Below are 54,970 nucleotides of genomic sequence, written 5' to 3'. Positions count from 1 at the left end.
GGCGCAGTCGGTGAGTTTGGCCAGTTCTCCGATCTTCATGACGGCAATCTCCAAATGGGTGCTTGACCCTATAGTGGCTACAGGGTCTTTACTTGGCAACAGGCACCTTCATGGACGCGACCCAATGAGCGATTCCCTTCACACCCACAAACCCGAGACTGATCACGATCACGATCACGATCACGATCACGATCACGATCACAGCCACAAGCTGCAGCCTGTGCAGAAGCATGAGCATGGCGGTCATGGCGATTCCTGCTGTTCGGCCAAAGTGACGGCACCGTCGCTGGTCAAGTTGAGCGAAACGCCGACGGCTGGCGCGCGGCTGAGCAGTTTCCGCATTGAAGCGATGGACTGCCCGACCGAGCAAACACTGATCCAGAACAAACTCGGCAAGCTGGCGGGTGTGCAGCAGCTGGAATTCAACCTGATCAACCGGGTGTTGGGCGTGACCCACGACCTGCCGAACACCGCACCGATCATCGATGCCATCAAGTCCCTCGGCATGCAGGCCGAGCCGCTGGAGCAGGGCGTTGAAGCGCCAGCCCCGGCCGTCGAGAAAAAGCCCTGGTGGCCCTTGGCGCTGTCCGGCGTGGGCGCATTGCTGGCCGAAGTCATTCATTTCACCGGTGCCGCGCCGAACTGGGTGGTAGCGATCATTGCGCTGGTGTCGATCCTCAGCGGCGGGCTGGGTACTTATAAAAAGGGCTGGATCGCCCTGAAGAACCTCAACCTGAACATCAACGCGTTGATGAGTATCGCAGTGACCGGCGCGATCCTCATCGGGCAGTGGCCGGAAGCGGCCATGGTGATGTTCCTGTTCACCGTGGCCGAGTTGATCGAAGCCAAATCCCTCGACCGCGCGCGCAATGCCATCGGCGGCTTGATGCAGATGACTCCCGAGCGGGCCACGGTGCAGCAGGCCGACGGCACCTGGGTCGAACAGGACGTCAAAACCATCGAGCTCGGTGCACGGGTGCGCGTACGCCCCGGTGAGCGCATCGGCCTGGACGGCGAGGTGCTGTCCGGCACGTCGACCATCGATCAGGCGCCGATCACCGGCGAAAGTCTGCCGGTGGAGAAAACCGTCGGCGACAAAGTGTTCGCCGGCACCATCAACCAGGCCGGCTCCCTGGAGTACGCCGTGACGGCCGCCGCGAACAATTCGACCCTGGCACGGATCATCCACGCCGTCGAGCAGGCCCAGGGCGCGCGGGCGCCGACCCAACGATTCGTTGATCAGTTCTCGAAGATCTACACCCCGGCCGTGTTCATCCTGGCCCTGGCGGTGGCGGTCATCCCGCCGTTGTTCATGGGCGCGCTATGGTTCGACTGGATCTACCGCGCACTGGTGTTGCTGGTGGTGGCCTGCCCGTGCGCCCTGGTGATCTCAACCCCGGTGACCATCGTCAGCGGCCTCGCGGCGGCGGCGCGCAAAGGCATTCTGGTGAAGGGTGGCGTTTATCTGGAGGGTGGTCACAAGCTCGACTACCTGGCCCTCGACAAGACCGGCACCATCACCCATGGCAAACCGGTACAGACCGATTACCTGTCACTCGATCCCGTTGCCGCAACGTTGGCCCCGGCCCTTGCGGCGGCGCTGGCCGGTCGCTCGGATCACCCGGTGTCTCTGGCCATCGCCAACGCGGCTGTGGATAAACAGCTCGCGCCGCTGACTGTGGATAACTTCGAGGCCCTGGCCGGTCGTGGGGTGCGCGGCGAGGTGGGGGGGCAGGTCTATCACTTGGGTAACCACCGCCTGGTGGAAGAGCTGAATCTCTGCTCGCCTGAACTGGAAGAGAAACTCTTCGCGCTGGAAAAACAGGGCAAATCCGTGGTGCTGTTACTCGACCAGTCCGGCCCCCTGGCCCTGTTCGCCGTGGCCGACACAGTGAAAGACTCCAGCCGTGAAGCGATCCAGCAACTGCATGAGCTGGGCATCAAAACCCTGATGCTCACGGGCGACAACGTGCACACCGCCCAGGCCATTGGGGCTCAAGTCGGTATCGACGAGGCCAAAGGCGACCTGTTGCCGACCGACAAACTGCAAGCCATCGAAGCCCTTTATGCACAGGGCCATCGCGTCGCAATGGTCGGCGACGGGATCAACGATGCGCCGGCACTGGCCAGGGCGGAAATCGGTTTCGCCATGGCCGCCGCTGGTACCGATACTGCCATCGAAACCGCTGATGTCGCCCTGATGGACGACGATCTGCGCAAAATTCCGGCGTTCATTCGCCTGTCACGGCAAACCTCGAGCATCCTCAAACAGAACATCGCGTTGGCATTGGTCATCAAAGCGGTCTTTCTTGGGGTAACCTTCGCCGGACTCGCGACCATGTGGATGGCGGTGTTCGCCGACATGGGCGTGAGCCTGTTGGTGGTGTTCAACGGTTTGCGCCTGTTGCGCAAGTAGAAGGAGAGGGACGGGTGTGCTGAGTGCCGAGCTGAAGGCTTTTTACATGGTGGCGCGCCTGGGCAGCATTACCCTGGCGGCAAAAAAGCTCGGCCTGAGCCAACCGACGGTGACGACGCAGATTCGCAACCTCGAGAGTCAGTACTCGGTAGAACTGTTCTACCGTGGCGGCCGCCGCCTCAGCGTCAGCGACGAGGGCGCGCGGCTGTTGCCGATGGTCAAGGCGCTGATGCAGCAGGAAGCCGAGATCGAGTTTTTCCTGCGCAACAGCGGCCAGGTTCAAGGCACGCTGCGCATCGCGGCCACGGCGCCTTACTACATCCTCGATCTGGTGAAGACCTTTCGTGAGCGTTTGCCCCAGGTCGAAGTGTCGGTGGAAATCGGCAACTCGCAACAAGTGCTTGAAGCGCTAGAGGAGTATCGGGTCGATGTCGCGGCATCCTCGCAGTTGCTGGAGGATGCGCGGTTGATTCGCCGGGTGCTTGGCAGCGATCCGCTGGTGCTGGCAGTGCATCGCAATCATCCGCTGGCGGTGCACGATCATGTGCCGCTCAGGGCACTGGCGGGGCATACCCTGCTGATGCGTGAGCCGGGCTCGACCACCCGTCGCCTGACCGAAGAGCTGTTGGCTGGTGCAGGCGTGTGTTTTGGGCCTTTGTTGGAGATTGGCAGTCGCGAGTCGATCCGTGAGGCGGTGCTGCGCAACATCGGCATCAGCATCATTGCCCGCCAGGAAGTCCCACATGATCCGCAATTGCGGGTGCTGACCATCGAGAACGCACCGCAGATCCCCGAGTATTTGTACTGCCTCAAGGAGCGGAAAAACGCGCGGTTGCCGGCGGCGTTTCTGGGGTTGGCGCAGGAAATGGCTCCCGCCTGAGAGTTGTGTTGCCTGTGCTGGCCTCTTCGCTGGCAAGCCAGCTCCCACAGGTGTCGTTGGTGTTCATAAGATCTGTGTTCACTGGAGAACCCTGTGGGAGCGGGCTTGCCCGCGAAGGCGTCAGTCCAGACACCACCTGCCTTGAAGGCCCAACCCAAATCCCTGAATACCATTATCAGCCGTTTTGGCCTCACTGCCACATGACGGACGCATTACATCCCTAGGATGAGCTTCATCTGCTTGATGAGGCCTGTCCATGAACCACTCGATCGCAACTGCCCTGACCAACCCGGGCGCGCCCATGAAAGTGCGTGGCGTGCAGAAACGCTTTGGCGCTTTCAGTGCGCTGGATAACGTTTCCCTCGACGTGGCGGCCGGTGAGCTGGTGTGCCTGCTCGGCCCGTCGGGCTGTGGCAAAACCACCTTGCTGCGTTGCATCGCCGGTCTGGAAAAGCAGGACAGCGGCGAGTTGTACCTGGGTGATCGCGACGTTTCCCACCTGGCGCCCCAAGCCCGGGACTACGGCATTCTGTTTCAGTCCTACGCGTTGTTTCCCAATCTTACCGTCGAAGCGAATATTGCCTACGGCCTCGCCGGCAGCGGTCGCGATGAAGTACGCCGCCGCGTCGGTCAGATGCTGGAACTGGTCGGCCTGAGCGGCAGTGAGAAAAAGTACCCCGGCCAGTTGTCCGGTGGTCAGCAGCAACGCGTTGCCCTGGCGCGCGCCCTGGCACCGGCACCTTCGCTGTTGCTGCTGGATGAGCCGATGTCGGCCCTCGACGCTCGAGTCCGCGAGCATCTGTGCACGGAGCTGCGCCAGCTGCAACGCAACCTCGGCATCACCACCCTGATGGTCACCCACAATCAGGACGAGGCCATGCTGATGGCCGACCGCATCGCGGTGATGAACAACGGCAAGGTCGAGCAATACGCCACCCCACAGGAAATCTACAACCGCCCGGCCACGCCATTCGTGGCGGAGTTTGTCGGCCAGGGTAACTGGCTGCCCTTCCATCGCAGCAGTGACAGTCACGCCCGGGTCGGCGGCATGAACATGCGCCTGGCCGACGGTAGCGCCAAAAGCGCCTCGGGCCGTTTGTTCTGTCGCCCTGAAGCGATCAACGTCAACCCGCCGGTGCACGAAGAAAACCTGTTCCCGGCCAAAGTTCGCGAAATCACCTTCCTCGGTAATCGCTGCCGCATGAGCTTTGAACTCGATCAGTTGCCGGGGCACGCGCTGCTGGCCGAACTGGCGCCGGAAGCCATGCCGCGTCTGGGCTCGCAACAGATCATGGTCGCCTTGCCGCCGCGCAGCCTGCAGGTGTTTGCCTGATGAGCGCAAACATCGCGCTGCCGCTACCGCACAAACAAGTGCGGCAGACTTCCCGTGCCGAGATCGGCGATCGGTTGTTCGTGGTCGGTGGCAAAGTGATCTTGTTGGTGTTGCTGGGCGTTGCGGTGTTGATGCCGTTGCTGGCGATTTTCTGGCGCGGGTTCAGTGCTGAAGCCGGGCAGGGCGGTGGTTGGGTCGCCGCCAGGGAGTTGGTGACCAGCGACAATTTCCACTGGTTGTTGGGCAATAGCCTGAAAGTTTCCCTCAGCGTCGCGGCCATTGTCGTACCGCTGGCCTACCTGTTTGCCTACGCCCTGCAACGCACCTTGATCCCGGCCAAAGGCATCTGGCGCGGCATTTCCCTGCTGCCGTTGATGGCGCCATCGATGCTGCCGGGGATCGCGCTGGTTTACCTGTTCGGTAACCAGGGCCTGTTGCGTGGTCTGCTCTCGGACAACATCTATGGTTTCTGGGGAATTGTGCTCGGTGAGGTCATCTACACCTTCCCCCATGCGCTGATGATTCTGCTGTCGGCCTTGTCCCTGGCGGATGCGCGGCTGTTCGATGCCGCCTCCAGCATGGGCGCCAGTCCGGTGAAAGCCTTCCGCAGCATCACATGGCCGGCGACACGTCAGGCCGTGTTCGCCGCGTTCTGCCTGGTATTCACCCTGACCATCACCGACTTCGGCGTGCCCGTGGTGGTCGGTGGCGACTATCAAGTGCTGGCGCTGGAAGCCTACAAGGCCGTAGTCGGCCAGCAACAGTTTGGTCGCGGTGCGCTGATCGGCATGGTGTTGCTGCTGCCGGCGCTGTTCAGTTTCGGTGTCGATGCCTGGTTGCGCCGTCGTCATGGCGACGCCATGAGCGGGCGGGCCCAGGTGTTCAAACCGGCGCCATCGAAGCGGCGCGACGGTTGCTACCTGGCCATCGTCCTGCTGATCAGTGCGGCGCTGTTGCTGGTGTTCGGCATGGCGGTGTTCTCTTCGCTGGTGAAGTTCTGGCCGTACAACCTGTCGCTGTCGCTCAATCATTACCAGTTCAACGAAACCGCCGGCGGTGGCTGGCTGGCCTATGGCAACAGCCTGAAGATGGCCCTGGGCACAGCGTCGATCGGCAGCCTGCTGATCTTCACCGGCGCGTACCTGATGGAAAAAACCAAGGGCCAGCGCGGCTTGAACCTGACCCTGCGAATGCTCAGTTTCGTGCCGATGGCGGTGCCGGGCCTGGTGCTGGGGTTGGGGTACGTCTTCTTCTTCAACCTCACCGGCAACCCGCTGCATGTGCTCTACGGAACCATGACGCTGCTGATCGTGTGCACCATTGCTCACTATTTGACCACCGCGCAAATGACCGCCACCACCGCGTTGCGCCAACTCGATGCCGAGTTCGAAGCTGCCGCGCTGTCGCTCAAGGCGCCGCTGTACCGGCACTACTTGCGCGTCACCGTGCCGATCTGCCTGCCGGCGCTGCTGGACATCGTGCGCTACCTGTTCGTCTCGGCCATGACCACCGTCTCGGCGGCGATCTTCCTCTACAGCCCCGACACCATCCTCGCGGCGGTGGCGGTGCTGAATATGGACGACGCGGGCAACGTCGGCGGCGCGGCGGCGATGTCGACCCTGATTCTGTTCACTTCGGCGGGCGTGTCCCTGCTCCTGGCCTGGGTTTCGCGCGGCTTGCTGCGCCGTTCCCAGGCCTGGCGGCAGACCGCGCCCGGTCACTGATTGCGTACAACCCCCTCAACTCAAAAACAGGAAAAGATCATGTTCAAGCCTATGGCCCTGGCCGCTGCTGTCCTCACCGCTTTCAGCCTGAACGCCTTCGCGGCGAAAACCGAGTTGACGGTGTACACCGCCCTCGAAGCCGAACAGTTGACCGCTTACAAGGCCGCTTTCGAAAAGGCCAACCCGGACGTCGAAATCAAGTGGGTGCGTGACTCCACCGGGATCATCACCGCCAAACTGCTCGCCGAGAAAGCCCGGCCACAGGCCGATGCCGTGTGGGGTCTGGCCGCTTCGAGCCTGGCAATCCTCGACCAGCAAGGCATGCTGCAAAGCTACGCGCCAAAGGACCTGGGCAAGATCGGCGGCAACTACCGCGACGCCGCCAATCCACCAGCCTGGGTCGGGATGGACGTCTGGGCCGCGACCATTTGCTTCAACACCGTCGAAGCCGAGAAGCAGGGCCTGAGCAAGCCAGTGAGCTGGCAGGACCTGACCAAGCCTGAGTACAAAGGCAAGATCGTCATGCCGAACCCGGCGTCGTCCGGCACCGGTTTCCTCGACGTCAGCGCCTGGCTGCAAACCTTCGGCGAGAAGCAGGGCTGGGCCTACATGGACGGCTTGCACCAGAACATCGGCCAGTACGTTCACTCCGGCTCCAAGCCTTGCAAACTCGCAGCCGCTGGCGAATTCCCGATCGGTATTTCCTTTGAATACCCGGCCGTACAGCTCAAGCGCCAAGGCGCACCGCTGGACATCATCCTGCCGAAAGAAGGCCTGGGCTGGGAAATTGAAGCCACCGCTGTGATCAAAGGCACGTCACACGAAGACGCGGCGAAGAAACTCGCGGACTTCTCGGCCAGCCCGGAGGCCATGGAACTCTACAAAGAGAACTTCGCCGTCCTCGCACAACCGGGCATCGCCAAGCCGCAGACCGAACTGCCGGCCGATTATGAGCAGCGCCTGATCAAGAACGACTTCGCCTGGGCCTCGAAAAACCGCGACGAGATCCTGACCGAATGGCGCAAGCGCTATGACGGCAAGTCCGAGAAAGTCGTGGCCAAGTAGTTCCTCATAGTCTGACAGGGCCTCATCGCTAGCAGGCTAGCTCCCACATTGGATCTTCAGTGGACACAAACTTTGTGAACACCCCCGATTTCCTGTGGGAGCTAGCCTGCTAGCGATAGCGGTCTCCCATTCAGGGAAAATCTACATGACACAACACAACGACATGCTGATCGTCGGCGCTGGCATCCTGGGTTTGTCCCACGCCTATGCCGCCGCCAAACGCGGTCTGAAGGTCACGGTTTTTGAGCGCAGCGAAACGCCGGTCGGTGCTTCGGTGCGTAACTTCGGCCAGGCACTGGTCACCGGCCAACCGCCGGGGCCGATGCTGGAGCTGGCTCGCGCCAGTCGCGGCATCTGGGGCGACTGGGCGCAACTCGCCGGCCTGCAACTCAAGCGCAATGGCTCGTACCTGTTCGCCCGCACCGAGGCAGAAGAGCAATTGCTGGAAGCTTTCTGCGCCGGTCGCGCCGTGGAGCACGGTTACCACGTCGAACTGTTGCGCGGTGCCGCCCTGCGCGATTTGTATGGCGGTCAATTCAGTCATCATCGCGCCGCGTTGCACGGCATGGATGATCAACAGTTGTATTCCCGCGAAGCGATTCCGGCGCTGATCGATTTCCTGCGCCGCGACCTGGGCGTCGAGTTCCACTTCTCCACGCTGGTGCGCGATATCGAGCCGGGGCGCTTGTACAGCACCGCCGGCAGCTTCAGTGCCGAGCAGATCATTGTCTGTTCCGGCCACGATTATCAGACCTTGCTGGCCGAGCAGATCGCCGAACTCGATCCGCAAATCTGCCGCCTGCAAATGCTCCGCGCCCGACCGCAAATCAAGCTGAACCTGCAACACGCCTTGCTCACCGGTTTGAGTGGCGTGCATTACGGCGCCTTCTCCGACCTGCCGGAAGCCGCGGCGGTGCAGGCGGAGATCCTGCGTGACGCACCGCATCTGCACGAAAACGGCATTCACCTGCTGATCAGCCCGACGCCTTATGGCGAGCTGATCATCGGCGATTCCCATCATTACGGCCGCGATCCCTCGCCCTTCAATGCCGAGCAGGTCGACGACTGGATGATCGGGCTGGCCGAGCAGACGCTGGGCTGCAAGGTGCAAGTGGTTGAGCGCTGGCAGGGTGTCTATGGTTCACGGGGGCCGGGGCCGTTTTCGTTCCTGCGCCCGGCTGATGGTCTGAGTGTGGCGTTGATGCACACCGGCGTCGGCATGAGCGTCGGGCCGGCGATGGCCGAGCTCAACGTGGCCACTGTTCTGGGAGAAATCTGATGGTGCGTCATGAGCAAGTCATCGCCGAAGTGTTCGGGTTGTACGAGCGCTTTGGCGACAGCGATTACATCGGCGAGCCGGTGTCGCAGATCGAGCACATGTCCCAGGCCGCGCAGTGTGCGCTGGCCGAAGGCTTCGATGATGAAGTGGTGCTGGCGGCGTTCTTTCACGATATCGGGCATATCTGCAGCGAAGACGCGGAGAACATGGGCGGCTTCGGCGTGGTCAGCCATGAACGGTTGGGCGCCGATTACTTGCGCAGTGCTGGCTTCAGCGAACGCATGGCGCGTCTGGTGGAGTATCACGTTCAGGCCAAGCGTTATCTGACGCTCAAGGAGCCGGGGTACTACGAGCGCTTGAGCGAAGCCAGTCGCCGGACGCTGGAGTATCAGGGCGGGGTGATGACCGAGGCGCAGGCCGAGGCGTTTGAACGGGATCCTTTGTGCAAAATCAGCCTGCGCATGCGGCACTGGGATGAACAGGCCAAAGAGAGGCATGTGCCGCTCATTGATCTGGCGGTATTGAAGGACAAGGCATCGCGGTTGTTGGCGGCGTAAACCGTTGGCACCGAGTCGCGGCCATCGCGAGCAGGCTCGCCCCACATTGGATCTGTGACCGGCACCAATCCCCTGTGGGAGCGAGCCTGCTCGCGATGGCGTCAGACCAGACGCTATAAATCTTTTGCCAAGACTTCGATCTGCTCCTGCCGCTCCGCCTGATTCAACTTCCCATGGGGATTGAGCGACGACCACTGCGGATACGCCCGGGCCTTGTTCAAGGCTTCTGGCAATTTGCCTTCTCGCCAGGTCTTGTCCTGGGGCGTGGCCACTTGAATGCTGTCCATCGCCGCGTGCCCTCGTGCGTCCAGCGCTTGCAGCAGCTGCCGTTGGCGTAGCGCCAATAATCGCAGCACGCTGTCATCGACAGTCAGTTCGCGCTGGCCTTTGATCTTGCCCAGCAACCGGCTGCCATAACTGCGCGCGGTTTGCAGGGCGCCACCCGCGATGGCCCCGGCCAGTGCCGCTGCGCCAAGGGTCAGGCCGCCGACCAGCAAATCGACCCCGGCTCCGGCAGCCGCACCGGCGGCGATGCCACCACCGACCCGCACGCCCAGTTGCTTGAGGGTCTCGGGGTTGAACAAGTCATCGCCCCAGCGACCATCGAGCAGCGGCAGATCACTGGCCGCCGCATCCTGCGGGCGGAAAGCGTAGAGCTTGAGCAAGGCTTCGACGCAGCGCTGTTCCCGTTGACGCACGGCTTTGCGCAATTCGCCGATGGCTTGTTGTTCCTGTTCGGCGTCACTGGCCACGCTGCGTCGGCACGCAGCGCAGTCGATCAACAACTCGGCGATCAAGCGCACCGCACTCTGCTGGCGTGCCCGGCGTTGAGCCTGTTGATCGGCAATCAAGCGCTCCAGCTGAGGGCGGGCATGTTCGAGCAGTAGCGCGAGGCTTTCATAGAGTCGGCGTTCGCCATCCTCGGGCGGTGCGACGCTGTCGAAACGCACCAGCGCATGCAGGCCGAGGCGCGCCAGGGCTTCGCGCCAGGCCGGTTCGCGGTGGTTGGCGCTGCTGACAAAATTCAGCACCGGCAGCAGCGGTTTGCCACAACCGGCCAGCACTTCCAGTTCATCGCGGTACTTGGCCAGCACTGGCTCGCGGGCATCGATCACATAGAGGCCGGCGTCGCAGGCCAGCAATTGCCGCAGCACCTTGGCTTCCTGTTCGAAACGCTGTCGTGCTTCGCTGCCCTCGAGGAAGCGTGCCAGCCGGGCCGGGCCGTCGAGGCGTTCGCCGGGGCGCTCCAGGCGTTCGAGGTAATCGAGCAGGGCGATGGCGTCTTCCAGGCCGGGGGTGTCGTAGAGGTCGAGCAAGGGCTCGCCGTCGACCGACAAGCGCGCGCCTTCGACGTGTCGCGTGGTGCTGGGGCGGTGGGACACTTCACCAAAGCCGACGTCACGGGTCAGGGTGCGCAGCAATGAGGTCTTGCCGACATTGGTGTGGCCGACGACGGCGAGCTTCAGCGGTTTAGTCATGACCCGTCTCCAGCCAATTGAGCGGTGCGCAATCGGCAAATGGCAGCTCCAACTGTTGCAACGCGACGTGCCAGTCGCCAAGGCGCTCGGCGTCCAGCGCCTCACCGGGCGGTGCTTGCAGCAACCAGACGCGGGTGGCGCTGGCGCTGCGGGCCAGTTCGGCGATCAGCGCAAGACTGCCGCGATCCGGCGAACGCCGTGGATCGCAAGCGATGGCCAGACGCGCAGGCGGGAAGCGGCTGAGTTGTTCGAGGAGTTTGTGCCGCGATTCGCGACTGTCGAGGATGCCGGCATTACTCACATTCTTCGGCAGTGGCGGCGGCCACGGACGCTGGTCGTCCAGTTCGATGGCCACCAACAGCGCGCCATCGCTTTGCTGGTCGCTGACACCGCTTTCGACCCGATGAAGTTGCTCGGGCGCGGCATCGCTGATGCCCAGGCGTTCGCTGGTTGGCATCAAGCGTTCGCGCAATTGCGCATAGCCGGGCAGGTTCAAATCCAGGTGCAAGGACGCCTGGCCGGATTTCCAGCGCCACAGACAAAACCCGGCGAGCAGCAGGCGCGGCACAACGCCGTAGACCAGCAGCACGCCCACCAGCCAGGCGGCCCAGGCCTGGCGGGCGCTTTCGATGTTCAATGCGGCATCGCCACTGGCGCGGATCATTTCCACGGTCGGCACGCTGAACCCGAGCAAGGACGGCAGCGCACCGAGCGCCTGGGTCACGCTGATGAAGGTATCGGCGCCGAGAATGGTGGTTTCCCAGACAAAGCCATAGCGCCGGGTCGCCAACAGCGTCAGCAGAATCACCAGCGCGCTGAGCATCGCCAGCAACCACAAGCTGTTGACCAGGACGCCGATGGCCCAGCGATTGAGTTTGTGTCGTTGCAACATCAGGATCAGGGCCGGGGCCAGTTGCGCGGCTTTGGCGTCGCGGGCGAGCTTTTCGCTGAGCCACAGCCACAAGCGCCCGAGGCTGGCGCCATGTTCGCCGGCAAACACCAGGCCCAACGCCCAGCTCAGCAACAGGATCAGGTTCAGTCCGAGCAAACTGCCCAAGGCCCAGAACACATTGACCGGCATCTGGCCGTCTCCCAGGGCGGCAAACGCCAGACCGGCGCCACTGACCACGGCCAGCACGGCCAATACCAGCAGCGCCAGCCGTGCACCTTGCAGCCAGTGTTTGAGCGCGTCGCTCAGGCCATCGCGCTCGGCCAGCCACAGGGCGCGGCGTTGAATGCGTGTCGGCAAGTCACCGCCGGCGCTGCGGGCGAGGCGATTGGCTTCCTGATCTTCCAGTGGGCCGGCGTGCGCTTCGCGCAGGCGGATGGTTTCTGTCAGCCAGAGGGTATTCAGTTCAGTCACGCGGCATCCCGTCGCTTAGATTGAGTCGTGAGCATAACCGCTGTGGCGCTTGTCGGGGGGCTGCGTTGCGAGAAGCTGAGCCTCTGGTATCCTCGCCGGCATGACTAAATCACTCCCCCTCAGCCTGATCGCAGCCCTCGGTGAAAACCGTGTGATCGGCGTCGACAACAGCATGCCCTGGCACTTGCCGGGGGACTTCAAATACTTCAAGGCCACCACCCTGGGCAAGCCGATCATCATGGGTCGCAAGACCTGGGATTCCCTCGGTCGTCCGCTGCCGGGCCGCTTGAACATCGTGGTCAGCCGTCAGGTCGATCTGGTACTGGAAGGCGCGGAAGTCTATCCGTCGCTGGAGGCCGCTGTGGTTCGCGCCGAGGAATGGGCGAAGGCACAAGGCGTCGATGAGCTGATGCTGATTGGCGGCGCACAGTTGTATGCGCAAGGGCTGGCGCAGGCCGATCGCCTGTACCTGACGCGTGTGGCGTTGAGCCCGGAGGGAGACGCGTGGTTTCCGGAGTTTGATTTGGGCCAGTGGAAGCTGGTGTCTAATGTGCCGAACCCGGCCGAAGGCGACAAACCGGCGTACAGCTTCGAAGTCTGGGAAAAAGCCTAAAAGCATTGCCAGCAGGCTGGCTCCCACAGTGGGTTTGAGGTGAAACACAGAATGTGTGAACACCCAAAATCCCTGTGGGAGCCAGCCTGCTGGCAATGAGGCCAAATCAGACGCTAAAGCATTTAAGCGTGCGCCAACGCCGAATGCTCATCGGCATCCAGCAACGCTTTATCCGTCTGTTGCATCACCTGACTGGTAATCGCCCCGGCCGTGATCGAACCGCTCACGTTCAACGCCGTGCGCCCCATATCAATCAGCGGCTCGACCGAAATCAGCAACGCCACCAGTGACACCGGCAACCCCATTGCCGGCAACACGATCAGCGCGGCGAAGGTCGCGCCACCGCCCACCCCGGCCACCCCGGCCGAACTCAGCGTCACAATCGCCACCAGCGTCGCGATCCACAACGGGTCCAACGGGTTGATGCCCACGGTTGGCGCGACCATCACTGCCAACATCGCCGGGTACAGACCGGCACAGCCGTTCTGGCCAATGGTCGCACCGAACGAGGCGGCGAAACTGGCGACGGACTGTGGAATGCCCAGGCGGCTGGTCTGCGCTTCGATGCTCAGCGGGATCGTCGCCGCACTCGAGCGGCTGGTGAAAGCGAACGTCAGCACCGGCCAGATTTTGCGGAAAAAGCGCAGCGGATTGATCCCGGCCGCCGACACCAGCACGCCGTGGACCACAAACATCAGGCCCAGGCCAATGTAGGACACCACCACGAAACTGCCGAGCTTGATGATGTCCTGCAGGTTGGAGCCGGCGACCACTTTGGTCATCAGCGCCAACACGCCGTACGGGGTCAACTTCATGACCAGGCGTACCAGGCGCGTCACCCAGGCTTGCAGGGTGTCGATGGCATTGATCACTTTCTGACCTTTTTCCACGTCATCCTTCAACAGTTGCAGCGCCGCGACACCCAGGAAAGCGGCGAAGATCACCACGCTGATAATCGACGTCGGCTTGGCCCGCGCCAGATCGGCGAACGGGTTTTGCGGGATGAACGACAGCAACAGCTGCGGCACATTCAGGTCGGCGACCTTGCCGGCGTAGTCGGTCTGGATGGTTTGCAGGCGGGCCAACTCCTGGGTGCCGGCGACCAGGCCTTCGGCGGTGAGGCCGAACAGGTTGGTCAGGCCAATGCCGATCAGCGCCGCGATGGCGGTGGTAAACAGCAGCGTGCCGATGGTCAGGACGCTGATTTTTCCCAGCGACGAAGCATTGTGCAGACGGGCCACGGCGCTGAGGATCGAGGCGAACACCAGTGGGATCACGATCATTTGCAGCAATTGCACATAGCCGTTGCCCACCAGATCGAACCAGCCAATCGAGGCTTTAAGCACCGGGTTACCGGCACCGTAGACAGCGTGCAGGGCCACGCCGAATGCCACGCCCAGCCCCAGTGCGAGCAGGACTTTTTTCGCCAGGCTCCAGTTGGAGCGGCGGGTTTGTGCCAGGCCCAGGAGCAGGGCGAGGAACACCAGCAGATTCAGAATCAGTGGCAGATTCATTGGAACTCCCATTAGACATGTGCCAACTGCCTTGCGGGGCAGCTGCGAACCGGCAAGCCTAACAGCTTGATATCTAATGAATTAATATCAAAAACATCTCGTAACTGTCGTTTTTGGAATAAGCGTGTGTCGCTCTCGGAGATGCAACTGGCGCGATAGGTACGTTGGCGGTCGCTGACAGACGAGGACTGTCACACTTATTTGTTAGCGTCGATGTCTTTCTATCAGGGAGAAATGCCGATGAAGTTCGCACCGAAATTTCTGGCAGCAGCACTTTGCCTGGGTCTCGCGGGCCAAGTGTTTGCAACGGATCTTAAACACTGGCCTGCCGATCAGGCCAAGGCACTGGACGCAATGATCGCGGCCAACGCCAACAAGGGTAACTACGCGGTGTTCGACATGGACAACACCAGTTACCGCTACGACCTCGAAGAGTCGTTGCTGCCGTTCATGGAAAACAAGGGCCTGATCACTCGCGAAACCCTTGATCCCTCCCTGAAACTGATGCCGTTCAAGGACACCGCCGACCACAAGGAAAGCCTGTTCAGCTACTACTATCGCCTCTGCGAAGTCGACGACATGGTTTGCTACCCATGGGTTGCCCAGGTGTTCTCGGGCTTCACGCTGCAAGAACTCAAGGGCTATGTCGACGAGATGATGGCCTCCGGCAAACCGGTGCCGACCACGTATTACGATGGCGACGTGGTCAAGAACCTCGACGTCAACCCGCCGAAAATCTTCACCGGCCAGAAAGAGCTCTACAACAAGTTGATGGAGAACGGCATCGAGGTCTACGTGATGACCGCCGCCTCCGAAGAACTGGTGCGCATGGTCGCGGCCGACCCGAAGTACGGCTACAACGTCAAGCCGCAGAACGTGATCGGCGTGACCACGCTGCTCAAGGACCGCAAGACCGGCGAACTGACCACCGCGCGCAAGCAGATCACCGCTGGCAAGTATGACGAGAAAGCCAACCTCGGCCTCGAATTGACCCCGTACCTGTGGACGCCTGCGACCTGGATGGCCGGCAAGCACGCGGCGATCCTGACCTACATCGACGAGTGGAAAAAACCGGTGCTGGTCGGCGGTGACACCCCGACAAGTGATGGCTACATGCTGTTCCACGGGGTCGACGTGGCCAAGGGCGGTATTCACTTGTGGGTCAACCGCAAGGATAAGTACATGACCCAGATCCAGGGCATGATGGCCAAAAACGCTGCGGCCCAGGCCAAGGAAGGGCTGGCGGTAACGGCGGACAAGAACTGGGTAATCGTCAAGCCGGAAGAAATCCAGTAAGGATTTGCTTCACTGTAGGAGCGAGCCTGCTCGCGATGGTCGTCAACGATAACGCTGGAAGCCTGATACCCCGCGGTGCTCTCAGGTTTTTCGCGAGCAGGCTCGCTCCTACAGTAGGTCCCATAGGTTGATCGCCAACGTTCGGGGATTTTCAGCCAGACAAAAAATACCCCGCACTTGGCGGGGTATTTTTTTGTTCGACGGTTAAGCCTTACAGCCCGTCGAGCATTGCCTTGTTACGTACTGCACCCTTGTCGGCGCTGGTCGCCAGCAGGGCATAGGCCTTCAGGGCGGTGGTCACTTTACGTGGACGCACTTCCACCGGCTTCCAGCCTTTCTTGTCCTGCTCGACCCGGCGCGCGGCCAGTTCTTCGTCGCTGACCAACAGGTTGATCGAGCGGTTCGGAATGTCGATCAGCACTTTGTCGCCGTCCTGCACCAGGCCGATGGCGCCACCGGCAGCCGCTTCAGGCGAAGCGTGACCGATGGACAGGCCCGAGGTGCCGCCGGAGAAACGGCCGTCGGTGAGCAGGGCGCAGGCTTTGCCCAGGCCTTTGGATTTCAGGTAGGACGTCGGGTACAGCATTTCCTGCATGCCCGGGCCGCCTTTCGGGCCTTCGTAGCGAATGATGACGATGTCGCCTTCCTTCACTTCGTCGGCGAGGATGCCGCGTACGGCGCTGTCCTGGCTTTCGAAGATCTTCGCATTGCCTTCGAAGACGTGGATCGACTCGTCGACGCCCGCGGTTTTCACCACGCAGCCATCAAGCGCGATGTTGCCGTACAGCACGGCCAGGCCGCCCTCTTTCGAGTAGGCGTGCTCGACACTGCGGATGCAGCCGTTTTCACGGTCGTCGTCCAGGGTTTCCCAACGGGTCGACTGGCTGAACGCGGTCTGGGTCGGGATGCCTGCCGGGCCGGCCTTGAAGAAGTGGTGCACGGCTTCGTCGGTGGTCTGGGTGATGTCCCACTTGGCGATGGCTTCTTCCATGCTGCGGCTGTGCACGGTCGGCAGGTCGGTGTGCAGCAGGCCGCCACGAGCCAGCGAGCCGAGGATGCTGAAGATCCCGCCGGCACGGTGCACGTCTTCCATGTGGTACTTCTGGATGTTCGGTGCGACCTTGCACAGTTGCGGCACGTGACGGGACAGACGGTCGATGTCGCGCAGGTCGAAATCGATCTCGGCTTCCTGGGCCGCGGCCAGCAAGTGCAGGATGGTGTTGGTGGAACCGCCCATGGCGATGTCCAGGGTCATGGCGTTTTCGAACGCCTTGAAGTTGGCGATGTTGCGCGGCAATACCGACTCGTCGTTCTCGCCGTAGTAACGCTTGCACAGCTCGACGATGGTGCGGCCGGCCTGCAGGAACAATTGCTCGCGGTCACTGTGGGTGGCCAGGGTCGAACCGTTGCCCGGCAGTGCCAGGCCCAGTGCTTCGACCAGGCAGTTCATCGAGTTGGCGGTGAACATGCCGGAGCACGAACCGCAGGTCGGGCAGGCGCTGCGCTCGTACTCGGCGACTTTCTCGTCAGAAGCGCTGGAGTCGGCGGCGATCACCATGGCGTCGACCAGGTCGAGGCCGTGGGAGGCGAGTTTGGTCTTGCCGGCTTCCATCGGGCCGCCGGAAACGAAGATCACCGGGATGTTCAGGCGCAAGGACGCCATCAGCATGCCAGGGGTGATCTTGTCGCAGTTGGAGATGCAGACGATTGCGTCGGCGCAGTGGGCGTTGACCATGTACTCGACGGAGTCGGCGATGATCTCGCGGCTCGGCAGCGAATACAGCATGCCGTCGTGGCCCATGGCGATACCGTCATCGACGGCGATGGTGTTGAATTCTTTCGCCACACCGCCAGCGCGTTCGATTTCGCGGGCGACCAGTTGGCCCAGGTCCTTGAGGTGCACGTGGCCCGGTACGAACTGGGTGAAGGAGTTGGCGATGGCGATGATCGGCTTTTTGAAGTCGTCATCTTTCATCCCTGTTGCGCGCCACAGTGCGCGGGCGCCGGCCATGTTGCGGCCGTGGGTGGATGTTTTCGAGCGATAATCAGGCATGAAGCACTCCGGGCGGCTAAATCAGGTATCAAAAGGGAAGTGAGCTTCTATTGACGTCTGGAACACTCAGAAATGGCCGTGTGTCCGGAAGTTGCCGAAAACTTTGCGGGATCGCCGCGCGCTTCAGCTTGAGCTCATAAACCCGCCGGGGGATGACTGGCGATGAATGTCGCGATTCTACACGGCTGGCGTCAGGAGGGAATGCCGTGAAGCGTTGATCCGGCATATACGGAGCGTGCGGGATGACGACCGGCAGGTGTCATACACCGTCCAGCGCCCTTTGATTCTCGTGGTCGATCAACGCATTCAGACCCAGACCTGCAAGACTCAATGTCAGAAAACCAATGGCCAGTGTCGTGGTCAGGTCCCCGGACACGAGATTGATCACCACGCTGGTGACGCCGCCGCCCATGAAGATCAGCACGGCACCGACCGAAGTCGAGGTTCCGGCGTATTGCGGGTGGATACTCATCGCCTTGTTATTGACGACTGGCCTGGTGATGGTGGTCCCGATCGTGCAGATCAGCATGGATACCAGCACGGCAGCGGCAGACAGGCCGAAGTGGCGAATCAGCCACAGCATCAGCACACCCGAAACCGCGATCAGCCCCAGGCCAACAACGATCTGCGTATGCCCTCGCAGGCGTTCTTGCAAGGCGTTGGCGACTGCGCCGCCGCTCGCGTACGCAACGCCGTACAGCATTAGCGTCCAGGCGTATTCATAGGGTGAGAGGGCCAGGTGTTCCATGAAAATAATGGGTGACGTCACGATGAACGAAAAATGGCAGGCGAAGGCCAGGGCCGAAATCAGCCAGTAAGCCATGAAGCGTGCATTCGAACAGACATGCCAATAGGCACTGAAAAATCCGCCGTGCGAAGCGGTGCGGATACCCGAGGACTCCTTGAGCAGCCAGCAGGTACTCGACCAGACTGAAACAGCCAGTGCGATAAACACATAAAAGCTGCCTTGCCAGCCAAACCGCAATTGCAGCCAGGTGCCGAGCAGAGGCGAAATCGAAATGAATACGCCACTGGCGGTCACCATCCAGATCCTCAGTCGCTGCCTTTCTTGGCCTTCGAACAAATCCTGCACCAGCGCCTGTGACAGCGAGAAGGCCCCGCAGCCGATTGCCTGGACCACACGAAAACCCAGGAACCAACGGTATTCGCTGGAAACTGCGCATCCCACCGCGCCAATGGCCGCGATGGCGATACCGCCCAGCAACAGCTTCTTGCGGCCCCACATGTCGGACAGGGGACCAACCAGCATTACGGAGAACGCCAGGCTGACGGCGAACAGGCTGACAGACAGCGCCGCCTCGGAAGGCGAAATCCGGAAGCAGGCCGACAGGTCTGGAAAGGAGGGGAGCACCACGTCCAGTGGGAACACGCCCAGCAGGGTCATGCTCATCAGCAGCAGGACGATTAACGGCTTTTCCTTGGCGTCATTGGCGTGCGGCATACATCAACGCGCTCGTTCCGTGAGGGGTGGACGAGAATTGATTTGATGAAGACGCAAGTCAATGCGGAAGGGCGTAGGCCCTTTCTGAATCTGCTGTAGGAGCGAGCCTGCTCGCGATGAACGTCAACGATAACGCGGTGTGTCTGGTTGTCCGCGGTGTCTTTGCGTTTTTCGCGAGCAGGCTCGCTCCTACAGGGGGGTGTATTAGAGCCAGATGGCGTCCCAGAGTGGATAGTTACCGACATGGTCGACGAGCCCTGCACGAAGCGGGTTGGCGATGATGTATCGAGCCATGGCTTTCAGATCTTCCTCTCGACGCAGGGCTCGGTCGAAGTAGCCCTTTTGCCATACAGGAGCATATAGATCTCGTTTCTGATTGATGAGGCGTGTGCAGCGAGATTTGGTGGCCTGCACCAGTTTCGGCAAGTCACCGTTGTGCAATTCAATCAACCAGTGGAAGTGATCAGGCATGACTACCCAGGCTATAGATGTGGCATGGCCGGCTTCCTGAGCCCTTCTGAACTCGTGCACCAACAATCGGCCCGTGCGCCAATCCTGGAAGAAAGGTTGTCGTTCATGGGTGACAGCGGTCAGTTGATAGAGGCGACCGGATTGCGAGTGTCGACCTGTGCGTAATCGATGGGCTTTTGGCGTGTTGGACATTCCGTTGTCCTCTTCAATGGTGGGAAGAGAAAACGGTAGGCGTGGGGCGGGTGGTTGTCGTATCGACAGTGGATCAGGATATGTCCTGCACCTGTAGGAGCGAGCCTGCTCGCGATGAACGTCAACGATAACGCGGTGTGTCTGGTTGTCCGCGGTATCTTTGCGTTTTTCGCGAGCAGGCTCGCTCCTACAGGGGTGTGTTAGCTGTTTGGCAGCAGGCGGCAGGTGATGCTCTTGATGTAGCGGGTTTCGGCAATGGCCGGGTGTACCGGGTGATCCGGACCCTGGCCGCCGCGCTCGAGCATCTGGATGTTGCGATCCAGGTGACGGGCGCTGGTCAGCAGAATGTTCTGCAGGTCATCTTCAGGCAAGTGCATCGAGCACGATGCGCTGACCAGGATGCCGTCCTTGCTGAGCAGGCGCATGGCTTGCTCGTTCAGGCGACGGTAGGCGCCTTCGCCGTTCTTCATGTCCTTCTTGCGTTTGATGAACGCCGGCGGGTCGGCCACGATCACGTCGAAACGCTCTTCGCTGGCTTTCAGCTCTTTCAGGGCTTCGAAGACGTCGCCTTCGATACAGGTCATTTTGTCGGCGAAACCGTTCAGCGCGGCGTTGCGCTCGACGCCGTCGAGGGCGAAGGCCGATGCATCGACGCAGAACACTTCACTGGCGCCGAAGGCTGCAGCCTGCACGCCCCAGCCGCCGATGTAGCTGTAGAGGTCCAGCACGCGTTTGCCCTTGGCGTACGGCGCCAGGCGTGCGCGGTTCATGCGGTGGTCGTAGAACCAGCCGGTTTTCTGGCCCTGGATGACCGGCGCTTCGAATTTCACGCCGTTCTCTTCCAGTGCAACCCACTCCGGCACCAGGCCGAAGACGGTTTCTACATAGCGATTGAGGCCTTCGGCATCACGGGCAGCGGAGTCGTTCTTGAACAGAATGCCGCTTGGCTTGAGCACTTGGGTCAGCGCTGCGATCACGTCATCTTTATGGGCTTCCATGGTCGCCGAGGCGATCTGCACGACCAGGATGTCGCCGAAACGATCGACCACCAGACCTGGCAGCAGGTCGGAGTCGCCGTAGACCAGGCGATAGAAAGGTTTGTCGAACAGGCGATCACGCAGCGACAGGGCGACGTTCAGGCGATGCACCAGCAGCGACTTGTCCAGCGGCAGCTTGATGTCGCGCGACAGCAGGCGGGCGCAGATCAGGTTGTTCGGGCTCATGGCCACGATACCCAGGGGCTTGCCACCTGCGGCTTCGAGGATCGCCTGGTCGCCGGCCTTGAAACCGTGCAAAGGGGTCGCCGCTACATCGATTTCGTTGCTATAGACCCACAAATGACCGTTGCGCAGACGACGGTCGGCGTTGGCTTTGAGGCGCAGGCTAGGCAGGGACATGACGTCGCTCCAGAAAAAAGAGCGGGAGTATAGCGTGTTGAGACGTATGCAGGGTCAGCGGTAGACATGCGGTGAGGGGACTGTCCGCTCGCGATAAAGCCCTGTCTCTCGATTTGTCATGTCGAATCCCGCTTTTAGACGCTAGAATCTGCGCCTGACCCAGAGTGTGTACTTATGTCCCAAGAGCTGACTCCCGAACAAATCCAGCAATCCCTGCAAGGCATCAGTGTGCCGGCCCAACCGCAGATCATGGTGGATTTGCAGATGGAGCAGTACATGCCGGACCCGGATCTGGAGGTGATCGCGAAGCTGATTTCCCAGGATCCAGGTCTCTCGGGCTCCCTGTTGAAGATCGTCAACTCACCTTATTACGGCCTGACGAACAAGATCGCCTCGATCCAGCGCGCGGTGAATCTGCTGGGCAGTCGTTCGATCATCAACCTGATCAACGCCCAGTCGATCAAGGGTGAGATGAACGATGAAACCATCGTCACCCTGAACCGTTTCTGGGATACGGCCCAGGACGTGGCGATGACTTGCCTGACCCTGGCCAAGCGCACCGGCACCCAGGCTGGCGATGAAGCTTATGCCCTGGGCTTGTTCCACGACTGTGGCGTACCGCTGATGCTCCAGCGCTTCCCTGACTACATGGGCGTTCTGGAACAGGCCTATGCCAATGCCGGCCCCGAGTGCCGGGTGGTGGATACCGAGAACAAAGCGTTCAACACCAACCACGCGGTGGTCGGTTACTACACGGCCAAGTCCTGGCGCCTGCCGGAACACGTGACGGCCGCGATTGCCAACCATCACAATGCCCTGGCGATCTTCAGCGATGAATCGTCGCGCAACAGCACGTTGAAAAACCTGCTGGCGATCCTGAAGATGGCCGAGCACATTTGTGCGTCCTACCGCGTGCTGGGCAATCAGACCGAAGACCACGAATGGAACAGCATCGGGCATCTGGTGCTCGATTACGTCGGTTTGTCGGACTACGACTTCGAAACCCTCAAGCAGACCATTCGCGATCTCGGCACTCACCGCTGAGTGTCGGACCTTCTTCTTTTTCGAGCGCCCGATTCGAGAGCACCATGCCTGAACTGCCAGAAGTCGAAACCACCCGTCGAGGCATTGCACCGCACCTGGAAGGCCAGCGTGTCAGTCGGGTAATCGTGCGCGATCGTCGGCTGCGCTGGCCTATTCCCGAAGACCTCGATGTGCGGTTGTCCGGGCAGCGTATCGTGCTGGTCGAGCGGCGCGCCAAGTACCTGCTGATCAATGCCGAGGTCGGTACGTTGATCAGTCATCTGGGCATGTCGGGCAATCTGCGGCTGGTGGAGGTCGGCACGCCGGCGGCCAAGCATGAGCACGTGGATATCGAGCTCGAATCGGGCCTGGCCCTGCGCTACACCGACCCGCGACGGTTTGGTGCGATGTTGTGGAGCCTCGACCCGCTCAACCACGAATTGTTGATTCGCCTCGGGCCAGAGCCACTGACCGACCTGTTCGATGGCGAGCGGTTGTTCCAGCAGTCCCGCGGGCGTTCGATGGCGGTCAAGCCGTTCATCATGGACAACGCGGTGGTGGTGGGCGTCGGCAACATCTACGCGACCGAAGCGCTGTTCGCCGCCGGGATCGACCCGCGTCGCGAGGCCAAGAGCATTTCCCGGGCGCGCTATTTGAAGCTGGCGATCGAAATCAAACGCATCCTGGCCGCCGCCATCGAGCGCGGAGGTACCACGTTGCGGGACTTTATCGGTGGTGATGGTCAGCCGGGCTACTTCCAGCAGGAACTGTTCGTGTACGGCCGTGGCGCTGAACCGTGCAAAGTCTGTGGGACAGAGCTGCGGGAAGTGAAGCTCGGGCAGCGCGCCAGCGTCTTTTGCCCACGCTGTCAGCGCTGAAACGCCTGCGGTCTCCCACAGGGTTTAAGCGATCCTTGTGGGAGCGGGCTTGCCCGCGATGGCGTTCGAACAGATATCGAAAGACTCAAGCCTTGCCGGTAATTTTCCGGTACTTCTCCATCAACTGCTCTTGCGTTTCCGGGTGGGCTTCGTCCAGGGGAATGCAATCGACCGGGCAGACCTGTTGGCACTGAGGTTCGTCGTAGTGGCCGACGCACTGGGTGCACAGGTTCGGGTCGATCACGTAGATCTCTTCGCCTTGGGAAATGGCGGCGTTCGGGCACTCGGGTTCGCAGACGTCGCAGTTGATGCAATCGTCGGTGATGATCAGGGACATGCTAACTCCAGCCAGGGCGACAGGCCCGGGCGCAATAAATCAATGCGCGTAATTGTGCCGCATTGGCGCCTGCGTTGCACGCAGGTGCGACGTACTGCAGGCGCCAGCCTGCTGGCGATGAACCCGAGAACGCCGCGGGGTGTCGTTTTCCCGCCCAGCAGGTTCGCTCCTGCGGTTTGCGGGGGCTATTTCTTGAAGCGCTCGGTCAGGGCATCCGCCACCGCAGGGTGGACGAACTTGGTGATATCGCCGCCCAGGGCTGCGATTTCGCGGACCAGCGTCGAGGAAATGAACGAATAACGTTCGGATGGGGTGAGGAACAGGCTCTCCACATCCGGAGCCAACTGACGGTTCATGTTGGCCAGCTGAAATTCGTACTCGAAATCCGACACCGCGCGCAGACCACGCAGGAACACATTGGCATTCTGCTCTTTGGCAAAGTGCGCCAGCAGCGTCGAGAAGCCGACGACTTCAACGTTCGGCAGATGTTTGGTGACCTCGCGTGCCAGCTCCACGCGCTGTTCCAGAGGAAACAACGGGTTTTTCTTCGGGCTGGCGGCGACGGCAATGATCACGTGATCGAACAGGCGCGAGGCGCGTTCGACCAGATCGCCATGGCCCTTGGTAATAGGGTCGAAGGTACCTGGGTACAACACTCGGTTCATCGCGTCGTCCTGGCGGGAGTGCGTTGGGGAGTCGGATGGTATCGCAGCCTAACCGGTCGGCCAAGTCGCCTGTTGGGTAAGGACGCACTATAGACGATGGGAATATTCGTCGTTTTCATGAGTTTTTCAAACGTTCGGCCAGGGAAGTCGCCAGTTGCGCGGTCAGCCCGTAGACCGACAACTGCGGATTTGCGCCAATGCTGGTGGGGAACAGCGAGCCGTCGTGTATCGACAGATTGGCCAGCTGATGATGTCGACCGAGGCTGTCGGTCACGGCGGTTTTCGGGTCTTCGCCCATGGCACAGCCGCCCATTACATGGGCGCTGCCCAGCCGGGTGCGGTACAGCTCCAGGCTCAAGCCATCGATCAGCGTGCGCGCTTCGCCCAGGGTTTTCACATAACGGGCATCGGCGTGCATTGGCATCACCGCCTTGGCGCCACCGGCGAACTGAATCTCGGCCATGCTGTGGAACGCACGGCGCAAGCCTTCCCATACATAAGGCGTCATCGGGTAATCGAGCACCGGCGTGCCATCACCGCGCAACTCGACGGCGCCGCCGGTGCTGTCCGGGTGAAAACCGTCCCGCAGCAACGCGAGCATGGCGTGAGTATGGGGAAGGTTGGCCATGTGCTGTGCGTTTTCCTGGCCAAAACCGCCGAGCAGCGTGCTTGCCAATGCGGGGTGCAGTGGCGGGACTTCCAGTTTGTAGGCCATTCTGCCCGTGGTGCCGTCCAGCCATTGGAAATGGTCTGAATAAATCGACTGGGGTGCCCCGTAAAACGGATTGATCACTTCATCAAACAGCCCGGCGGACATGTTCACCACATGCAGGAAAGTCCGTTTGCCCAGCCGTTTGTGCGGATCAGGCGCGTCGGAACGCAGCAACAGCGCCGGGCTGTTGATTCCGCCGCCCGCCAGTACGTAATGCCGCGCCTTGACCGTGATGCGGCGCCCTGTGGGTTCGACGCAGCGCTCGTCCATCGCCACGCATTGCAGGCCCGTGACCTTGTCGCCCGCCAGAATGAGCTTTTCAGCGCGGGCCAGGAACAGCAATTCGCCACCCTTTTCCAGCGTGGCGGGAATGGTCGTGACCATCATCGATTGCTTGGCGTTGGTCGGGCAGCCCATGCCGCAGTAGCCGAGGTTCCAGCAGCCGCGCACGTTGCGCGGGATCACGTGCCAGCTGTATCCGAGCTTTTCGCAGCCTTTGCGGATCACGTCGTTGTTGGCGTTGGGCGGAACCCTCCACGGGGCGACCCCCAGACGCTGTTCCATTTTCTCGAACCACGGCGCCATTTCAGCCGGCGAGTGGCCCTTGACGTTGTGCTCCCTGGCCCAGTGTTCCAGGGTCGGTTCCGGGGTGCGGAAGCTGGAGGTCCAATTGATTAGCGTGGTCCCGCCCACCGCGCGGCCCTGGAGGATGGTGATCGCACCGTCCTTGCTCATGCGGCCGATGCCTTCCTGATAAAGGCTGGCGTAGGCCTGGTCTTCAAGCAGCTTGAAGTCGCTGCTGGTCTTGAGCGGACCCTCCTCGATCAGCAGTACTTTGTAACCGGCTGCGCTGAGGATTTCGGCCGTGGTTCCACCTCCGGCGCCACTGCCAATGATCGCCACATCCGCTTCGAGGGTCAGGTCCTGGGTCAGTTGTGAGCCGTTGTAGGTTTTCCAGCCACGGGCCATGCCTTCGCGGAACGGATCGGGTACGGGCATCTTCGGGTTCTCTTGTTGTTATGGTTTGGACCAGTGGTGTTCATGAGGCCGTCTTCGCGAGCAGGCTCGCTCCCACAAGGGGGACGCGATCCTCTGCGGGAACGTGGCTTGCCCGCGATAGGGCCGACTCGATTTCAAACCGTTGGCGGCCCTGGATACCCGCAATGAGCCCACGATTCCTTGCGGCCGTACCAGGCCATCATCACCAGTTGCAGTAACGAGTTGTGACCCATGCGCAACAGGCCCAAGGCGCTGTTCTCCCAACGTTCGAGGAAATGACGGATCTCAGCGCCGCTGGCGTTCTCCCAACTGCCCCAGATGCCGGCCAGTGGCCCACGGGTCACGGCCATGCCCAGCACGTCGAACAGTTGCCGGGTCAGCTTGAGCATTTCCGGCGACAGGTGATCAAGGTTGTAATCCAGGCTTTTCAGGGTGCCTTCGACGGCGTCGGACATTCCTTCGACGGCCACGGCGCCATCGAGCATGACCGGCACCAGTGCCCGCAGAAACAGCAGGTCGCCACTGCGCAAAGACGAAAATCCGCTGGCCGGGATGCTCGACGAGCACCCGCTCAGGCTGGCTCCCAGCCCGGCCGTGGCAAGAAAGGCGCTGGCGCCGAGGCTGAACTTGAGCAGGCCGCGCCGTGACAGCGCGGGTGTATCGGACAGGCTTGGGCTCATTGTTGTTATTACCCGACGGTGACGATCGTTAGCGGATGAACAGCTTCTGGATCAGTTTCTGAATGGATTTTCCGTACGGCGGGTAGATCAGTTTCGCCGCGTTGAATCGCTGTTTGATCAGCACGCCCTTGGCCTTGCTGAAGGTCAGGAAACCTTCGTGTCCGTGGTAATGACCCATGCCCGAAGCGCCAATGCCGCCGAAGGGCATGTCGTCCTGGGCAACGTGCAGCAGGGTGTCGTTCAGGCACACGCCGCCGGAATGGGTTTCATGAAGAACGCGGTTTTGCTCGCGTTTGTCGTAGCCGAAGTAGTACAGCGCCAGTGGGCGAGGGCGCTGGTTGATGTAGGCAAACGCCTGATCCAGATCCTTGTACGGCACGATCGGCAGCAGTGGACCAAAGATTTCGTCCTGCATCACCGTCATGTCGTCGCTGACGTTGAGCAGCAAACTGTGGCCCATACGGCGTCCCTGGCCCTGTTCGAACAGCGGTATCAGCAGCGCGCCTTTGCTGGTGGCATCGCTGATATAGCCATTGAGTCGCGCCAGTTGGCGATCATTGATGATCGCGGTGTAGTCCGGGTTGTTGGCCAGGGTCGGAAAAAACCCGCGAACCGCCTGGCGATAGGCTTCGACGAAAGAGCCAACGCGGTCTTCGGGCACCAGCACGTAGTCCGGCGCCACGCAGGTTTGTCCGGCGTTGAGGGTCTTGCCGAAAGCGATGCGTTCGGCGGCGTCCTTGAGGGGCACGTCGTGGGACACGATGGCTGGGGATTTGCCGCCCAATTCGAGGGTAACGGGCGTCAGGTTCTCCGCAGCGGCCCGCATCACGTGTTTGCCGATGCTGGTGGCGCCGGTGAACAACAAATGATCGAAACGCAGTCGTGAAAACGCGACCCCGATATCGGCCTCGCCCAGTACCACGCAGACCAGGTCTTCGGGAAAGATTCGTCCCAGCAGGTCCTTGAGCAGCAAACCGGTAGCAGGCGTGGACTCGCTGAGCTTGAGCATCACCCGATTACCCGCCGCCAACGCGCCGACCAGAGGCCCGATGGCCAGGTACAACGGGTAGTTCCACGGCACGATCACCCCGACCACGCCCAGCGGCTGGTACACCACTTTGGCCGAGGCAGGCTGGAAGGCCACGCCGACCTTGCGGCGCGACGCTCGCATCCAGCCTTTGAGGTGGCGGCTGGCGTAATGAATGCCATGCAGGCTGGGCATCAATTCGGCGAGCAAGGTTTCGTCGGCGCTGCGGTGGCTGAAGTCCTGGCTGATGGCATCAATCAGGGGTTCGCGTTCAGCGCTCAACAGGTCGCGCAATGCCTTGAGCCATTGCTGGCGCTGGGCCGCGGGTGGCATCGGGTTGGCGGCGTAGGCGGCGCGCTGCGCGTTGAAGAGGTTGTGGAGTTCTTCCAGAGGCTGCTGCAGGTCTTGCAGGTAGGAAATTCCAGCGGTCATGGTCGGCTCCGGATTTATTGTAATGAGGCTCGTTTTAGAGTCTATGCTCTATAAAGTCAAATGACATCCTGCCGCAGCTTTGTTTTATCCCTGTCCGGTTAGGTCGTAAGATGCTCATCAACGCACTCTGAATTAAAGCTCAAGCCATGGCCCCAAGGATCAAAACCAGCGAGCGCATCGTGCAGAACAGCCTCGAGCTGTTCAATCAGCAGGGCGAGCGCAGCATCAGCACCAATCACATCGCTGCTCACATGGAGATTTCTCCGGGCAACCTGTACTACCACTTCCCCAACAAGCAGGCGATCATCGCTGTGCTGTTCAGTGAGTACGAAAGCCTGGTGGACAGTTTCCTGCGCCCGCCCCAGGGCCGCGCCGCCACGGTGGAAGACAAGCGCTTCTACCTCAAGGAGCTGCTGTCGGCGATGTGGCGCTACCGGTTTTTGCATCGCGACCTCGAGCACTTGCTCGACAGCGATGCAGACCTGGCCGGACGCTATCGGCGCTTTTCCCAGCGTTGCCTGATCCAGGGCACGCACATCTACGAGGGCTTCGTCGAGGCGGGCATCCTGAAAATGGATCGGGTGCAGATCGAATCCCTGACCCTCAACGCCTGGATCATCCTCACGTCCTGGGTGCGCTTTCTGTGCACCACGCGGGAAAACTCCAGCCACCTCAGCGAGCAAGCGATCAAGCGCGGGGTCTATCAAGTGCTGGTGCTGGAGGCCGGTTTTGTCACGGATCAGGCGCGCGATGCGGTCAACGCCTTGTTCGAGGAGTTTTATGTGCCGTTGGCCCAGGCGCTGGAAGAGCTGTGAAGCGCAAAGTGCAGTAGGATCGTCATTCGACAACCTCACAGGAGCCCGTTATGCCCATTGCGCAACTGATCAGCCCGCAAGCGCTGGACCTGAAGAAGGACCAGCCGGGGTTGGTGATTCTGGATTGTCGTTTTGCCCTCGAAGACCCGGATTACGGTCAGCGTAGCTATGCCGAAGGGCACATTGCCGGGTCGAGCTTCGCCGATCTCGAGCGCGATCTCAGCGGCAAAGTGGTCAAGGGTGTGACCGGGCGTCATCCATTGCCTGAGCCGGCCGCCTTGATCGAGCGTCTGCAAGCCTGGGGCATCAATGCCGACAGCGAAGTGGTTTTGTATGACGACGGTCCGGGTGCCTATGCGGCGCGGGCCTGGTGGCTGCTGGCATGGTTGGGCAAGCGTGAGGGTGTGTTCATCCTCGATGGTGGGCTCAAAGCCTGGCACGGCGCAGGGTTGCCGTTGAGTCTGGATGCGCCGTCCATCTCGCGCGGCACCTTTAGCGGGAGCCCTGACGGTTCGCTGTTGCTCAGCGCAGAACAGCTGCAAAAACGCCTCGGCCAACCCGCGCTGACGTTGCTCGATGCCCGCGCCTTGCCGCGCTTCAAGGGCGAAGTGGAACCGATCGATCCGATTGCCGGGCACATCCCCGGCGCTCAGTGTGCGGCGTTCACCGATAATCTGGGCAGCGACGGGCGTTTCCTGCCGGCCGATCAGCTCAAGCAGCGTTTTGCGGCGAAGCTGCAAGGCCGTTCGCCGACCGAGCTGGTGGCGTATTGCGGGTCCGGTGTGACGGCTTGCCATAACCTGTTCGCGTTGTGCCTGGCGGGCTATCCATTGGGCTCGTTGTATGCCGGGTCGTGGAGCGAATGGATCAACGAGCCTGCTCGCGGCGTCGCCAAAGGCGAATAGTCACCGCAATCCTTGTGGGAGCGAGCTTGCTCCCACAGGGGGAGGTGGATTTCAGATATCAAGACAGGCGCGCACTGCGATACGCCCCTGGCCCCACCCCATACACCTGCTTGAATTGCCGACTCAGATGACTCTGGTCGGCAAACCCCAATTGCGTCGCGACTTCCAGTGGCAAACAACCGTCCTGCAAGAGTGCCCGTGCCCGAGCGATGCGTTGTTGCATCAGCCAGGTGTGCGGCGGCATGCCGGTGGCGCGGCGGAACACCCGGGCAAAGTGAAAGGGCGACAGGTTCACCGCCGCTGCCAGTTCTTCCAGCGAGGGCGGTGCCGCCAGTTGCGTTTGCAACAAGTCCTTGGCCAATGTCACCGCCCGGTGTTCCTTGCCCGGTTTTCCGGCATCCGGAACCGCTGCGTGACGCTGCAGCAATGAAAGCATCAGTTCACGCCAGGCGGTCTGTTGTTGCAGTGCGGTGGATGGGCTTTCCAGCAAACGGTGCAATTGGCAGAAACCATTCACCAGATCCGGATCACGGTACAGCGTGGCGCCGAACGCCGGCAGGTGACGGGTGGGCAATTCGAGTTCGGCCAGCAGCGACAGGATCTGCCCGCTATCGGGATAAAACGCCCGGTACAGCCAGCCATCCTCCGTACCCTTGTGGCCGGTGTGCAGTTCGTCCGGGTTGATCAATACCAGCGTGCCGCTGCCTGCCAGATGCTCGGCGCCGCGATACCGGTAGCGCTGGGCGCCCGCCATGATCATGCCGATCACGTAACCGTCGTGCACATGAGGGGCGAAACGGTGTTCGATGTAGCGCGCAGACAACAACTCGACCCCGGCCAGTGGCGCGGTCTGCCAGAAGAGGATGGATTCGCCCTGATGGTTATTCACGGTCTACTTGCGAGCCAAGGTGGCCAGCCATTGTGGGATACGCCGTTCCAGGTAGTACCCCGGTTGCCGGAACGAACCGTCGACAAATCCAACGTGCCCACCCTTGGCCTGCAACTCGAATTGCGTGCAGGCCGATAACTCTTGTGCCTGGGGCAGGCTGTGGGAAAACACGAAGGGGTCATCGGCTGCCTGAATGAGCAAGGTTGGCGTGCGGATTTCGCCCAGGAAGTAGCGGCTCGATGCACGGCGATAGTAGTCCTCGGCATCGGTGAAGCCATTGAGCGGTGCGGTGACCCGGCCATCGAAATCCCAGAACGTGCGCATGTTTTCCAGCGAGCCCAGCGCGGCGAGCGCTGCCAGGCCATCTTCGCGCCCGTCGTGCTGGAACTGCCGCTGCTTGTTCTTGATGTAGGCCAGCATCTCGCGCATGAAGTGCGCCTGATAAACCTTGGAAAAACCCTGGCCGATGCGGTCGGCGCACTGGTCCAGGCGAAACGGCACCGACACCGCCACCGCGCCGAGCAGGCCGCTGGCGCTGCCGGTTTCGCCCAGATGCTTGAGCAACACATTGCCGCCCAGGGAATAACCGACGGCATACAGCGGAGCGAGAGGACGTTTGGCCCGCAGGTGCCTGATGGTTTCGGCGAGGTCTTCACTGGCGCCGGAATGGTAGCTGCGCGGCAGCAGGTTGGGTTCGCCAGAGCAGCCGCGCCAGTTCAGTGCGACGCTGGCCCAGCCCCGGTCGCCCAGCGCTTTTTGAATCCCGGCCACGTAAGGCGAATTCGACGAACCGGTCAGTCCGTGCAACACCAGGACCAGGGGCGCGTCGACGCTGTGCGGGCCGTGCCAGTCGAGGTCGAGGAAGTCGCCATCCTCGAGCCACAGGCGTTCACGCTCGCGCTCAAGGTGTGTGGTTTTGCGCCACAGCGGTCCCCACAAGGTCTGCAAGTGCGGGTTGCCAAGGCCGAAGGCGGGGGTGAAGGTTTCCATGGGGAATTGGGGGCAACTTGTAGTGAGACATTCTGTTCAATTGCAGACCGCTGCTTGTGAAATGCAGAGGAATTCATGGGGCGTGTCTTGCTCGCCGCAAGTTGCTAACTTGCCATAAACAACAAGGGTTCGCGACCGGCAAGAGAAGCCCCTGTGCATGGTCACACAGGGGCCGGTTTTCAGGGGTTGATGGTTACACTGGGCTTTCGTTAAGCCGAGGTCTTTTTCTCGATGGGAAACACATGTGCCACGGTTGCGCGTTCGCGAGTGAAGCAGGCATTGACGGCGCGCTGAACATCCTGCGTCGTGACGCTGCGCAATTGCGCGACCTCAAGATCGATCAACTGCCATGGCTGAGACGATCCTTCAAGATAGCCGATACCACTCGCCTGTGTTTGAGGGTTGTCGTAGAGCGCCTGTCGGGTAGTACTTTCTTGAATGATAGCGGGCTCTAGCTCCTCGGGTGTGAACGGCACGCGCTTAAGGTCATCCAGTAATGCCCACAGATCGGCTTCGGCTTGCTGCGGATCACCGTTGAAGTAGAAAGCGAGGGTGAATTGATTATTGACTCGACTGAGTCGAAGGGCATTTGCAAAGATTGTCGAGCGGTCGTCATTCTCGAATGACTTCAGGCGTGCGGAGGACTCAAACAGGGAGGACAATACTTGCAGTGCCCTGACGGATTGCGGATCGGGGGCGTTCTCCATCCCTGGTGTGTTGAATATGACGAGCATCAGCGGGTATTCGGTTTCCAGAAATTGCGTTATCTGGCGGTAGCCGGGTTCTGACGGTCCTTTTATCAAGGGTCTGAAGGGAGCGGCGCGCTGGTCTTCCGATCCAAAGTGTCGCTCGACCAGTCGTCTTGCCTCCTCAGTATCGACATCGCCGACAATCACCAGGCAGGCATTACTGGGGCAATACCGGCTCTGGCGCCAGTTTCTGAGGTGTTCAAAGGTCAGTCGTTCAAGATTGGCTGCAATCGCGTCGCGGGGCCTGTAGTAACTGTGCCCGGTGGTTATCAGCGCGTCGATTTCCGGACTGAAACTAACTGTAGATATGAACAAGGATTTTTCCTTGTTGCACAGAAGTTCTTCGTCCAGCCAGGTGCGTAGCAATTCATCCGATGGTTCGTCCGTCATGATGGTCGACTGGACTTTGAGCGCACTTTCCAGGTGTTCGGCGGCGATCAGTAGGATGTCTCTCAGCCCTTTAGAGTCTCCGAAGTTTTGATGAATGGCTCCGGTCTCTTTGATGAAGTCGTCATAGTCAGGCATCAGTGCATTTTGTAATACATCTGTGACCCCGAAGTCTTCGGGGTGCTCGTCATCAGTTCCTACGGCAAAAACCAGTGTGATTCCGACCTGAGGGGTTCTGTGATCCTCGCGGACAATGACCCTCAGGCCATTGTCGAGGGTGAACTCATGGGTGGGGTGGGGCGTTCGTTCAGTCATTAGCGTGTTCATCCGTTAATCCTTCATTGCATCCATGCGAGACATTTCGCACGGTTACGATGAGCCAGGAGCAGATAAACAAGCCACTTCAGATGTGTTGCGTTTTAAGAAACAGTCGCGACGCAAGGCAGACCACTGGTCTGCCCGTACGCTTTACTCAGCAAGTTTTTCAGCGAGGCGCTGCCATAACGAGTAGTACACACGCCCGGATTTCTGCTCGCGATGAAGACGCCAGTTTTGCGGCAGGCCCAGGGTCGAGGGTGCGCTTTCGCTTTCGGTATAGACCCAGGCGTCGTCTGCCAGCCACTGACGCTCTTCAAGCAAGGCGCAAACGGCGGGCAACAGGTTCTGGTTGAACGGCGGATCGAGGAATACCAGGTCGTAGGCAACCGCTGGCTGGGTTTCCAGGTAGCGCAGGGCGTCGGCGGTCTGTACCTGGCCAGTGGTGCAGCGAAGCGTACCCAGATGCTCCTTGAGGCTGGACACCGCGAGACTGCTGGCGTCCAGCGCCTGGCCCATGGCTGCGCCACGGGATAAGGCTTCGAGAAACAGCGCGCCACTGCCCGTGAACGGGTCGAGCACCTTGGCGCCAGGGACGTAGGGGGCTAGCCAGTTGAACAGGGTTTCACGCACCCGGTCCGGCGTCGGGCGCAGGCCTGGAGCGTCAGGGAAGCTCAGCTTTCGGCTGCGCCATTCGCCGCCGATGATGCGCAGTTGGTTCACGCCGTTATGCACGTTGTGAACCGGTTTTTTAGGACGGGAAGTGGCCATTAATGCTCCGGAACCCCGAGCGGTTGCTCGGCAGGTTTATCAGTAGGGGCCGGTAACGGCTTTTGTGGCACGGTCGGGCCAGCGCTGACGATGACCATTTTGTCCGTGCTCAGGTGTTTGTTCAGTGCGGCTCGGACTTGCTCGACAGTCAGGTTCTGCGACTGTTGCATGAAGTCCTCAAGATGACTCAGCGGCAGGTTATAGAAGCCGATGGCGCCCAGTTGGCCGACAATATCGGCGTTGCTGGCGGTCGACAGCGGGAAGCTGCCGGACAGTTCGCGCTTGGCGTCGTCGAGTTCTTTTTCGGTCGGGCCGGTTTTAAGGTAATCGGCGAGCACGTCCTGCACCAGCTTCAGGGTGCCTTCGCTCATCTCGGCGCGGGTCTGCAGATTGATCATGAACGGGCCGCGTGCCTGCATCGGGGTGAAGCCCGAATACACGCCGTATGACAGGCCACGCTTCTCGCGGACTTCGCTCATCAGGCGAGTGCCGAATCCGCCTCCGCCGAGGATCTGATTACCCATGGACAGGGCCGCGTAGTCCGGATCGTCACGGTCGATGCCCAGTTGCGCGAGCATCAGGTTGGTCTGCTTGGACGGAAACTCGATATGACCAATGCTGGCCTTGGGTTCAGCCGGTTGCGCGATTTTCGGCAGGGCGGGGCCTTTGGGCAAGGCAGCGGAAACCTGCGCCGCAATGGCTTCGGCTTCACTGCGGGACAAGTCACCCACCAGTGCGATCACTACGTTCCCGGCGGCGTAGGCTTTCTGGTGGAACGCGCGCAGTTGCTCCAGGGTGATGCCCGGAATGGTGCTCGCCGTGCCGTCGCTGGAGTGCGCGTACGGGTGATCGCCATACAGGCGATTCATCAATTCGACGCTGGCCAGTTTGCCGGGGTTCTGTTTCTGGTATTCGAAACCGGCGAGCAACTGGTTCTTGATGCGGGTAAAGGAATCAGCGGGGAACGTCGGTTTGCCGACGACTTCGGCAAACAGCTTCAAGGCCGGCTCGCGTTTGTCCGCGGCGCTGAGGCTGCGCAGGGAGGCGACCGCCATGTCTTTGTAGGCCCCGTTGCCGAAATCGGCGCCCAGGCCTTCGAAGCCCTGGGCAATCGCGCTGACATCTTTACCGGCGACGCCTTCGTTGAGCATGGCATTGGTCAGCGTGGCCAAACCGGGTGCATCGCCATCCTGGCTGCTGCCGGCGGCAAAGATCAGGCGCATGTCGAACATTGGCAGCTCACGGGCCTCGACAAACAACACCTTGGCGCCTTCGGCGGTGTTCCAGCTCTGGACATCGAGTTTGCGATGGCTCGGCACCTTGCCGTTGAGCTCGGTCAATGATTGCAGTTTCTGGCTGGCCTTGGCTTTATCCAGCGCTTCACTGGCAATGGAATCATCAGTCTTGGCGAAATAGAACGCGGCAGAGCCGATCAGCATGGCAGCGATCAGGCCCTGCAGGGCCCGGCGCGATTTTTTACGCTCACTCATGAGTCGTCTCCTCTGGCAGAACATGGGCGACGCTGAGACGTTCGCGGGTGAAATACAGCTTGGCGGCTTTCTGGATGTCTTGCGGGGTCACGCTTTCCAGTTCGGCGAGTTCGGTGTCCATCAATTTCCAGGACAGCCCGACGGTTTCGAGTTGGCCGATGGCGGTGGCCTGACTGGTGATTGAGTCACGCTCATAAACCAGGCCGGCGATGACCTGCGCCCGCACGCGTTCGAGTTCTTCGCTGGACGGCGCGGTGGTTTTCAACTGTTCGAGCAGCTTCCACAAACCGGCTTCTGCCTGCTCGATGGTTTTGTTTTTCTGGCTGTTGGGTGTTGCCGACAGCGTGAACAGGCTGTCGCCACGGGTGTAGGCGTCGTAGCTCGACGAAGCGCCGGACACCAGCTCTTCGCCACGCTCCAGTTGGGTCGGGATGCGTGCGCTATAGCCACCGTCGAGCAGGGCGGAAATCAGGCGCAAGGCATTCACCGAGCGTTTGTCTTCGGCGGTGGCAATACTCGGTACATTGAATGCCAGCATCAGGCTGGGCAGTTGGGTCTTCACGTGCAGGGTGATCTGGCGCTCGCCGGGCTCGGCCAGTTCCAGCGGAATCTTCGCCGGCGGCACGTCGCGTTTGGCGATCGGGCCGAAGTAACGCTGGGCCAGCGCTTTGACTTCATCCGGGGTCACATCGCCGACCACTACCAGCGTGGCGTTGTTCGGCACGTACCAGGATTCATACCAGTGGCGCAGCTCTTGGACCTTCATGCGGTCCAGATCCGCCATCCAGCCGATGGTGGGCGTGTGATAGCCGCTGGCCGGGTAAGCCATGGCCTTGAAGCGCTCGTAGGCCTTGGACATCGGTTTGTCGTCGGTGCGCAGGCGGCGTTCTTCTTTAATGACTTCGATTTCCCGGGCGAACTCATCGGGCGGCAGACGCAGGCTGGCCATGCGGTCGGCTTCCAGTTCGAAGGCCACGCCCAGGCGATCGCGGGCCAGTACCTGGTAATAAGCGGTGAAGTCGTCGCTGGTGAAGGCGTTCTCCTCGGCGCCGAGGTCACGCAGGATCAGTGAGGCTTCGCCGGGACCGACTTTCTCGCTGCCCTTGAACATCATGTGCTCCAGGGCGTGGGACAACCCGGTCTGACCCGGAGTCTCGTAGCTGGAGCCGACCTTGTACCAGACCTGTGAAACCACCACCGGCGCGCGATGATCTTCGCGCACGACGATCTTCAGACCATTGTCGAGGGTGAATTCGTGGGTGGGTTGCGAGTCGGCGGCCAGGGCCGAAAGGGGCAGGCAAACTGTGCTGAGCAGCAGGCCAGCAGCGCGGCGGGCTAGAGCATTCATTCGTTTTTAAACCTTTGGGACTGTCCGCTTGGTCTTAGCCTAGGCGGGCGAGGAGGTGCTAGGATACTGATCCGTTTTAGCGGCGGCCACGCCTATCAGGCCTTTATGCTTGATCAGGTTGATTGGGTTTGCGACGGAAGGTGGATATTTATCAACTGAATTCCGCTTTTTCGCCGATTTTGCTGCTTTAGTCCTATGAGAAGTCGATTTCTTGAGGTGCCGATGAGCGCCTCGACAAAATGTTGCGCGTGAACAAGCTGGGTCAATCGCAGTCTGTTCTGCATCGAATATTTATTTGCCGGGGCGCCCGTTGGCGCGTCGCTACCGTGAGATAGCCGTCCCCCATGTTTGGTTCCAACGACGACAAGAAGACCCCAGCTGCGGCTGGCGAAAAGAAAAGCCTGTTCGGATGGCTGCGCAAAAAGCCGCAGGAACCCGCCGTCGAACAGCCACAACCAATTCCTGAACCAACGCCAACGCCAGCGCCAGAGGCAGAGCCTGCGCCCGTTGTGTTGCCAATCGCCGAGCCAGTGCTGCAACCGGTTGCCGCGCCTGCTGACGAAGCCCCGACCGAATTGCCACAGACCCCGGTCGCTCAGCCCTGGCTGACGTTGCCGGTGGCGGAAGAGCCGGTGGCCCTGGTCGAAGATGAGCAGGCGCCCCATGTGACGCCGCCGATTCCTGTGCACACGCCAGTGGCGCAGGAACCGGTTCGGGCGCCAGTGATTGAGCCGGTGGTTGCCGCGCCGGTTGTCGAGGCCGCGCCGTTATTCGTCCCGCCGGTTGCACCGGTTGTCAAAGCGCCAGATGCAGCACCAGCACCAGCACCTGTTGTCGTCGCACCGGTCGAACCGCCGGTCGAGCCTGTCCGTACCGAAGAAACCAAGGCCGGTTTCTTCGCCCGCCTCAAGCAAGGCCTGTCCAAGACCAGCGCCAGCATCGGCGAAGGCATGGCCAGCCTGTTTCTGGGCAAGAAAGCCATCGACGATGAGCTGCTCGATGATCTCGAAACCCGTCTGCTGACCGCCGACGTCGGGGTCGAAGCCACTTCGGTGATCATTCAGCGCCTGACCCAGAAGGTCGCGCGCAAGGAGCTGGCTGATTCCGATGCCTTGTACAAGTCCCTGCAAGCCGAGCTGGCGGCCATGCTCAAGCCCGTCGAGCAGCCGCTGAAAATCACCTCGCAAAACAAGCCGTTCGTGATTCTGGTCGTCGGCGTCAACGGTGCCGGCAAGACCACCACCATCGGCAAGCTGGCGAAGAAACTGCAACTGGAAGGCAAGAAAGTCATGCTCGCCGCCGGTGACACCTTCCGTGCCGCGGCGGTCGAGCAATTGCAGGTCTGGGGTGAGCGCAACAAGATCCCGGTGATTGCCCAGCACACCGGTGCCGACTCGGCTTCGGTGATTTTCGACGCTGTGCAGGCCGCCAAGGCCCGTGGCATCGATGTGTTGATCGCCGACACGGCCGGTCGTCTGCACACCAAAGACAACCTGATGGAAGAGCTGAAAAAAGTTCGCCGGGTGATCGGCAAGCTCGACGCCGATGCACCGCACGAAGTGTTGCTGGTGCTCGACGCCGGCACCGGCCAGAACGCCATCAACCAGGCCAAACAGTTCAACCAGACCGTCGAGCTGACGGGCCTGGCACTGACCAAGCTCGACGGAACCGCCAAGGGCGGGGTGATTTTTGCCCTGGCCAAGCAGTTCGGTCTGCCGATCCGCTACATCGGTGTTGGTGAAGGCATCGACGATTTGCGCACTTTTGAAGCTGAACCCTTTGTCCAGGCGCTGTTTGCCGAGCGGGAGCGTTCATGATTCGTTTCGAACAGGTCGGTAAACGCTACCCGAACGGTCACGTCGGCTTGCATGAGCTGAGCTTTCGAGTGCGTCGCGGTGAGTTTTTGTTTGTAACCGGTCATTCAGGTGCCGGTAAAAGTACGTTGTTGCGCCTGCTGCTGGCCATGGAACGACCCACCAGCGGCAAGTTGCTGCTGGCCGGGCAAGACCTGAGCACCATCAGCAACGCACAGATACCATTCCTGCGCCGGCAGATCGGCGTGGTGTTCCAGAACCATCAACTGTTGTTTGATCGCACAGTGTTCAACAACGTCGCGCTGCCGTTGCAGATTCTTGGCCTGTCCAAGGCGGAAATCGCCAAGCGTGTGGATTCGGCCCTGGAGCGCGTGGCGCTGTCGGACAAGACCGATCTGTACCCCGGCGACCTCTCCACCGGCCAGCAACAACGCGTTGGCATTGCCCGCGCCATCGTTCACCGTCCAGCTTTGCTGCTGGCGGACGAACCGACCGGTAACCTCGACCCGCGGCTGGCGGCGGAAATCATGGGCGTGTTCGAAGATATCAACCGTTTGGGCACCAGCGTATTGATCGCCAGTCACGACCTGGCACTGATCGCGCGCATGCGCCACCGCATGCTGACCCTGCAGCGCGGTCGATTGATCGGCGACGGGGAGGCCGGCGTATGAGTGCGACTCGCAGTCCGAAGGTTTCAGAACGCGTGGCGCCGAAGGCCGCCGATCCGCAACCGACCAAGAAAAAAGGCGACGACGATGATGGCCCGGACTTCGCGACGCTGTTTCGCGCCTGGATCGAGAGCCATCGCGCCAGCCTGCTGGACAGTCTGCGCCGGCTGGGTAAACAGCCCATCGGCAGCTTTTTCACCTGCATGGTGATGGCGGTGGCCCTGAGTTTGCCCATGGGCCTGTCACTTTTGCTAAGTAACGTTGAGCGTCTGGGTGGTTCCTGGCAGCGTGCTGCGCAGATTTCACTGTACTTGCAGCTCGAGGCCAGCCCGGCTGAGGGCGAGGCGCTACGCGCGCAGATCAAGGGCATGCCGGGCGTGGCCGATGCCGAATACGTTGGCCGGGATCAGGCGCTGGAAGAGTTCCAGCAGCAGTCCGGCCTGGGCGACGCCCTCAAGGAGTTGCCGGAAAACCCGCTACCCGGCGTGGTCCTGGTGACGCCGAAAGAAGTCGATAAGCCGACACTTGAAGCATTAAGACAAAAACTTTCCGATCTGCCGAAGGTACAGCAGGCGCAGCTTGATTTAGTCTGGGTGGAGCGTCTGGCAGCTATTCTCAAGCTGGGCGACCGTTTTGTCTTCGGTCTGACCGTGCTTCTGGTTTCTGCATTACTTTTGGTGATAGGCAATACCATTCGTCTTCATATTGAAAACCGCCGCACAGAGATCGAAGTGATTAAACTGGTCGGCGGCACTGACAGCTATGTGCGCAGGCCCTTTCTCTATATGGGCGCGCTTTATGGCTTCGGTGCAGGGATTTTTTCTTGGGGCGTATTGGCGTTTGGCCTTGACTGGCTGAATGACGCGGTAGTCGGACTGGCCGGTTTGTACGGCAGCAATTTCGCGCTGGCCGGAGTACCGGTTGCCGACGGTCTGTCTCTCTTGCTTGGCGCTGTGCTGTTGGGGTATATCGGTGCATGGATTGCAGTCGCACGCCACCTGAGGGAGCTTGCGCCTAAGTAGTATCATTTTGCTCGTATTGACCTTTCAGCATTTATGGGAACTTGTTCTACGGTTTCTGGTCAATTTTCGCAGTGCTTAACTGCACGAGTTATGTAAGTCGGAGGTTTTTTCGTATGACCAATTCTTTGCAACCTGCATATGCTCTGGTCCCGGGTGCGAACCTGGAGGCTTATGTGCACACGGTGAACAGCATTCCGTTGCTGACGCCGGAGCAGGAGCGTGAACTGGCCGAGAGTCTCTACTATGAGCAGGATCTTGAGGCGGCTCGGCAGATGGTGCTCGCCCACCTGCGTTTTGTCGTTCATATCGCCCGTAGCTATTCCGGCTACGGTCTGGCTCAGGCTGACCTGATCCAGGAAGGTAACGTCGGCCTGATGAAGGCCGTGAAGCGCTTCAACCCGGAAATGGGCGTGCGCCTGGTGTCCTTTGCCGTGCACTGGATCAAGGCGGAAATCCACGAATTCATCCTGCGCAACTGGCGGATCGTGAAGGTCGCGACCACCAAGGCCCAGCGCAAGCTCTTCTTCAACCTGCGCAGTCAGAAGAAACGTCTGGCCTGGTTGAACAACGAGGAAGTCCATCGCGTGGCGGAAAGCCTCGGTGTAGAGCCGCGGGAAGTGCGCGAGATGGAAAGTCGCCTGACCGGCCATGACATGGCCTTCGACCCGGCTGCCGAAGCTGACGACGACAGTGCTTTCCAGTCGCCGGCCAACTACCTGGAAGACCACCGGTACGACCCGGCTCGTCAACTGGAAGATGCCGACTGGAGCGACAATTCCAATCACAACCTGCACGAAGCGCTGGAAGTGCTGGACGACCGCAGCCGAGACATCCTCTATCAGCGTTGGCTGGCAGAGGAAAAAGCCACGCTGCACGACCTGGCGCAGAAGTACAACGTGTCGGCCGAGCGTATTCGTCAGCTCGAGAAGAGCGCGATGAACAAACTCAAGTTGTCGATTGCGGCATAACCGGCAAGCAGGCAATAAAAAACGCCCCGATCATTGATCGGGGCGTTTTTGTTTCTGGCCTCACACATACCCAATGTGGGAGCGAGCCTGCTCGCGATAGCGTCGGATCAGTCGACATCAATGTTTAATGTGATGACCTCATCGCGAGCAGGGGATACGCATGTTACTGAGACCACGGCGCCCGACGGGAATCGTTCAGTCCAATCAAATAACTGTCTCCCCCCAACTGGCTCATCTGCTGCCGTATCCACCCCGCACGCCGCGAAACGTACGAAGTCGGATGGCTGGCGCTCCACACGCGCGGGTTTGGCAGCACGGCAGCCAATAGACTCGATTGCTGGCGGCTGAGGTTTTTCGCGCTAATGCCAAAATGATGTCGTGCAGCGGCCTCGGCACCAAATACCCCGTCATCCCACTCGACGCTGTTGAGATACACCTCAAGAATCCGCTGCTTGGGCCAGAACACTTCGATCAGCCCGGTAAACCAGGCCTCCAGGCCTTTGCGCAACCAGCTGCGACCTGACCACAGGAACAGGTTTTTCGAGACCTGCTGGCTCAGGGTGCTGGCGCCGCGAACTGTGCCGCCGAGCTCGTTATGGGCCAGTGCGGCCTGTATCGCCCCGAAGTCAAAGCCCCAGTGCTCCGGGAATTTCTGATCTTCCCCGGCGATTACCGCGACTTTCAGGTCGTCCGAGATTTCATCCCAGGGCTTCCAGGTGCGTTGCAGGTCAATGGGCTCGCCGTTGAACCACGATTCAATCTTGCGTTCGACCATCAATGCCGTACCCGGTGGCGGCACTACGCGAAAGATCAGCACCAGCAATACGCTGCCGCCCATGAACCAGAGCACGGCCTTCGTGAAACGACGGAAATATATACGCAGCATAGAGATGGCTTGGCCGAACCCGTTGAGCGGGCCATTATACAGACCCTGTTGATTGCGTCTGACTGGAGTTCTTCATGCTGCGTGGCTTTCTGATGCTGGCCGCTTTTTTCGGTTTCACCGGTGTTGGCCTTGGCGCGTTCGCCGCCCACGGTCTGAAAAATCGCCTGAGTGCCGAGTACCTGGCCATTTTCCACACCGGCGTTACCTATCAGCTGGTGCATACCCTGGCGTTGCTGGGTGTGGCGCTGCTGGCCACGCAGATTCCCGGTCGGCTGATCACTTGGGCCGGAGCGTCCTTTGCCATCGGCATCCTGCTGTTCTCCGGCAGCCTGTACGTGCTGACGCTGACAGGCTTTAGCAAGCTCGGCATCATCACGCCTTTTGGCGGCCTGGCATTCCTGGTTGGCTGGTTTTGCCTGGGCCTTGCCGCCTGGCGCTTGCAGCTTACCGCTTGACGCTTGTTGCTGACCTTTAGGTCACGATCGGGCTAGAATGCCAGCCCCTAAAAATGATGGCGGCATCCGGCATGCGCATTCAGTTGAACGGCGAATCCTTTGAACTGCCCGACGGTGAAACCGTTGCGGCCCTGCTGACCCGTCTGGACCTGACCGGACGCCGGGTGGCGGTGGAACTCAATCTGGATATCGTTCCGCGCAGTCAGCATGCCGATACCACGCTCAACGACGGCGACAGCGTCGAAGTCGTGCATGCCATCGGCGGCGGCTAGCCGTCTGGCCCGCATCGGCCGACAATTCTGCAAGACCCTCACTCCTACAGAGGATTTCCCATGAGCATCGTTCGTAGCGACAAGCCTTTCGTCCTGGCCGGTCGTACTTACCAGTCGCGTTTGCTGGTGGGTACCGGCAAATACCGTGACATGGAAGAAACCCGCCTGGCCATCGAGGCCTCGGGTGCCGAGATCGTCACTTTCGCCGTGCGTCGTACCAACCTTGGTCAGAACGAGGGCGAACCGAATCTGCTGGATTTCCTGTCGCCGGATCGCTACACCTTTCTGCCGAACACCGCCGGTTGCTATGACGCTGTCGAGGCCGTGCGCACCTGCCGTCTGGCCCGTGAGCTGCTCGATGGTCACAACCTGGTGAAACTGGAAGTGCTGGCGGACCAGAAAACCCTGTTCCCCAACGTGATCGAAACCCTCAAGGCCGCCGAGTCGCTGGTCAAGGAAGGCTTTGACGTGATGGTTTACACCAGCGACGACCCGATCATCGCCCGGCAACTGGCGGAAATCGGCTGCATCTCGGTGATGCCGCTGGCCGGTCTGATCGGTTCGGGCCTGGGGATCTGCAACCCGTACAACCTGCAGATCATCCTTGAAGAAGCCAAAATCCCGGTGCTGGTGGATGCCGGGGTCGGTACCGCTTCCGACGCTACCATCTCCATGGAACTGGGTTGTGACGCCGTTCTGATGAACTCGGCGATCGCCCACGCCCAACAGCCGATCATGATGGCTGAAGCCATGAAACACGCCATCGTTGCGGGCCGTTTGGCTTACCTCGCTGGCCGCATGCCGAAAAAACTCTATGCCAGCGCCTCTTCGCCGCTGGATGGTCTGATCAAGTAAGAGCCATTGATGACTGAATCGAACGACACGCCTATCCAGACGGAAGAAGGCGACGAGCGCCAACACCGCCGCATCAAGAGTTTCGTGATGCGTGCCGGGCGCATGACCGAAGGCCAGCAACGTGGCCTGGAACAGGGCACGCCGCTGTTCGTGCTGCCCCTGGCCGACGCGCCGGTGGACTTCGACCAGGTGTTCGGTCGCTCGGCACCGCGCTCGCTGGAAATCGGTTTCGGCATGGGCCATTCGCTGCTGGAAATGGCGGCAGCTTCGCCGGAGCAGGATTTCATCGGCGTCGAAGTGCACCGTCCGGGCGTTGGTGCGTTGCTCAACGGCGTGCTGACCCAGGGTTTGACCAACCTGCGGGTCTACGATTGCGATGCCATCGAAGTGCTCAACCGTTGCGTGGCCGACAACAGCCTTGATCGCCTGATGCTGTTTTTCCCGGACCCGTGGCACAAGAGCCGCCATCACAAGCGTCGTATCGTTCAGGCGTCGTTCGCCGAGTTGGTACGCAGCAAGTTGAAGGTCGGCGGTGTGCTGCACATGGCCACCGACTGGGAGCCGTACGCTGAATACATGCTGGAAGTGATGAACGTCGCGCCGGGTTATCGCAACCTGGCCGAAGACGGCAAGTGTGTACCACGCCCGGCCGAGCGGCCGATCACCAAGTTCGAACGCCGTGGCGAGCGTCTTGGGCATGGTGTATGGGATTTGAAGTTCGAGAAGCAGTCGTAGGAGCGAGCCTGCTCGCGAAAAACCAGAGAACAGCGCGGGGCCCCAGATGCCCCGCGTTTTCGTTAACGATCATCGCGAGCAGGCTCGCTCCTACAGTGGATGTTTGGTGCAGCTGAAATCAGCGGCGGTCAGCGACGACGCCGATCAGCACCAGCACCACCAGCAACACCGGCGCCAGGCTGTAGTTGTTGAATTGGCTCAAGCCCCGAACGATCCACGGCGTGGCGTAGATCAGGGCGGCGCCGCTGCCGATCATGCACAGCAGGGCCATCAGCGGCACGCGCAAGGCGCCGGCGATGCTGCCCAGTCGTTGGTCGACCCAGCCCTTGAAATCCGCGCCGAACAGCACCAGCAGACAGCCCATCAGAGCCAGGGCGATCTCCGAGAGATTGCTGCGGCTCCAGCGAGAAACGGTGGCGAGCAGGTCGAGTACCAGATCCATTCGATTTCCTTATGTCAGAAACTTCTGCAGCAAGTCGTTGAGGAATAGCTGTCCGCGCTCGGTAGCCGCCAGACGTGACGGTTCGACCTGCAACAGGCCGCTTTGTTCTGCCTCGCGGCGAGCTTCGGCCAGGGTGCCCAGGGGCAGTCCGGTGCGTTCCGGATACAGCCGCGATTCGACCCCTTCGGTCAGGCGCAGGGCATTCATCAGGAACTCGAACGGCATCTCATCGTTGGTCAGGGCTTTCTCGCCCGCCTGGAAGCTTTTGGCCGGGTTGAGGTAGTCCTTCGGCAGGCGAGTCTTCCAGGTGCGCACGATGCGCCCGTCCGGATGGCTGAGCTTGCCGTGGGCACCGGCACCGATGCCAATGAAGTCGCCGAAACTCCAGTAATTGAGGTTGTGCCGTGCCGGGCGGCCCGGTTGGGCGTAGGCCGAGACCTCGTACTGCGCGTAACCGTGTTCGGCCAGCAGTGCCTGGCCGGCTTCCTGAATGTCCCATAACGTGTCGTCTTCCGGCAGCGTCGGCGGCTTGTTCCAGAACACGGTGTTCGGCTCCAGGGTCAACTGATACCAGGAAAGGTGGGTCGGCTTCAGGGCGATGGCCTGGCGCAGGTCGCTCAGGGCGTCCTCCAGGGACTGGTCCGGCAGACCGTGCATCAAGTCCAGATTGAAGTTGTCGAACCCGGCCTGGCGAGCCATGCCCGCGGCTCGCACCGCTTCGTCGCCGTTGTGGATTCGCCCCAAGGCCTCGAGCTTTGCTTGCTGGAAGCTCTGGATGCCGATCGACAGGCGATTGATGCCGAGCGCCCGGTAGGCGACGAATTTCTCTTGTTCGAACGTGCCGGGGTTGGCTTCCAGGGTGATTTCGATGTCGTGGGCAAACGGGATGCGCTGTTCGACGCCTTTGAGCAGTCGGCCCAACGCGGCGGCGCTGAACAGGCTCGGTGTGCCGCCACCGAAGAAAATCGAACTCAACTCGCGACCGTAGACGGCGTGCAGGTCCTGATCAAGATCGGCCAGTAAGGCGTCGACGTACTCTTCTTCCGGCAGCACCGGGCTGGCGGTATGGGAGTTGAAGTCGCAGTAAGGGCATTTGCGCACACACCACGGGATGTGGATGTACAGCGCCAGGGGCGGCAAGACCGGCAGGGCCGCCCGAGGCGATTGCGCGGCACCGCCGAAGATCAGCGGTGACGCGGAGCGGTCGTGGGTCATTTCAGGCCCAGACGCTGGCGCAGCAGATCCATTGCGCGGGCGCGGTGACTGATCTGGTTCTTGTCGCCCGGGCTCAGCTCGGCGCTGGAGCAATCGCGCTCCGGCACCCAGAACAGCGGGTCGTAGCCAAAGCCGTGTTCACCGCTGGCCTCCGTCAGGATGCGACCGTGCCACAGGCCTTCGCAGAGAATCGGCAGCGGATCGTCGGCGTGTCGCACCAGGGCCAGCACACAGACGAACTGCGCGCCGCGCTCGGCCTCGGGCACGTCCTTCAGGACGTCCAGCAGCTTGGCGTTGTTCGCCGCATCGCCCTTGCCGTCGGCATAGCGCGCCGAGTAGATGCCCGGCGCACCGCCGAGGAAGTCCACCGCCAGCCCGGAATCGTCGGCCAGCGCCGGCAGGCCGGAAATGCGCGCGGCGTTGCGGGCCTTGAGAATGGCGTTCTCGACGAACGACAGGCCGGTTTCTTCAGGCTCGACCTGGCTGAACTCGCCGATCGAGCGCAGTTGCACCGATTCGCCGAGCATGGCCTGGAGTTCCTTGAGTTTGCCGGCGTTGTGGCTGGCCAGTACGAGTTGCGTGAAGTTGATCATTCGCCGGGGAAGAGCTCTTGGTTGAAATTGATGGTGTTGATTTTGTCACCGGTCTGCACCTTGATTTCGAAGGTGCGGGTTTCCTGTTGAGGCACAGGGTACTGGGCGATGTAGTAAACGGCGCCTTGCTCAGTGATCTGTTTAAAGGTCAATGGCACGCTCTTGCTGGTCAGGTCTTTGACCGAGCCGCTCACCTGCGCCATCTGCGGCTTGCCGTCCTTGATCACCGAAATATTGATCACGCCTTGAGTCTTGCTGCGAATAAGTTCGGCCGACTTGGCGATGTCCGGCGTCAGGTACGTGGAGTTGAAGGTGTTGTAGTGCACCGTCACGTCGCCAAAGGTTTCCTGGCGTTCGCCCTTGATGACATCAGCAGCCATGGCCGTGACGCTCAGGCAGGCGGTGAGTAAAAACAGCGCTAGACGACCCATGATTTTCTCCTCGGAATGTGGTGATTCAGACCGCGACCTTATGGTCTGCAAGCCCCGGGCTGCTGACGCGGTAGATACCGATCTCACCTAACAGATTAGGCCATAGCTTACTGGCCCACCCGTGCCGATGCTGTTGATCCACGGCAAGCCGATCAATGACCTTGGCTTCACGTTCGCGACACAAGGCTTCAAAGTCTTCGAAAGTGCAGAAGTGGATGTTCGGCGTGTTGTACCAGGTGTACGGCAGAAACTCGGAAACCGGCATCCGTCCCTTGCTGGCCAGGTACCAGCGGCATCGCCAGTGACCGAAGTTGGGGAAGGTGATGATGCACTGGCGACCGACCCGCAGCATTTCGTCGAGGATCTTGTCCGGGTAATGCACCGCCTGCAGCGCCTGGGTCATGACCACGACGTCGAAGCTGTTGCTGGCAAAGTTGCCCAGGCCCTTGTCCAGGTCCTGTTCGATGACATTGATACCCTTGGCCACGCATTCGGCGATGTTGTCCGCGTCGTTTTCCAGGCCATAACCGGTGACCTGCTTGTTGTCGCGCAGCCAGGTCAGCAGCTCGCCATCGCCGCAACCGAGGTCGAGCACGCGGCTACCGGCGGGGATCCATTCCTGGATGATTTCCAGATCAGCTCTCATGGCTATCTCACAACGTTATGCGGTTCATGTAATTGCCGAACGCCTGCAAGTAGCGCGGGATCGGAATCAGGAAGGCGTCGTGGCCCTGCGGTGCGTCGATCTCCAGGTAGCAGACGTCCTTGCGCGCGGCCATCAGTGCGTCCACCAGTTCCCGCGAGCGGGCAGGGGAGAAGCGCCAGTCGGTGGTGAACGACATCACACAGAACTTGGCGGTGGCACCGGCGAAGGTCTTCGCCAGGTCATCATCGAAATTGGCGGCCGGATCGAAGTAGTCCAGGGCCTTGGTCATCAGCAGGTAAGTGTTGGCGTCGAACCGCCCGGAGAACTCTTCCCCCTGGTAGCGCAGGTAGCTTTCGACCTGGAACTCGACGCTGTGGAAGTCGTAGTTGAGCTTCTCGCTTTTCAGGCCGCGACCGAATTTTTCGCCCATGGAGTCGTCGGACAGGTAGGTAATGTGCCCGACCATCCGTGCCAGCATCAGCCCGCGCTTGGGGATCACGCCGTGTTCCTGGAACGAACCGCCATGGAAGTCCGGGTCGGTGAGGATCGCCTGACGTGCCACTTCGTTGAAGGCGATGTTCTGCGCTGACAGCTTCGGTGCCGAGGCGATGGCCAGGCAGTGCCGCACGCGGTCCGGGTAAGTGATGGTCCACTGCAGGGCCTGCATGCCGCCCAGGCTGCCGCCGATGACGGCTGCCCATTGGCCGATGCCGAGCAAGTCGGCGAGGCGCGCCTGGCTGTGCACCCAGTCTTCCACGGTCAGCACCGGAAAGTCGGCGCCAAACGGCTTGCCGCTCTCGGGATTGATACTGCTTGGGCCGGTGGAGCCGTTGCAGCCACCGAGGTTGTTCAGGCTGACCACAAAGAACTTGTGGGTGTCGATGGGTTTGCCGGGGCCGATGCAGCTGTCCCACCAACCGGGTTTGCGGTCGTCGGGGCTGTGATAGCCGGCCGCGTGGTGGTGCCCGGACAAGGCGTGACAGATCAGCACGGCGTTGCTCGCCGTCGCGTTCAGCGTGCCGTAGGTCTCGTAAATCAGGTCATAGGCCGGTAGCGAACGACCGCAGGCCAACGCCAGGGGTTCGCTGAAGTGCGCCATTTGCGGCGTCACCAGACCAACAGAATCGGGGGGGAAGGCAGCTGGCATCGACCCTGCTCTCGTTGAAATGAGGCGTAAGTCTAAAGACCAGTGGGGTTAGCGGCAAGCAAAGGGCGGGCCTGATTTTTCCTGAAAGACCGGGGTGCGGCCATCGCGGGCAAGCCAGGCTCCCACAGGAGTACAGATTCCCATGTGGTGAGCGGGGCTTGCCCGCGATGAGCGATGACTCGCTCATCGCGGGCCGCCGCCTCAGTGTCAGATCAGCCCGAACAGCTCTTTTGGCATCAGGGCGTAGTACGCCAGGCGCGGAATCAGCCAGCTCTGCAGCAACTGCAGCGCGATAAAGGCGAAGATGGGCGAGATGTCGAGGCCGCCCAGGTTCGGAATGATCCGGCGGAACGGCGCGAGTACCGGTTCAGTGATCTGCTGCACCAGCTCTGCGCCAGGGTTATGGCTGCCCGGAGCGACCCAGGACAGGATCACGCTGATGATCATCGCCCAGAACAGGATTTTCAAAAACAGCGCGAAAATGCCGATCAAACCCCATGGCACCAGGAACAGCACGTCCACCTTGTAGCCGCTGAGCAGCAGGATGACGGCGAACAGCACCATTTGCACGATCAGCGCCAACACCAGCGACGACATGTCCAGCCCGAACATGCTCGGGATGACCCGGCGCAGTGGCTTGAGCAACGGTTGAGTGGCCTTCACGGCGAACTGGCAGAGTGGGTTGTAGAAGTTCGCCCGCACCAGTTGCAGGATAAAGCGCAACAGCACGACCAGCAGATACAGGCTGCCCAGGGTTTGAATCACGAAAATGGCAGCGTCATTGAGTCCGAGCATCATTTATTCCTTTGTAAGAGCTGATTAGCGACCGAGTTGCTCAGCCATTTCGGCCGAGCGGTGCGCGGCGGCGCCCAATGCTTTTTCTACCAGTGCTTCGAAGCCGCCGGCCTGGAACGACTTGATCGCCGCTTCCGTGGTGCCCGCCGGCGAGGTTACGCGGCGACGCAGTTCAGCGGCGTCGACGTCGCTGGAGACCGCCATGTGAGCAGCGCCCAGTGCTGTTTGCAGGGTCAGTTGAGCGGCGATGTCGGCTGGCAGGCCGAGTTTCACGCCCGCGGCGGTCATGGCTTCGATCAGCAGGAAGAAGTACGCCGGGCCGGAACCGGAGACCGCGGTGACCGCGTCCAGTTGCTGCTCCTCGTCCAGCCAGAGGGCGATACCGACAGCCGACAGCAGCTCTTGCGCCTGCTGGCGTTGTTCGGCGGTCACCTGGGCGGTGGCGAACAAGCCGCTCACGCCTTGGCGCAGGAGTGCCGGGGTGTTGGGCATGCAGCGCACGATTGGTTGGGCGCCGAGCCAGTTATTCATGCTGGCGCAGGTGATGCCGGCGGCAATCGAAACCACCAGTTGCTCAGGCTTCAGGCTTGGACGGATCGCTTCGCAGACCGCTTTCATCGCTTGAGGCTTGACCGCCAGCACGACCACATCGGCACCGTCGATGGCCTGTGCGTTGTCGGCAAAGGTTTCGATGCCGTGTTCGGCGCTCACGCGGGCGCGGGTTTCTTCACCGGGATCGCTGGCGCGGATCTGCGCGGCGTCCAGGCCTTTGGCCCGCAGGCCGCCGATCAGACTGGCGGCCATGTTGCCGGCACCGATAAAGGCAATACGCGTCTTGCTCATGTCAGGTCCTTATAAAAAGTGTGTAAGCCATGGATCAAGGCTGTGAGTAGTCGCGAGCGCCAAACAGGGCCGTACCAATGCGGACCCAGGTGGCGCCTTGAGCGATGGCCGATTCGAGATCGTGGCTCATGCCCATGGAAAGTGTGTCGAGCGGCAGATGGAGGCTGGCTTGCAGATTCTGCACGGCAGCAAAGGCGGCATCCTGGGCGGCGCGATCTTCAGTCGGCTCGGGAATCGCCATCAATCCGCGCAACTTGAGGCGAGGCAGGGCGCTGATGGCATTGGCCAGGGCCGGCAGGTCGGCCGGGGTGCAGCCGGATTTGCTGGCCTCACCGCTGACGTTGACCTGGATGCAGATGTTCAACGGTGGCAGATCGGCAGGTCGCTGTTCCGACAAGCGTTGTGCGATTTTCAGGCGATCCACGGAATGCACCCAAGCGAAGTGCTCGGCGATTGCGCGAGTCTTGTTCGATTGAATGGGGCCGATGAAGTGCCAGATCAAGGGCAGGTCGGCCAATTCGAGCTGCTTGCCCAGGGCCTCCTGCAAGTAGTTTTCGCCAAAGTCGCGCAGGCCGGCGGCATAGGCTTCGCGCAGGGCTTGTGCGGGTTTGGTCTTGCTCACGGCCAGCAGCTGGACGCTGTGTTCGTCCCGGTTGGCGGCGAGGGCGGCAGCGCGGATGCGCGAACTAACCAGTGCAATGTTGTCTGCTATCGTGGACATTCAAGGGGCGCCAGCGGGTCTGAGGTTGGCGGCATTCTACTGGAATTGAGGCGTGCTATGGATATCACTGAGCTGCTGGCGTTCAGCGCCAAACAAGGCGCATCCGACCTGCATCTGTCCGCAGGCCTGCCGCCGATGATTCGAGTCGATGGCGATGTGCGGCGCATCAACCTGCCGCCCCTGGACCACAAGGAAGTGCAGGCGCTGATCTACGACATCATGAGCGACACCCAGCGGGTGGCTTTCGAGAAGCACCTGGAAACCGACTTTTCCTTTGATCTGCCTGGGGTGGCCCGTTTTCGGGTCAATGCGTTCAACCAGAGTCGTGGTGCCGGCGCCGTGTTTCGCACCATCCCCTCCAGGGTCTTGAGCATGGAGGCGTTGGGCATGGGCGATGTGTTTCGCAAAATGACCGATGCGCCCCGTGGCCTGGTGCTGGTGACGGGCCCGACCGGCTCCGGCAAGTCCACGACGCTGGCGGCGATGATCGATTACCTGAACAACCATCGCCACCACCATATCCTCACCATCGAAGACCCTGTCGAGTTCGTCCACGAGTCGCGCAAATGCCTGATCAATCAGCGTGAAGTCCATCGCGACACCCGCAGCTTCCCCGCGGCCTTGCGTTCAGCCCTGCGCGAAGACCCGGATGTCATTCTGGTGGGCGAGATGCGCGACCTGGAAACCATTCGCCTGGCGTTGACGGCCGCCGAGACCGGCCATCTGGTGTTTGGCACGCTGCATACTACCTCGGCGGCGAAGACCATCGACCGGATCATCGACGTGTTTCCGGGGGATGAGAAGTCGATGGTGCGGTCGATGTTGTCCGAGTCGTTGCTGGCAGTGGTTTCCCAGACCCTGGTCAAGAAGATTGGCGGCGGACGTATGGCGGCCCACGAGATCATGCTCGGCACGTCGGCGATCCGGAACCTGATCCGCGAAGACAAGGTGGCGCAGATGTATTCGTCGATTCAGGCAGGTGGGTCGCTGGGCATGCAGACGCTGGACATGAGCCTGAAGGAGCTGGTGACCAAGGGCCTGGTCACTCGCGACCATGCGCGGGAGAAGGCGCGGTCACCGGATAATTTCTGAGGGGAAGCTGTAGCGCTTTACAGGAGGCTTCGCGAGCAAGCTCGCTCTCACAGTGGAATGCATTCCAGTGTGGGAGCGAGCTTGCTCGCGAAGAGGTCGTTACATTCGAAGCAGGTTCCAGCGGATGTAATCAGCGCTGAACAACCCGCATCGCGTTCTGATCTTTCGGCAGAACCCGTTTGGCAACGACGTAGTGGTTTTCCCAGTACGGCTTCTTCAGTGTGTCGATGGTCACCGACTTGCCACGACGTGGTGCGTGGATGAAGCGGTCGTTGCCCAGGTAGATGGCAACGTGATTGACTCGACGGCTCTTGATGTTGAAGAAAATCAGGTCGCCTGGCTTCAGGTCGTTGCGATTGACTTTCTCGCCGTGACCGCTGGCCATGGCATTGGAGGTGCGTGGCAGGTCAAACGTGGCGTCGTTGAACGCGTATTTCACCAGACCGCTGCAGTCGAAGCCTTTGCTCGGGCTGCTGCCGCCCCAACGATACGGGGTACCGAGGACGTTGACTGCACGGCTCAGCACATTGCTGCTTTCCTTGTTCGCCATCGGCGGAACCAGGCCTTTTTTGTTGCTGGCCAGCTGTGGAGCGTGTTTGACTGATTTTTTGCTTTTGTTCGAAGGAGCAGAAGCATGGGATTTCGGGGTGTAACCATTAACGTTCGGAAGACGTTGCTCACGATTGGTGGCGTGGGCGGCCAGTGGCAATAATAGGCAAATGGTTAGCCATGTCTTTATAAATGGACGCATTAGGCAGGGCTCGTATGGGTTAGCGCGCAACTTTATAACAGCTTTTTTGTCCCTTCCGAGGCCGTTGGTCGATTCAACCTGGGGGTCAACGGAACCAAATGAGCGGCAAATGGACGCCATTGTCGGACAGAAGTCAGGTGTTATAAGGCTTTGACGGGAGACAACGTACCATTTGCCATACGTCGGGTGCTCGTAAAAAAGTCACAAAGAATTCAAGAATATTTATCTATCGTGTGAATCGAGGTCATCCATGAACACCTATCAACAACCCGTTCCCCACCAAGATACCCACAGCAAAGTGATCGGTTATCTGCTGTGGATTTTCGGTTTCACCGGCGCTCACCGCTTTTATTACGGCAAGCCGGTCACGGGGACAATCTGGTTCTTCACCTTCGGTTTGTTAGGGATTGGCTGGCTGATCGACCTGTTCCTGATCCCGTCCATGGACCGTGAAGCCGATCTGCGGTTCACCGCCGGCCCGATCGAATACAACGTCGCGTGGATTCTGCTGACGTTTCTCGGGGTGTTCGGTGTGCACCGGATGTATCAGGGCAAATGGATCAGCGGGTTGATCTACCTGCTGACGGGCGGACTGTTCTTCGTGGGAGTGCTGTATGACTTCTGGACGCTGAATGATCAGGTATCACTGCGTAACGCGCAGAATCGAGCTGCCTTTCAGTAAGCCATCGCTAGCAGGCTAGCTCCCGCACGGGATCTGTGAACAACACAAATCCCCCGTGGGAGCTAGCCCTGCTAGCGATTGGGGTGACACGGTCTCACGCCTGGTGACTGATCCGTCCATCCACCAAGGTGTAACGCACCAGGCCCGGCAGGCTGTGCCCGATGAACGGGCAATTCTCGCCTTTGGACAGCCAGGTTTCCCCGGCCACGGTCGAAGCCGCAGGGTCGAACAGCACGATATCCGCCGCGCCACCGACCGCCAGTTTGCCGGCCGGCAGGCGCAAGGCCTCGGCAGGACCGGCGCCAAGGCGCGCCAGCAGGGTCGGCAAGTCCAGCAAACCGTCTTCCACCAGCGTCATCGCCAATGGCAGCAGCAGTTCGACGCTGCTGATGCCGGGCTCGGTGGCACCGAACGGAGCCAGTTTGGCATCGCGCTCGTGGGGTTGGTGATGGCTGGAAATCGCCGAAACCACACCTGACTTCACTGCCGCACGCAGACCCTCGCGGTCGGCGCGGGTGCGGAGTGGAGGCTGGACGTGATACAGACTGCTGAAGTCGATCAGCGCTTCGTCAGTCAGGATCAACTGGTACAGGGCGACATCCGCGGTGACCTTCAGGCCACGGGCCTGGGCCTGGGCGATCAAGGCCACACCGCGAGCGCTGGTGAGCTGGCTGAAGTGCGCGCGCACGCCGGTTTGCTCGACCAGCAGCAGGTCCCGGGCCAGGGCCACGGTCTCGGCGGTTTCCGGAATACCCGGCAAGCCGAGGAAACTGGCGGTCGGGCCTTCGTGGGCCAAACCGCCTTCGGCCAGATCATGGTCCTGGGAGTTGAAAATCACCGTCAGGTCGAAGGTTGCCGCGTACTCCAGCGCCCGGCACAGGGTGCGGGTGTTGCGGAAACTCTCCAGACCGTTGCCGAAGGCCACGCAGCCGGCATCGCGCAACGCGACCAGCTCGGCCAGCTGTTCGCCGTCCAGGCCTTTGCTCAGGGCGCCGATCGGGAAAACTTTGGTGTTGCCGGCCTCGCGGGCGCGATCGAGGATCAGTTCGGCCACCGCCGAGGTGTCCAGTACCGGTTTGGTTTTGGGTGGGCAGCACAGGCTGGTCACGCCACCGGCCGCGGCCGCGCGGGTTTCGCTGACGATCGAGCCTTTACGGCTGTAGCCCGGTTCGCGCAGGGCAACGTTGAGGTCGACCAGGCCAGGGGCGGCCACCAGGCCTTTGGCGTCGAGGGTGTCGACGGCGACGAAACCGGCCGGTGCGGCGCCAATGGCGACGATCTTGCAGGCTTCAATGTGGATATCGGTAACTTGATCCAGGCCGCTGGCTGGATCGATCACGCGGGCGCCGAGAATGCTGAGCTTCACTGGGCGTTCTCCTGCTCGAATTGGCGCTGGGCAGTCTGCCCGCTCATGGCCATGGACAAAACGGCC

General features: G+C 60.9%; 55 protein-coding genes (2 of these 55 only partly in view). 23 read left to right on the top strand and 32 right to left on the bottom strand.

The genetic code is table 11. From position 1 onward, the window contains the following. Positions 1-39, bottom strand: the 5' portion of a protein-coding gene (cadR, locus tag GQ39_RS23475) for a Cd(II)/Pb(II)-responsive transcriptional regulator (RefSeq protein WP_047534639.1). The gene continues 411 nt to the left of window position 1, outside the view; only the first 39 of its 450 coding nucleotides appear in the window; its start codon is at positions 37-39; its stop codon lies off the left edge, out of view. An 85-nt stretch (positions 40-124) separates the two neighbouring features. Here cadR and GQ39_RS23470 point away from each other — a divergent pair, with 85 nt between their 5' ends. The 7 genes from GQ39_RS23470 (at position 125) to GQ39_RS23440 (ending at position 9,254) form a co-directional block, all read left to right on the top strand. Further along, a complete protein-coding gene (locus GQ39_RS23470; protein WP_047534638.1) occupies positions 125-2,416 on the top strand; it encodes a heavy metal translocating P-type ATPase in 2,292 nt (763 codons plus the stop codon). A gap of 16 nt (positions 2,417-2,432) precedes the next feature. Further along, positions 2,433-3,296, top strand: a complete 864-nt coding sequence (locus tag GQ39_RS23465; protein ID WP_047534637.1) for a LysR family transcriptional regulator — start codon at positions 2,433-2,435, stop codon at positions 3,294-3,296. 256 nt (positions 3,297-3,552) lie between these two features. Next, complete coding sequence (locus tag GQ39_RS23460) at positions 3,553-4,629, top strand: putative 2-aminoethylphosphonate ABC transporter ATP-binding protein (protein ID WP_047534634.1); 1,077 nt, start codon at positions 3,553-3,555, stop codon at positions 4,627-4,629. Beyond that, positions 4,629-6,353 carry a putative 2-aminoethylphosphonate ABC transporter permease subunit gene (locus GQ39_RS23455; RefSeq protein ID WP_047534630.1) on the top strand — a complete coding sequence of 575 codons (1,725 nt, stop codon included), beginning with the start codon at positions 4,629-4,631 and terminating at the stop codon, positions 6,351-6,353. Before GQ39_RS23460 ends, GQ39_RS23455 begins: the two co-directional genes overlap by 1 nt. Positions 6,354-6,392: 39 nt before the next feature. Continuing rightward, positions 6,393-7,418 carry a putative 2-aminoethylphosphonate ABC transporter substrate-binding protein gene (locus GQ39_RS23450; protein ID WP_047534628.1) on the top strand — a complete coding sequence of 342 codons (1,026 nt, stop codon included), beginning with the start codon at positions 6,393-6,395 and terminating at the stop codon, positions 7,416-7,418. A 145-nt stretch (positions 7,419-7,563) separates the two neighbouring features. Then, positions 7,564-8,697 carry a TIGR03364 family FAD-dependent oxidoreductase gene (locus GQ39_RS23445; RefSeq protein ID WP_047534618.1) on the top strand — a complete coding sequence of 378 codons (1,134 nt, stop codon included), beginning with the start codon at positions 7,564-7,566 and terminating at the stop codon, positions 8,695-8,697. Next, the gene (locus tag GQ39_RS23440; RefSeq protein ID WP_047534617.1) at positions 8,697-9,254 is read left to right on the top strand and encodes a phosphonate degradation HD-domain oxygenase; all 558 of its coding nucleotides are present in this window, start codon (positions 8,697-8,699) and stop codon (positions 9,252-9,254) included. Before GQ39_RS23445 ends, GQ39_RS23440 begins: the two co-directional genes overlap by 1 nt. A 113-nt stretch (positions 9,255-9,367) precedes the next feature. On the opposite strand, the gene GQ39_RS23435 is transcribed toward GQ39_RS23440, so the two are convergent. Next, on the bottom strand, positions 9,368-10,732 hold the full coding sequence (locus GQ39_RS23435) for a GTPase/DUF3482 domain-containing protein (protein WP_047534616.1): 1,365 nt from the start codon (positions 10,730-10,732) through the stop codon (positions 9,368-9,370). Then, positions 10,725-12,095, bottom strand: coding sequence for a DUF2868 domain-containing protein (locus tag GQ39_RS23430; protein ID WP_047534613.1), 1,371 nt, complete (start codon positions 12,093-12,095; stop codon positions 10,725-10,727). The genes GQ39_RS23435 and GQ39_RS23430 overlap by 8 nt, the downstream gene beginning before the upstream one ends. Positions 12,096-12,195: 100 nt before the next feature. Between GQ39_RS23430 and GQ39_RS23425 the strand changes: the two genes are divergently transcribed. Beyond that, a complete protein-coding gene (locus tag GQ39_RS23425; RefSeq protein ID WP_047534610.1) occupies positions 12,196-12,708 on the top strand; it encodes a dihydrofolate reductase in 513 nt (170 codons plus the stop codon). Between the two features lie 122 nt (positions 12,709-12,830). Here GQ39_RS23425 and GQ39_RS23420 read toward each other — a convergent pair whose 3' ends face one another. Then, positions 12,831-14,222, bottom strand: coding sequence for an L-cystine transporter (locus tag GQ39_RS23420; protein ID WP_047534607.1), 1,392 nt, complete (start codon positions 14,220-14,222; stop codon positions 12,831-12,833). 240 nt (positions 14,223-14,462) lie between these two features. Here GQ39_RS23420 and GQ39_RS23415 point away from each other — a divergent pair, with 240 nt between their 5' ends. Then, positions 14,463-15,518 (top strand): phosphorylcholine phosphatase, encoded by a 1,056-nt coding sequence (locus GQ39_RS23415; RefSeq protein ID WP_047534604.1) that lies wholly within the window; start codon positions 14,463-14,465, stop codon positions 15,516-15,518. Between the two features lie 211 nt (positions 15,519-15,729). On the opposite strand, the gene ilvD is transcribed toward GQ39_RS23415, so the two are convergent. The 4 genes from ilvD to GQ39_RS23395 all read right to left on the bottom strand — a co-directional run bounded on the left by ilvD (position 15,730) and on the right by GQ39_RS23395 (position 21,093). Beyond that, complete coding sequence (gene ilvD, locus GQ39_RS23410) at positions 15,730-17,571, bottom strand: dihydroxy-acid dehydratase (protein WP_047534601.1); 1,842 nt, start codon at positions 17,569-17,571, stop codon at positions 15,730-15,732. A gap of 259 nt (positions 17,572-17,830) precedes the next feature. Then, positions 17,831-19,033 carry an MFS transporter gene (locus GQ39_RS23405; protein ID WP_047534598.1) on the bottom strand — a complete coding sequence of 401 codons (1,203 nt, stop codon included), beginning with the start codon at positions 19,031-19,033 and terminating at the stop codon, positions 17,831-17,833. A 204-nt stretch (positions 19,034-19,237) separates the two neighbouring features. Further along, on the bottom strand, positions 19,238-19,696 hold the full coding sequence (locus GQ39_RS23400) for an REP-associated tyrosine transposase (protein ID WP_047534597.1): 459 nt from the start codon (positions 19,694-19,696) through the stop codon (positions 19,238-19,240). A gap of 200 nt (positions 19,697-19,896) precedes the next feature. Beyond that, positions 19,897-21,093: a class I SAM-dependent rRNA methyltransferase gene (locus GQ39_RS23395; protein WP_034147578.1), complete on the bottom strand. Its 1,197-nt coding sequence runs from the start codon at positions 21,091-21,093 to the stop codon at positions 19,897-19,899. Between the two features lie 228 nt (positions 21,094-21,321). On the opposite strand from GQ39_RS23395, the gene GQ39_RS23390 reads away from it, so the two are divergent. Together GQ39_RS23390 and mutM are read left to right on the top strand one after the other, a co-directional pair. Further along, positions 21,322-22,137: an HDOD domain-containing protein gene (locus GQ39_RS23390; RefSeq protein ID WP_177329364.1), complete on the top strand. Its 816-nt coding sequence runs from the start codon at positions 21,322-21,324 to the stop codon at positions 22,135-22,137. Between the two features lie 44 nt (positions 22,138-22,181). Beyond that, positions 22,182-22,994 (top strand): bifunctional DNA-formamidopyrimidine glycosylase/DNA-(apurinic or apyrimidinic site) lyase, encoded by an 813-nt coding sequence (gene mutM, locus GQ39_RS23385; RefSeq protein WP_047534590.1) that lies wholly within the window; start codon positions 22,182-22,184, stop codon positions 22,992-22,994. A gap of 85 nt (positions 22,995-23,079) precedes the next feature. On the opposite strand, the gene GQ39_RS23380 is transcribed toward mutM, so the two are convergent. From GQ39_RS23380 to GQ39_RS23360, 5 genes are all read right to left on the bottom strand, one after another. Beyond that, positions 23,080-23,331, bottom strand: a complete 252-nt coding sequence (locus GQ39_RS23380; RefSeq protein WP_003176712.1) for a YfhL family 4Fe-4S dicluster ferredoxin — start codon at positions 23,329-23,331, stop codon at positions 23,080-23,082. A gap of 185 nt (positions 23,332-23,516) precedes the next feature. Then, positions 23,517-23,996, bottom strand: a complete 480-nt coding sequence (coaD, locus tag GQ39_RS23375) for a pantetheine-phosphate adenylyltransferase (protein ID WP_007975368.1) — start codon at positions 23,994-23,996, stop codon at positions 23,517-23,519. A 115-nt stretch (positions 23,997-24,111) separates the two neighbouring features. Next, on the bottom strand, positions 24,112-25,707 hold the full coding sequence (locus GQ39_RS23370; RefSeq protein WP_047534586.1) for a GMC family oxidoreductase: 1,596 nt from the start codon (positions 25,705-25,707) through the stop codon (positions 24,112-24,114). Positions 25,708-25,841: 134 nt separating this feature from the next. Further along, positions 25,842-26,387 (bottom strand): hypothetical protein, encoded by a 546-nt coding sequence (locus GQ39_RS23365; RefSeq protein WP_047534583.1) that lies wholly within the window; start codon positions 26,385-26,387, stop codon positions 25,842-25,844. Positions 26,388-26,415: 28 nt separating this feature from the next. Further along, entirely contained in the window at positions 26,416-27,846 is a 1,431-nt protein-coding gene (locus tag GQ39_RS23360) for a coniferyl aldehyde dehydrogenase (protein WP_047534582.1), read from the bottom strand. A gap of 146 nt (positions 27,847-27,992) precedes the next feature. Here GQ39_RS23360 and GQ39_RS23355 point away from each other — a divergent pair, with 146 nt between their 5' ends. Both GQ39_RS23355 and GQ39_RS23350 read left to right on the top strand, forming a co-directional pair. Further along, positions 27,993-28,661: a TetR/AcrR family transcriptional regulator gene (locus GQ39_RS23355; RefSeq protein ID WP_047534581.1), complete on the top strand. Its 669-nt coding sequence runs from the start codon at positions 27,993-27,995 to the stop codon at positions 28,659-28,661. 50 nt (positions 28,662-28,711) lie between these two features. Continuing rightward, complete coding sequence (locus GQ39_RS23350) at positions 28,712-29,566, top strand: sulfurtransferase (protein WP_047534580.1); 855 nt, start codon at positions 28,712-28,714, stop codon at positions 29,564-29,566. 58 nt (positions 29,567-29,624) lie between these two features. Here the strand turns inward: GQ39_RS23350 and GQ39_RS23345 are convergent, their stop codons facing one another. The 6 genes from GQ39_RS23345 to GQ39_RS23320 form a co-directional block, all read right to left on the bottom strand. Beyond that, entirely contained in the window at positions 29,625-30,455 is an 831-nt protein-coding gene (locus tag GQ39_RS23345) for an AraC family transcriptional regulator (RefSeq protein WP_047534579.1), read from the bottom strand. A 3-nt stretch (positions 30,456-30,458) separates the two neighbouring features. After that, positions 30,459-31,445 carry a hydrolase gene (locus GQ39_RS23340; protein ID WP_047534576.1) on the bottom strand — a complete coding sequence of 329 codons (987 nt, stop codon included), beginning with the start codon at positions 31,443-31,445 and terminating at the stop codon, positions 30,459-30,461. Between the two features lie 209 nt (positions 31,446-31,654). Beyond that, entirely contained in the window at positions 31,655-32,908 is a 1,254-nt protein-coding gene (locus GQ39_RS23335; RefSeq protein ID WP_047534573.1) for a M16 family metallopeptidase, read from the bottom strand. A 141-nt stretch (positions 32,909-33,049) separates the two neighbouring features. Further along, entirely contained in the window at positions 33,050-33,667 is a 618-nt protein-coding gene (gene rsmD / locus GQ39_RS23330; protein WP_047534571.1) for a 16S rRNA (guanine(966)-N(2))-methyltransferase RsmD, read from the bottom strand. Beyond that, positions 33,667-35,157, bottom strand: a complete 1,491-nt coding sequence (locus tag GQ39_RS23325; protein ID WP_047534568.1) for a M16 family metallopeptidase — start codon at positions 35,155-35,157, stop codon at positions 33,667-33,669. The genes rsmD and GQ39_RS23325 overlap by 1 nt, the downstream gene beginning before the upstream one ends. After that, positions 35,150-36,505 carry a M16 family metallopeptidase gene (locus tag GQ39_RS23320; protein ID WP_047534565.1) on the bottom strand — a complete coding sequence of 452 codons (1,356 nt, stop codon included), beginning with the start codon at positions 36,503-36,505 and terminating at the stop codon, positions 35,150-35,152. The genes GQ39_RS23325 and GQ39_RS23320 overlap by 8 nt, the downstream gene beginning before the upstream one ends. 344 nt (positions 36,506-36,849) lie before the next feature. Between GQ39_RS23320 and ftsY the strand changes: the two genes are divergently transcribed. From ftsY to rpoH, 4 genes are all read left to right on the top strand, one after another. Further along, a complete protein-coding gene (gene ftsY / locus GQ39_RS23315) occupies positions 36,850-38,322 on the top strand; it encodes a signal recognition particle-docking protein FtsY (protein ID WP_047534562.1) in 1,473 nt (490 codons plus the stop codon). Next, a complete protein-coding gene (gene ftsE / locus GQ39_RS23310; RefSeq protein WP_003229148.1) occupies positions 38,319-38,990 on the top strand; it encodes a cell division ATP-binding protein FtsE in 672 nt (223 codons plus the stop codon). The genes ftsY and ftsE overlap by 4 nt, the downstream gene beginning before the upstream one ends. Next, entirely contained in the window at positions 38,987-40,009 is a 1,023-nt protein-coding gene (gene ftsX / locus GQ39_RS23305; RefSeq protein WP_047534558.1) for a permease-like cell division protein FtsX, read from the top strand. The genes ftsE and ftsX overlap by 4 nt, the downstream gene beginning before the upstream one ends. Before the next feature lie 113 nt (positions 40,010-40,122). Next, positions 40,123-40,977: an RNA polymerase sigma factor RpoH gene (gene rpoH, locus GQ39_RS23300; RefSeq protein ID WP_047534555.1), complete on the top strand. Its 855-nt coding sequence runs from the start codon at positions 40,123-40,125 to the stop codon at positions 40,975-40,977. A 163-nt stretch (positions 40,978-41,140) separates the two neighbouring features. On the opposite strand, the gene mtgA is transcribed toward rpoH, so the two are convergent. Continuing rightward, complete coding sequence (gene mtgA / locus GQ39_RS23295; protein WP_047534552.1) at positions 41,141-41,863, bottom strand: monofunctional biosynthetic peptidoglycan transglycosylase; 723 nt, start codon at positions 41,861-41,863, stop codon at positions 41,141-41,143. Positions 41,864-41,937: 74 nt separating this feature from the next. On the opposite strand from mtgA, the gene GQ39_RS23290 reads away from it, so the two are divergent. From GQ39_RS23290 to trmB, 4 genes are all read left to right on the top strand, one after another. After that, a complete protein-coding gene (locus GQ39_RS23290; RefSeq protein WP_047534549.1) occupies positions 41,938-42,318 on the top strand; it encodes a DUF423 domain-containing protein in 381 nt (126 codons plus the stop codon). 71 nt (positions 42,319-42,389) lie between these two features. Further along, positions 42,390-42,590 carry a sulfur carrier protein ThiS gene (thiS, locus tag GQ39_RS23285; protein WP_161793944.1) on the top strand — a complete coding sequence of 67 codons (201 nt, stop codon included), beginning with the start codon at positions 42,390-42,392 and terminating at the stop codon, positions 42,588-42,590. 60 nt (positions 42,591-42,650) lie between these two features. Further along, positions 42,651-43,445, top strand: a complete 795-nt coding sequence (locus tag GQ39_RS23280) for a thiazole synthase (RefSeq protein ID WP_047534547.1) — start codon at positions 42,651-42,653, stop codon at positions 43,443-43,445. Between the two features lie 9 nt (positions 43,446-43,454). Continuing rightward, entirely contained in the window at positions 43,455-44,180 is a 726-nt protein-coding gene (gene trmB, locus GQ39_RS23275; protein ID WP_008152643.1) for a tRNA (guanosine(46)-N7)-methyltransferase TrmB, read from the top strand. A 118-nt stretch (positions 44,181-44,298) separates the two neighbouring features. On the opposite strand, the gene GQ39_RS23270 is transcribed toward trmB, so the two are convergent. The 9 genes from GQ39_RS23270 to GQ39_RS23230 form a co-directional block, all read right to left on the bottom strand. Beyond that, positions 44,299-44,622, bottom strand: coding sequence for a DUF3392 domain-containing protein (locus GQ39_RS23270; RefSeq protein ID WP_047534544.1), 324 nt, complete (start codon positions 44,620-44,622; stop codon positions 44,299-44,301). A gap of 9 nt (positions 44,623-44,631) precedes the next feature. Then, complete coding sequence (hemW, locus tag GQ39_RS23265; RefSeq protein WP_047534543.1) at positions 44,632-45,837, bottom strand: radical SAM family heme chaperone HemW; 1,206 nt, start codon at positions 45,835-45,837, stop codon at positions 44,632-44,634. Then, a complete protein-coding gene (rdgB, locus tag GQ39_RS23260; RefSeq protein ID WP_047534541.1) occupies positions 45,834-46,430 on the bottom strand; it encodes an RdgB/HAM1 family non-canonical purine NTP pyrophosphatase in 597 nt (198 codons plus the stop codon). Before rdgB ends, hemW begins: the two co-directional genes overlap by 4 nt. Beyond that, positions 46,427-46,861, bottom strand: coding sequence for a DUF4426 domain-containing protein (locus GQ39_RS23255; RefSeq protein ID WP_047534538.1), 435 nt, complete (start codon positions 46,859-46,861; stop codon positions 46,427-46,429). The genes rdgB and GQ39_RS23255 overlap by 4 nt, the downstream gene beginning before the upstream one ends. A 25-nt stretch (positions 46,862-46,886) precedes the next feature. Then, a complete protein-coding gene (gene metW, locus GQ39_RS23250; RefSeq protein WP_047534534.1) occupies positions 46,887-47,507 on the bottom strand; it encodes a methionine biosynthesis protein MetW in 621 nt (206 codons plus the stop codon). 7 nt (positions 47,508-47,514) lie between these two features. Continuing rightward, a complete protein-coding gene (gene metX, locus GQ39_RS23245) occupies positions 47,515-48,654 on the bottom strand; it encodes a homoserine O-succinyltransferase MetX (protein ID WP_047534532.1) in 1,140 nt (379 codons plus the stop codon). Between the two features lie 207 nt (positions 48,655-48,861). Beyond that, complete coding sequence (locus tag GQ39_RS23240) at positions 48,862-49,449, bottom strand: YggT family protein (protein ID WP_047534529.1); 588 nt, start codon at positions 49,447-49,449, stop codon at positions 48,862-48,864. A gap of 24 nt (positions 49,450-49,473) precedes the next feature. Next, positions 49,474-50,292 (bottom strand): pyrroline-5-carboxylate reductase, encoded by an 819-nt coding sequence (proC, locus tag GQ39_RS23235; RefSeq protein WP_047534527.1) that lies wholly within the window; start codon positions 50,290-50,292, stop codon positions 49,474-49,476. 34 nt (positions 50,293-50,326) lie between these two features. After that, entirely contained in the window at positions 50,327-51,013 is a 687-nt protein-coding gene (locus GQ39_RS23230) for a YggS family pyridoxal phosphate-dependent enzyme (protein ID WP_047534525.1), read from the bottom strand. A 57-nt stretch (positions 51,014-51,070) separates the two neighbouring features. Here GQ39_RS23230 and GQ39_RS23225 point away from each other — a divergent pair, with 57 nt between their 5' ends. After that, a complete protein-coding gene (locus GQ39_RS23225; protein WP_047534522.1) occupies positions 51,071-52,105 on the top strand; it encodes a type IV pilus twitching motility protein PilT in 1,035 nt (344 codons plus the stop codon). Positions 52,106-52,235: 130 nt separating this feature from the next. On the opposite strand, the gene GQ39_RS23220 is transcribed toward GQ39_RS23225, so the two are convergent. Continuing rightward, positions 52,236-52,856: a C40 family peptidase gene (locus tag GQ39_RS23220; protein WP_047534519.1), complete on the bottom strand. Its 621-nt coding sequence runs from the start codon at positions 52,854-52,856 to the stop codon at positions 52,236-52,238. A 250-nt stretch (positions 52,857-53,106) separates the two neighbouring features. Here GQ39_RS23220 and GQ39_RS23215 point away from each other — a divergent pair, with 250 nt between their 5' ends. Next, entirely contained in the window at positions 53,107-53,538 is a 432-nt protein-coding gene (locus GQ39_RS23215) for an NINE protein (protein ID WP_047534518.1), read from the top strand. 94 nt (positions 53,539-53,632) lie between these two features. On the opposite strand, the gene GQ39_RS23210 is transcribed toward GQ39_RS23215, so the two are convergent. Together GQ39_RS23210 and GQ39_RS23205 are read right to left on the bottom strand one after the other, a co-directional pair. Beyond that, the gene (locus GQ39_RS23210; protein ID WP_047534516.1) at positions 53,633-54,904 is read right to left on the bottom strand and encodes a dihydroorotase; all 1,272 of its coding nucleotides are present in this window, start codon (positions 54,902-54,904) and stop codon (positions 53,633-53,635) included. After that, a protein-coding gene (locus GQ39_RS23205) for an aspartate carbamoyltransferase catalytic subunit (protein ID WP_047534513.1) crosses the window boundary here: on the bottom strand, positions 54,901-54,970 show its 3' portion. Its footprint extends 935 nt past the window's final position; 70 of the gene's 1,005 nt are visible here — the last part of the coding sequence; its start codon lies beyond the right edge, outside the window; the stop codon is at positions 54,901-54,903. The genes GQ39_RS23210 and GQ39_RS23205 overlap by 4 nt, the downstream gene beginning before the upstream one ends.

It is taken from the genome of Pseudomonas sp. 11/12A (assembly GCF_000800055.1).
GTDB lineage: Bacteria > Pseudomonadota > Gammaproteobacteria > Pseudomonadales > Pseudomonadaceae > Aquipseudomonas > Aquipseudomonas mohnii.
This window is presented reverse-complemented; position numbering and strand designations above follow the sequence as displayed.

What these genes read in the sequence shown, in the direction of transcription:
- mutM (WP_047534590.1), top strand. Translation starts at nt 22,182, where the DNA reads ATGCCTGAACTGCCAGAAGTCGAAACCACCCGTCGAGGCATTGCACCG.
- GQ39_RS23340 (WP_047534576.1), bottom strand. Translation starts at nt 31,445, where the DNA reads ATGGAAACCTTCACCCCCGCCTTCGGCCTTGGCAACCCGCACTTGCAG.
- GQ39_RS23445 (WP_047534618.1), top strand. Translation starts at nt 7,564, where the DNA reads ATGACACAACACAACGACATGCTGATCGTCGGCGCTGGCATCCTGGGT.
- GQ39_RS23455 (WP_047534630.1), top strand. Translation starts at nt 4,629, where the DNA reads ATGAGCGCAAACATCGCGCTGCCGCTACCGCACAAACAAGTGCGGCAG.
- GQ39_RS23280 (WP_047534547.1), top strand. Translation starts at nt 42,651, where the DNA reads ATGAGCATCGTTCGTAGCGACAAGCCTTTCGTCCTGGCCGGTCGTACT.
- rpoH (WP_047534555.1), top strand. Translation starts at nt 40,123, where the DNA reads ATGACCAATTCTTTGCAACCTGCATATGCTCTGGTCCCGGGTGCGAAC.
- metX (WP_047534532.1), bottom strand. Translation starts at nt 48,654, where the DNA reads ATGCCAGCTGCCTTCCCCCCCGATTCTGTTGGTCTGGTGACGCCGCAA.
- GQ39_RS23460 (WP_047534634.1), top strand. Translation starts at nt 3,553, where the DNA reads ATGAACCACTCGATCGCAACTGCCCTGACCAACCCGGGCGCGCCCATG.
- GQ39_RS23450 (WP_047534628.1), top strand. Translation starts at nt 6,393, where the DNA reads ATGTTCAAGCCTATGGCCCTGGCCGCTGCTGTCCTCACCGCTTTCAGC.
- GQ39_RS23360 (WP_047534582.1), bottom strand. Translation starts at nt 27,846, where the DNA reads ATGACCGCTGGAATTTCCTACCTGCAAGACCTGCAGCAGCCTCTGGAA.
- GQ39_RS23380 (WP_003176712.1), bottom strand. Translation starts at nt 23,331, where the DNA reads ATGTCCCTGATCATCACCGACGATTGCATCAACTGCGACGTCTGCGAA.
- GQ39_RS23395 (WP_034147578.1), bottom strand. Translation starts at nt 21,093, where the DNA reads ATGTCCCTGCCTAGCCTGCGCCTCAAAGCCAACGCCGACCGTCGTCTG.
- GQ39_RS23335 (WP_047534573.1), bottom strand. Translation starts at nt 32,908, where the DNA reads ATGAACACGCTAATGACTGAACGAACGCCCCACCCCACCCATGAGTTC.
- ftsE (WP_003229148.1), top strand. Translation starts at nt 38,319, where the DNA reads ATGATTCGTTTCGAACAGGTCGGTAAACGCTACCCGAACGGTCACGTC.
- GQ39_RS23255 (WP_047534538.1), bottom strand. Translation starts at nt 46,861, where the DNA reads ATGGGTCGTCTAGCGCTGTTTTTACTCACCGCCTGCCTGAGCGTCACG.
- hemW (WP_047534543.1), bottom strand. Translation starts at nt 45,837, where the DNA reads ATGACCCACGACCGCTCCGCGTCACCGCTGATCTTCGGCGGTGCCGCG.
- ftsY (WP_047534562.1), top strand. Translation starts at nt 36,850, where the DNA reads ATGTTTGGTTCCAACGACGACAAGAAGACCCCAGCTGCGGCTGGCGAA.
- GQ39_RS23240 (WP_047534529.1), bottom strand. Translation starts at nt 49,449, where the DNA reads ATGCTCGGACTCAATGACGCTGCCATTTTCGTGATTCAAACCCTGGGC.
- GQ39_RS23440 (WP_047534617.1), top strand. Translation starts at nt 8,697, where the DNA reads ATGGTGCGTCATGAGCAAGTCATCGCCGAAGTGTTCGGGTTGTACGAG.
- rsmD (WP_047534571.1), bottom strand. Translation starts at nt 33,667, where the DNA reads ATGGCCACTTCCCGTCCTAAAAAACCGGTTCACAACGTGCATAACGGC.
- GQ39_RS23415 (WP_047534604.1), top strand. Translation starts at nt 14,463, where the DNA reads ATGAAGTTCGCACCGAAATTTCTGGCAGCAGCACTTTGCCTGGGTCTC.
- GQ39_RS23470 (WP_047534638.1), top strand. Translation starts at nt 125, where the DNA reads ATGAGCGATTCCCTTCACACCCACAAACCCGAGACTGATCACGATCAC.
- proC (WP_047534527.1), bottom strand. Translation starts at nt 50,292, where the DNA reads ATGAGCAAGACGCGTATTGCCTTTATCGGTGCCGGCAACATGGCCGCC.
- GQ39_RS23325 (WP_047534568.1), bottom strand. Translation starts at nt 35,157, where the DNA reads ATGAGTGAGCGTAAAAAATCGCGCCGGGCCCTGCAGGGCCTGATCGCT.
- GQ39_RS23225 (WP_047534522.1), top strand. Translation starts at nt 51,071, where the DNA reads ATGGATATCACTGAGCTGCTGGCGTTCAGCGCCAAACAAGGCGCATCC.
- ftsX (WP_047534558.1), top strand. Translation starts at nt 38,987, where the DNA reads ATGAGTGCGACTCGCAGTCCGAAGGTTTCAGAACGCGTGGCGCCGAAG.
- GQ39_RS23350 (WP_047534580.1), top strand. Translation starts at nt 28,712, where the DNA reads ATGCCCATTGCGCAACTGATCAGCCCGCAAGCGCTGGACCTGAAGAAG.
- GQ39_RS23270 (WP_047534544.1), bottom strand. Translation starts at nt 44,622, where the DNA reads ATGGATCTGGTACTCGACCTGCTCGCCACCGTTTCTCGCTGGAGCCGC.
- mtgA (WP_047534552.1), bottom strand. Translation starts at nt 41,863, where the DNA reads ATGCTGCGTATATATTTCCGTCGTTTCACGAAGGCCGTGCTCTGGTTC.
- GQ39_RS23420 (WP_047534607.1), bottom strand. Translation starts at nt 14,222, where the DNA reads ATGAATCTGCCACTGATTCTGAATCTGCTGGTGTTCCTCGCCCTGCTC.
- GQ39_RS23400 (WP_047534597.1), bottom strand. Translation starts at nt 19,696, where the DNA reads ATGTCCAACACGCCAAAAGCCCATCGATTACGCACAGGTCGACACTCG.
- GQ39_RS23230 (WP_047534525.1), bottom strand. Translation starts at nt 51,013, where the DNA reads ATGTCCACGATAGCAGACAACATTGCACTGGTTAGTTCGCGCATCCGC.
- ilvD (WP_047534601.1), bottom strand. Translation starts at nt 17,571, where the DNA reads ATGCCTGATTATCGCTCGAAAACATCCACCCACGGCCGCAACATGGCC.
- GQ39_RS23320 (WP_047534565.1), bottom strand. Translation starts at nt 36,505, where the DNA reads ATGAATGCTCTAGCCCGCCGCGCTGCTGGCCTGCTGCTCAGCACAGTT.
- GQ39_RS23220 (WP_047534519.1), bottom strand. Translation starts at nt 52,856, where the DNA reads ATGCGTCCATTTATAAAGACATGGCTAACCATTTGCCTATTATTGCCA.
- GQ39_RS23425 (WP_047534610.1), top strand. Translation starts at nt 12,196, where the DNA reads ATGACTAAATCACTCCCCCTCAGCCTGATCGCAGCCCTCGGTGAAAAC.
- GQ39_RS23405 (WP_047534598.1), bottom strand. Translation starts at nt 19,033, where the DNA reads ATGCCGCACGCCAATGACGCCAAGGAAAAGCCGTTAATCGTCCTGCTG.
- GQ39_RS23290 (WP_047534549.1), top strand. Translation starts at nt 41,938, where the DNA reads ATGCTGCGTGGCTTTCTGATGCTGGCCGCTTTTTTCGGTTTCACCGGT.
- GQ39_RS23435 (WP_047534616.1), bottom strand. Translation starts at nt 10,732, where the DNA reads ATGACTAAACCGCTGAAGCTCGCCGTCGTCGGCCACACCAATGTCGGC.
- coaD (WP_007975368.1), bottom strand. Translation starts at nt 23,996, where the DNA reads ATGAACCGAGTGTTGTACCCAGGTACCTTCGACCCTATTACCAAGGGC.
- GQ39_RS23215 (WP_047534518.1), top strand. Translation starts at nt 53,107, where the DNA reads ATGAACACCTATCAACAACCCGTTCCCCACCAAGATACCCACAGCAAA.
- thiS (WP_161793944.1), top strand. Translation starts at nt 42,390, where the DNA reads ATGCGCATTCAGTTGAACGGCGAATCCTTTGAACTGCCCGACGGTGAA.
- GQ39_RS23355 (WP_047534581.1), top strand. Translation starts at nt 27,993, where the DNA reads ATGGCCCCAAGGATCAAAACCAGCGAGCGCATCGTGCAGAACAGCCTC.
- metW (WP_047534534.1), bottom strand. Translation starts at nt 47,507, where the DNA reads ATGAGAGCTGATCTGGAAATCATCCAGGAATGGATCCCCGCCGGTAGC.
- GQ39_RS23365 (WP_047534583.1), bottom strand. Translation starts at nt 26,387, where the DNA reads ATGAGCCCAAGCCTGTCCGATACACCCGCGCTGTCACGGCGCGGCCTG.
- GQ39_RS23370 (WP_047534586.1), bottom strand. Translation starts at nt 25,707, where the DNA reads ATGCCCGTACCCGATCCGTTCCGCGAAGGCATGGCCCGTGGCTGGAAA.
- trmB (WP_008152643.1), top strand. Translation starts at nt 43,455, where the DNA reads ATGACTGAATCGAACGACACGCCTATCCAGACGGAAGAAGGCGACGAG.
- rdgB (WP_047534541.1), bottom strand. Translation starts at nt 46,430, where the DNA reads ATGATCAACTTCACGCAACTCGTACTGGCCAGCCACAACGCCGGCAAA.